The sequence below is a fragment of the Streptomyces sp. NPDC026500 genome, from assembly GCF_055567635.1.
This window is the reverse complement of sequence record NZ_JBVHQB010000004.1, coordinates 1-57,671: the sequence shown is the minus strand read 5'-3', so window position 1 is coordinate 57,671 and position 57,671 is coordinate 1. Positions and strand designations below refer to the sequence as shown.

Genomic DNA, 57,671 nt, shown 5'->3' with positions numbered 1-57,671 from the left:
CGAGGTGCGAGAACAAGGAGCGCGACAGTGCCTGGCTGCCGCCCAGGACCAGTCCGATGCCGGACGCGAGGACGAAGAACCACACGGGCGCGCCCGCGGGCAGGAAGTACCCGGCGGCGAGGGTGAGCGTCCAGGCGACGAGTGAGCCGAGGATGGTGCGTTGCGCCCCGTACGTGCGGGCCAGTCGGCCCATGCCCAGTGCGCCCCCGACCGCGAGTACCTGGACCAGCAGTACGGCCACGATCAGGGTCGACTGGCTGAGGCCCAGCTCCTCGGAGCCGTAAACGGAGGCCTGCGAGATGACCGTCTGGATGCCGTCGTTGTAGATGAGGTAGGCGAGCAGGAACGACAGCGTGAGCGGCTGGCCGCGCATGTCGCGCACCGTGGCCGCCAGCTGCCGCCATCCGTGCGCGGACGCCCGCCCGGCGGAGGAGGTTCGGCGGTCGCGCAGGCGCCTCAGCGGTACGAGGGTGAAGGCGCCCCACCAGACACCCGCCGAGGCCAGACAGATACGCACGGCCGTCGACTCGGAGACGCCGAAACTGTCGTGGGCGGTGAACAGGACCAGGTTCGCGACCAGCACCAGCGAGCCCGCCGCGTACCCGAAGGCCCAGCCCCGGGACGAGACGGCGTCGCGCTCCTCGGGCGGGGCGATCTGCGGCAGGTAGGAGTTGTACAGGACCATCGACACGGCCAGCGAGGCGTTCGCGACGATCAGCAGCAGTCCGCCCAGCAGATAGCGGTCGCCGTCCAGGAAGAACATGCCCGTGGTGGCTCCGGCGCCCAGATAGGCCGCCGCGGCGAGCAGCGGCTTCTTGCGGCCCGTCCGGTCGGCGGCGGCGCCCGCCATCGGCATCACGAAGATCGACAGGATGACCGAGGCGGAGACCGCGTATGCGAAGAAGGAGCCGGCGCGGACCGGTACTCCCAACGGATGGACGAATCCGTCCGCGTCCGCCGCGTGCTTGGCCACCGCTGTCAGATAGGGGCCGAGGAACACGGTGAGCACACTCGTCGAATAGACGGAGCAGGCCCAGTCGTAGAAGTACCAGCCGCGTTGTTCTCGCCGGCGCTCGGCAGCCTCCTCGGCTGCCCCCGCCCGCACGGTGTCCGTGCTCACCCGTGCCCTCGCTTCCCCGTGAACGGACCGCGCGAGGGGGTTCAGAACCAGGTGCCCCGGTCTTCCAGGACCTTGCGCAGCGTGTCGATGTGATCGGTCATGATGCCATCGACTCCCAGGTCCAGGAGCCGGTGCATGCGTTCCGATTCGTTTACGGTCCACACGTGCACCTGGAGCCCGCGCGCGTGGGCGGCCCGCACGAAGCGACGGTCGACCACCGGTACCCCCGACTGCGTCTCGGGCACCTGGGCCGCGACCGCGGAGCGGCGCACCGCCGCCGGCACCCCCCACGAGCGCAGCCGCAGGTTGAGCACCCCGCGGGTGCCGAACGACGTGGCGAGGCGCGGCCCGGCCAGATGCTGGGCGCGGGTCACGCGCGCCTCGGAGAACGAACCGACGCAGACACGGTCCCAGGCGTCGGTGCGGTCGATCAGGTCGAGCAGCGGGAGGAGCGCGGGTTCGGCCTTGACGTCGACGTTCCAGCGAACCTCGGGGAGCTCTTCGAGGAGTTCCTCGAAGAGCGGGACCGGCTCCTTGCCCGCCACGCGCGCGTGGCGCACGTCGTCCCAGGGGAGGTCCGCGATCCGGCCCGCGCCGTCGGTCACCCGGTCGAGAGTCGTGTCGTGGAAGGCGGCCAGCCGGCCGTCCGCCGTGGCGTGCACATCGGTCTCGATGTAGCGGTACCCGGCGTTCACCGCCCGCCGGAACTGGGCCAGCGTGTTCTCCAGACCGTCCGCCGATCCGCCGCGGTGCGCGAAGGGGATCGGGCCGGGATGGTCGAGGTAGGGGTGACGAGTGCGCATGCTCACCCGGGCAGTATGGCGCGCTCCGGTTGACCTGTGGCAACAACGGCGCTGCCGACCGGTGCCGGACGTGCGGCGAACACGCGCAGGAAGAGCTGGGCGAGGGGCCCGATGGCGACGGCGTACAGCACCGTGCCGACGCCGACCGTGCCGCCGAGCGCGAAGCCGGTCGCGACGACGGCCACTTCGAGGACCGTGCGCACCAGACGGACCGAGCGGCCCGTGCGCCGGTGCAGTCCTGTCATCAGACCGTCGCGGGGCCCCGGGCCGAACCGGGCGGAGATGTAGAGGCCCGTCGCCACGCCGTTCAGCACGATGCCCGCCACCAGCAGGGGAATCCGTACGGCCAGGGCGTGGACGTCCGGGACCAGCGCGAGGGTGCCGTCCATGGCGATGCCGACCACGAAGACGTTGGAGACGGTGCCGAGGCCCGGCCGCTGGCGCAGCGGGATCCACAGGAGCAGCACCGCGGCGCCCACGATGATCGACACGACGCCGATCGTCAGGCCGGTCAGCTCGGCGAGGCCCTGGTGCAGCACGTTCCACGGCTCCAGCCCGAGACCCGCTTCCACGAGGAGCGCCGAACTCGCGCCGTACAGGGCCAGGCCGACGTAGAGCTGGAGGAGGCGGCGGGGGAGCCGCCCGGACCCGGGGTCCTCGGCAGGTGCGGACTCGGAGCGTGTGGACACGGGATGCCCCCCAGTGGTGGTAGTGGCCTGGCGCATGACACTCTGTGGCAGGGGAAGTTGCTTCATCCATGGCCAATTCGGGGAAGGTGGACTGGAATCATGGCGCAGTGGACTTCGGCGGTAGGGGCCGCTCAGCTCGCCCGGCTCCTCAATTCCCAACAGGAGCGTCCCGCGGGGCCGGGGACCCGGCGTCCGCCCGCGTATCGCGCGCTCGCCGACGGCGTGCGGCTGCTCGTGCTCGAAGGGCGGGTGCCGGTCGCCGCACGGCTGCCCGCGGAGCGGGAGCTGGCGCTGGCCCTGTCCGTCAGCCGTACGACCGTCGCCGCGGCCTATGAGGCGCTGCGGGCGGAGGGTTTTCTGGAGTCCCGCCGCGGAGCCGGCAGCTGGACCGCGGTCCCCGCCGGGAATCCGCTGCCCGCGCGCGGCCTGGAACCGCTTCCCCCCGAGACCCTCGGCTCGATGATCGACCTCGGCTGCGCGGCGCTGCCCGCGCCCGAACCGTGGCTCACCCGCAGTGTCCAGGGAGCCCTGGAGGAGCTGCCGCCGTACGCGCACACGCACGGCGACTACCCGGCAGGCCTGCCCGCGCTCCGCGCGATGCTCGCCGAGCGGTACACGGCGCGCGGCATCCCGACCATGCCCGAGCAGATCATGGTGACCACCGGAGCGATGGGCGCGATCGACGCGATCTGCCATCTCTTCGCGGGTCGCGGCGAGCGCATCGCCGTCGAGTCGCCCTCCTACGCCAACATCCTCCAGCTGATGCGCGAGGCCGGCGCCCGGCTGGTGCCCGTCGCGATGGCCGAGGGGCTCGCCGGCTGGGACATGGACCGCTGGCGCCAGGTCCTGCGCGACGCGGCGCCCCGGCTCGCGTACGTCGTCGCCGACTTCCACAACCCCACCGGGGCGCTCGCCGGCGAGGACCAGCGGCGCGGGCTGGTGGACGCTGCGCGCTCGGCGGGCACCGTCCTCGTGGTCGACGAGACGATGAGCGAACTGCATCTCGACGACGACCTGGAGATGCCGCGTCCCGTGTGCGGCTTCGACCCGGCCGGCTCGACCGTGATCACCGTGGGTTCGGCGAGCAAGGCCTTCTGGGCGGGCATGCGCATCGGCTGGGTGCGGGCGGCGCCCGACGTCATCCGCAGCCTGGTCGCCGCGCGCGCCTACGCCGACCTCGGCACGCCCGTGCTGGAACAGCTCGCCGTGAACTGGCTGCTCAGCACGGGGGGCTGGGAGCAGGCGGTCGACATTCGGCGCGGCCAGGCCCGCGAGAACCGGGACGCCCTCGTCGCGGCCGTCCGCAGGGAGCTGCCCCAGTGGGAGTTCTCGGTGCCGCGCGGCGGTCTCACCCTGTGGGTGCGCACGGGCGGCCTGTCCGGGTCGCGGCTGGCCGAGGTCGGTGAGCGCGTCGGTGTGCGGGTGCCCTCGGGGCCCCGGTTCGGGGTGGACGGCGCCTTCGAGGGCTATGTGCGGCTGCCGTTCACCGTGGGCGGCGCGGTCGCGGACGAGGCGGCGGCACGGCTGGCCGCGGCGGCTCGGCTGGTGGAGACCGGCGTGAGCGGCGGGGACGACGGGCCGCGGACGTTCGTGGCGTAGCCGGGACGCCGGAGCAACGGACGCCGGAGCAGCGGTCGCCGGACGGGCAGGAAACCCAGCTGGGTTTCCTGCCCGTCCGTGCGTGCGGAGACTTCGGGGCTCGTGCGGCATCCATGCGGAGACCTCGAGGCCTGTCCGGTGTGCATGCGAGGACCCCGGAGCCTGTCCGCCGTGCATGCGAAGACCCCGGAGCCTGTCCGGTGTGCCTGCGAAGACCTGAGGAGCGGTGACCCTACCCCTCAGCCACCGCGACCCCGGCGACCTCCGAGGGCACCGGTTGCGCGTTCTCCGCGTCCCCCGGCGTGGTCCGCTCCGGGAGGAGGTCGAGCACCGCCCGCCGGTGCGTCTCGCTCGTCGCGTCGTCGTAGGGGTCCGGCGTGGCCGGGACCTGGAGGCGCAGGACGGGCCCCGTACCCAGGCGGGCGTAGCCACGGCCGGGCGGTACGTCCCGGGTCGGGGTGGTGTGCGGGGGCGCGCCCAGGACCGATTCCAGCTGGGCGGCCGAGGCCGCGCCGAGCACCACGCGCGCGCGGGTGTGCTGCCGTACCGCGTCGCTGAGGAAGTCGAGGTTCTCGAAGTGCTCCGCGATCACGACCGTGACACCCGCCGCGCGGCCGTGCCGGAGCGGAATCTGCAGCAGGGCCTGCGGGTCCTTGCGTCCGTCGGCGGCGGCCAGGTGGCCGAGCGCGCTCGGCCGGTCCAGCAGAATCCACAGCGGGTTCTTGATGTCGTCGGGGGCGGGATGCCCCGCCTGACGGGCGCGGTTCGCGGCGATCAGCCGCCGCTCCGTCTCGTGCGCCGCCCACTCCAGGCTGCCGATCGCCCCGGCCGCCGCGCACTCGACGGCCAGTACGCCGTCGCGCCCGGTCAGGCACGCGTACTCGCCGGTGCCCCCGCCGTCGACGACGACGACGTCGCCGTACTGGAGGGACTGCAGGGCGATGGAGCGCAGGAGGGTGGTCGTGCCGGTGCCCGGCTCGCCCGTGATCAGCAGGTGCGGCTCGGTGGAACGGGCGCCCGTTCGCCAGACGACCGGCGGAACGTCGCGCTGTTCCTCTCCGTGGGCGAGCGGGAGGGTGCGCTGGACGTCGGCCGGATCGGTGAAGCCGAGGACCGTCTCGCCGGGCGCGGTGACGAAGCGCTGGGCGGCGATGTCGGTGGGGAGGGGCGGGAGGACCGTGACGGTGAGTTCGTTGCCCTCCTCGTCCCAGTCGAAGTGGTACTCACGGCCGCGGCCCGACTTGGCGTGCAGGAGCTGCTCGATACGGGCGCGTGAGTCCGGCTCGCCGTCCGTGAAGTACGCCGGGTAGCGGATGAGCAGACGGGAGACCCGTCCGTCGTCGTCGAACTCGTACGAGTCGAAGGCCTTCTCCCAGTCGCCGCCGTGGGCGTACAGGGGAGCGGGGTCGTCGGCCGCGGAGAAGTACGGGACGAGTGCCTCGTAGAGGGACTGGAGACGTCCGGTCTGTGCCTCGTCGGGACCGGTCGCGGGCGGTGGGGTGCGCTCGCGACCGGTCCAGGCTGCCGCCGCCATCAGGGTGATGACGGCGAGCAGCGGTCCGTACGGCACCAGGGCCACGATCAGGATGACCGAGGCCACCAGGAACAGCAGCGGCCCGCGCCGGTCCTTGGGGGTGGCGGCCCACTTGCGCCGTCCGGCGGCTGCCAGCCGGCGCAGTCCACGGGTGACCGTGATCAGTGGATGGAGGACATCGGTGGCGCTGTCGGCTGCCGTCCGGGCCAGCTCCCGGCTCTTGGCGATCTGTGCGGTGCCGTTGCTGAGGATGCGGGGGAGAGGGCGCCGAGCCACTGCTGTCTCCTGAAGGTGCGTACGAGGTGGGGGACGTCGTCAGAACTTGATCCCGCCGAGGAGGCCCGCCAGGCTCTCCCCGCCGGCCTTGATGCTCGGCGCGATGGCCGTGCTCGCGAGGTAGAAGCCGAAGAGTGCGGCCACCATTGCGTGCGACGCCTTCAGCCCGTCCTTCTTGAAGAAGAGGAAGACGATGATGCCGAGAAGGACGACGCCTGACATGGACAGAATCATTTGAGCTCTCCTGGTTCGTGGGGACGGTCACCATGAGTTGTTCCAGGATCACAGCATGTATCCATACGATAAAAGGTGCAACTGGGTGAAATGCGGCTCATTTCACCCGCGCGATGGAGCTGTCTTGAGCCGCCTGAGCTGGTCCGTTGCGTCCGATGCGCCCTTTGTGATCTTTGCCTCGGAGGATGCCTGTGATGTGCCGCCGGAGCCAGTACCCTGTCGATTCACCCGAACGGTTGCAGTGAGAGGCGGTCCGGCCGATGAGCGAAGCCCCCGACCCCGAGGTCGTGGAGCTCGCGACCAAGATCTTCGATCTGGCGCGACGCGGCGAGACGGAGACGCTCGTGGCGTATGTCGACGCGGGTGTTCCGGCCGACCTCACCAACGACCGCGGCGACTCGCTCGTGATGCTCGCCGCCTACCACGGTCACGCGGAGGCGGTCAGCGCCCTGCTGGAGCGCGGCGCCGAGGCCGACCGCGTCAACGACCGGGGCCAGACCCCCCTCGCCGGAGCCGTCTTCAAGGGCGAGGAAGCCGTCATCCGGGTCCTCCTGGCCGCCGGTGCCAGTCCGGCCGCGGGTACCCCCTCGGCCGTCGACACGGCGCGCATGTTTGCCAAGACGGACCTGCTCGAATTGTTCGGCACGCAGTAACCCGAACGCTCTGACCAGGCGAGACGCAGGAAAAAGGGGAGGCGGAACGGGGCCGCCGGAAATACGGTCGCGGCAGGAAGAACCGCCGAGTCATCATGTCGACGTGATTCACGGACGCGACGGCTGGGCAGAAGTTGCCGCACCGCGCGGGCCGTGACGCGGCCCGCATGGGCCACCGACGAGAGGCAGAGGAAGATGGTCTACAACAAGCAAGAGACGGCGGGCGCCCCGACGTGTTGTTACGCGGCCAGGTAATGCAGGATCCCGGTTGCGTCGACGCTTGATGTGAGGCTGTTTCCCATGTTCGATCCGGTCATAGCGCCCAGCGGAACCCTGCTCGGCCTGCTCCAGAGGGGCCGCGGCGACGGCACGCTGCACGCACTCACCGCACCGCGGGCCGAAGCGCTCGCGGCACTGAACCACTGTGTTCTGAGGGACCCCCGCCACGACTGGCAGGTGGAGAACCGCTCTCTGTACTACGCCCGTCTCTACCTCGATCTGAGCGGTGAGCTCGACGAGATCGAGCGGCACCTCTTCGATGCCGAGGACGTGCTCGACGACTGCGAGTCACGCACGGGGCTCGCCCTCGCGGTCCTCGGGCACCTCGCCTCCTACGGCAGGCGCGACGCGCTCGCGCTGCTGCGCCGGTACGCGGCCGTCGGCTCCAACTGGGCCTGGGCCCTCGACGAACTGGCCCTGCGCGACGACGACGCGGGCCTGCGCGCCCTCGCCGCCCCCGTGCTCGCCCGGTTCCCGGCCGATCCGGAGGGTGAGGCCGCCCTCGCCGCCGTCGTACGCGACTCCTTCGAGCCACGGCCCTGGCGGCTGTGGGCCGACGACTCCCGCACGTCCATCGCCACCCGCGTGCGTGCCGCCCAGGAAGCCGGTTCCTTCGACCGATGGCAGCGCCAGATGCGGCCGTCAGGACCCCGCCCCGGGTGGAGCGTCGGCGCCGTCTTCGACTGGGCCCAGCAGGGCATCGACCGCGGAGCCGCGCTGCACGTCCCGGCCGCCCGCTGCCTGACCGCCGTCGCCGGACCGGAGGACCGTCCCGAGATCGTCGAGGCCGCTCGCCACGGCGCCGAGGGCGCCCGCTGCACAGCCCTGCGCTATCTCGCCGACGGCAACGATCCGGACGCCCTCGACCTGATCGAAGCGGCGGTCGCGACCGCGTCGACGCCCGTCGCCGAGGCCGCCGTCGACGCCTTCGAACGGATGCGGAGCGTCGCCGCCGTCGACCGGGCGCGGGGCTGGGCGCACCGGCCCGACGCCCTCGGCGCCGCCGCCGGCCGCATGCTCGCCTGCCGGGGCGGGGCTCAGGACCGCGACCTCGTCCTGGCCGCCCTGCGCGAAGCGGTACGGGGCGAGGGCCCCGACGCGCCGACCCTGTGGACCCTCGTCGACGGCACCGGACGGCTCGGCATCGCCTGTGCCGCCCCCGTGCTGCGGCACATCTACCGGGAGACCGCGTCATCACATCTGCGCCAGCGCGCCGCACGTGCCCTGGCCGTCACCGATCCCTCCTTCCCCGCCGGCTTCGCCGTCGAGTGCCTGTGGGACTGCGAGGAGACCACCCGCGAGATCGCCGCCCGGAACGCCGAGACCGGTGACGCGCGCGTGGTGGATCAGCTGCGCCGGCTCGCGGCGGATCCGGCCGAGGAGGCCGAAGTCCAGACAGCGGTACGGAGCAGGATCGGACCCGACATGCCGGCCGTATGAACGTTCGGTGACCCGGGAGTCAGGAGCGCGTGGACGGGGGCTGACCTGGACGGGTGCGGAGCGCAACGCTCACGGGACGTTCATCGTTCGCATAGATCCACGTTGACGCGGCCACGTCCAGTGCGGCGAGAACACCCGTATGCGTGTCGTCATCGTGACCGAATCCTTTCCCCCCGACGTGAACGGCGTGGCCCACTGCGCGCTCCAGACCGCCCGGCACCTCGTCGATCGCGGTCACGCTCCCCTTGTCGTCGCCCCGGCCACCTCCCCCAAGTTCTCGGCCTCCCCCGAACAGGGAGGCGCCCCCACCAGGAGCGGGCCCGACGCCCTCGCGCCGTGCCCGGTCGTCCGTGTCCCCTCCCTTCCGCTCCCGGGCTATCCCCAGGTCCGCGTCGCCCTCCCCAGCCGACGTGTCGCCGCGGCCATCACCGAACACCGCGCCGACATCGTCCACCTGGCCAGCCCCTTCATCCTCGGCGTCCGCGGCATGGCGGCCGCCTCCCGGCTCGGCATCCCCGCCGTGGCCGTCTACCAGACCGACCTCGCCGGATACGCCCGTACGTACATCAGCGCGGGTGAGGCCACCGCGTGGCGGCGCATCCGCTCCGTGCACGCCGCCGCCGACCGGACACTCGCTCCGTCCAGCGCGGCCCTGCACGACCTGGAGGCGCACGGCGTGCCCCGGGTACGGCTGTGGGCGCGCGGTGTCGACACGGTCCGCTTCCGCCCCGACCACCGCGACGAGGCGCTCCGCCGTGAACTGGCGCCGAACGGTGAACTGATCGTCGGCTATGTCGGTCGGCTCGCCCCCGAGAAGCACATAGAACTGCTCTCCGGGGTCTGCGAACTGGACGGCGTCCGCGTCGTCGTGGTCGGCGACGGACCCAGTGAGGCCACCCTGCGCGGAGCGCTCCCCGGCGCGGTCTTCCTCGGCCGGCGCACCGGCGACGAACTCGCCCGGATCTTCGCCTCGCTGGACGTCTTCGCGCACACCGGCCCCTTCGAGACCTTCTGCCAGACCGTGCAGGAGGCCATGGCCAGCGGAGTGCCCGTCGTCGCGCCCGCCGCCGGCGGACCGCTCGACCTGGTCGCCCACGGGCGCACCGGGCTGCTGGTCCCGCCCCGCGACAGCGACGCCGTACGGGACGCGGTGCGCACGCTGGCCGCCGATCCCGCGCTGCGGGCGGCCTACGGCGCCGCCGGTCATGCCATGGTCGACGGCCGTACCTGGGCCGCGGTGGGCGACCAGCTCATCGGCCACTACGAGGATGTGCTCTCCGCACGGAAGCTGGTGGCGGCATGAGTCTGCGCATCGTACGGCTCGCCAACTTCGTCGCCCCCTCCTCCGGGGGCCTGCGCACCGCGCTGCGGGAGCTCGGCGCCGGCTATCTGGCGGCCGGCCACGAACCGGTGCTCGTCATACCCGGCGAGCGCGCGAGCGACCGCGACACCGAGCAGGGGCGGGTGATCACACTGCCCGGCCCACTGCTGCCCGGGACCGGCGGCTATCGCGTCCTCACGGACAAGCGGCGGGTGGCCCGGCTCCTGGAGTCGCTCGCCCCCGACCGCCTCGAAGTCTCCGACCGCACCACGCTGCGCTGGACCGGAGTCTGGGCGCGGCGGGCCCGGGTGCCCGCGGTGATGGTCTCCCACGAGACCGCCGACGGTGTGCTGCGGACCTGGGGACTGTCCGAGGCGATGGCCCGGCGGACCGCCGACGCCCTCAACGTCCGTACGGCGCACACCTACTCGCGGGTGGTGTGCACCACGGAGTTCGCCGAGCGCGAGTTCGTGCGCATCGGCGCCCGCAATGTCGTACGCGCCCCCCTGGGCGTCGACCTTGTCGACCGGCACCCCGAACTGCGGGACCCGGCGCTGCGTGCCCGCTACGCGCGCGCGGACCAGGTTCTGCTCGTGATGTGCTCCCGGCTCTCGGTCGAGAAGCGTCCCGGTACGGCGCTCGACGCGCTGGAGGCGCTGCTGCGGCGCGGCGAGCGGGCCGTGCTCGTGGTCGCCGGGGACGGACCGCTCAGGGCCCGGCTCGAACAGCGGGCCCGGGAACGCAGGTTGCCCGTCACCTTCCTCGGGCACGTCGCCGACCGCACCCTCCTCGGCTCGCTGCAGGCCTCGGCGGACGTGTGCCTGGCACCCGGGCCCGCGGAGACCTTCGGGCTCGCCGCCCTGGAGGCGATGGCCTGCGGCACCCCCGTGGTCGCCAGCTCGCTGTCCGCCCTGCCGGAGATCGTCGGCTCCGCCGGAGCCACCGCCTCCGACAGCGGGGACTCCTTCGCGGACGCGGTACGGCTGCTGCTCGGCCGCACCGAGAGCGAGCGCAGGCAGGCCGCACGCGCGCGTGCGGAGTGCTTCGGCTGGGACGCCGCTGTGTCGGGCTTCCTCGCCGCGCACGACGCGGTGGCCGGGACACGGCCGCGCCTCCAGGAGGGCGTGGCATGAGACCGGTTCGGTTCGTCGCCCTCGGGGACTCGCTCACGGAAGGCGTGGGGGACCGGTGGCGGGGGTGGGCCGAGCTGCTCGCCCCGGGGCTCGCCCCGGCGGACGCGCCCGTGCGGTTCACCAACCTCGCGGTCAGCGGGGCGCAGACACGGGACGTCCTCGAACGGCAGACCCCGGCGGCGCTCGCCCTGGAGCCCGACATCGTCTCCGTCGTGATCGGCGTCAACGACACCCTGCGGTACACCTTCGACATCCACTCGGTGGCCGAACGGCTCGACAAGGTGTACGCGGCGTTCCGCGCGCGGGACGCGATCGTGATGACGGCCTGTCTCCCCGACCCGGGCTCGATGCTCGGGCTGCCGGGCGCCCTGGCCCGCCCGCTGGCCCGGCGGCAGCACGCGGTCAACGCGGTCGTGCACGCGCTCTCGGAGCGGTACGGGGCGATGCATCTGCACGCGGCGGAGGAGGAGTGGCTGAAGGACCGCGCCGTGTGGAGCGCGGACCGGCTGCACCCGGGGGAGCTGGGGCACCGCCGACTCGCCCTGCGCTTCCACGCCCTGCTCACCGAGGAGGGCATCGCCGATGGGATCGCGCCCTCGGCCGAGCCCGAGTTCCCCGCGCCGACCCGCTCGGCGAGCCTTCTGTGGCTGGCCACGGCGGGCACGGGATGGGTGGCCCGGCGCTGCACGGACCTGCTGCCTCAACTGCTCACCCTCGCCGCGTCCGAGGTGCGCCACCGGGCCCGGGGCACCAGCGCCCGCCTCGACCTGAGCGCCTCGCACGCGGTCGCGTCCGCCCTGGCGGCCCTGTCGGTGTCCGAACGGCCGGACGTGGCATGACGGGTGGGCGGACCTGCGAGGGAGGTACGGCCGGGGGCGAGCCCGGCGCCCCGTTCGCCGGTGTACGGAGGTCCGGCGGCCTCAGCCGCGGCGTGCGGCCACGAAGCGCACCGGGGTTCCCGGGACCGCCTGAGCGGCCGCCGGGAGGTCATCGGCACGGACGACCGCGATCACCGGGTACCCCCCGGTGGTCGGATGGTCGGCGAGGAAGACCACCGGGAAGCCGTCGGGCGGCACCTGGACGGCACCCAGCACCATGCCCTCACTGGGGAGTTCGCCGGAGACGGCCCTCTCCAGGGAGGGCCCTTCCGTGCGCAGACCGATGCGGTTGCTCGCCGCCGAGACCCGGTAGGCGCGGGTCGTGAGCGTCCGTAGGGCAGGTTCCGTGAACCAGTCGGCGCGCGGGCCGAGGGTCACCCGCAGGACCAGCTCGGCGGGCGGGGCGCGGTGCGGAACGACGTCCACGCGCGCGTGAAGGGTGCCAGGGTGCCCCAGGGGAAGCACCGCGCCGTCCGTGAGGGGCGGGGGACCGAGCCCCGAGAGAAGGTCGGTCGAGCGGCTGCCGAGCACCGGATCGACCGCCACGCCACCGGACACGGCCACATAACTCCGCAGCCCCGCGCGCGCGGAACCGACATCCAGGAGTGCCCCCGCGGGTACCCGGACGGGAGCCCCCCAGGCGGCCGGGCGACCGTCCACCGTCACCGGGCAGGGCGCTCCGGTCACCGCCACGGTGACAGTCGAACGGGGGCGCAGGGCGCAGCCGTTGAGTGTCGTCTCCAGCACGGCGGCCTCCGCGGGATTGGCGACGAGCCGGTTGGCCAGCGCCGCCGCGGGCGCGTCGAGCGCTCCGGAGCGCGGTACCCCGAGATGCGCGTGGCCGGGCCGCCCCTGGTCCTGGACGGTGGTCAGGGCCCCGGCCCGCACCACCGCGAGGGCCCTGTCGCTCATGAACACCCCGCCGCTACGAAGCGGACCCGCGCGCCCGGGGCCAGCAGCGCGGCCGGTACGCGCGCGTGGTCCCACAGCACCGCGTCCGTCGTGCCGATCAACTGCCAGCCGCCCGGCGAACTGCGCGGGTACACACCGGTGTACGGGCCGGCGAGTGCCACGGAGCCCGCGGGCACCGCCGTCCGCGGGGTCGCCCGGCGCGGCACGTCGTACCGCGCGGGCAGTCCCGTGAGGTAGCCGAAGCCGGGCGCGAACCCGCAGAAGGCGACCCGGAATTCGGCCGCCGCGTGGATCTGGGGCACGTCCTCAACAGCCACCCCCCAAAGGGCCGCCACATCCGCCAGGTCGGGACCGTCGTACCGTACCGGGATCTCGACGGCGTCGTCCGCGCGCGCGTCCAGCGGGGGGATCTCCCAGCCGGGCAGCCGCTCGGCGAGCCGCGCGGGGTCGTCCAGGCCGTCCAGGCCGTCCAGGAGCACCGTGCGGGCCGCGGGGACGATCTCCCGCACGGACAATGAGCCCTCCGCGCGGCGCCGCACCAGCTCGGCGTGCAGGGCCTGGGCGGCCTCCCCCGACGACACCTCGACGAGCAGCGCCCGGTCGCCGACGGGCAAAGCCTTCATACCGGCGCAGGCAGACACCGGCTCCGTGCTGCCTCCGACGAGCCGGGCCCTCATGCGAACGCCTCCACGCGCACGCCCGACGACTCCAGCCGGGCGCGCACCCGGCGGGCCAGTTCGACCGCGCCCGGTGTGTCCCCGTGCAGGCACAGGGAGCGCGCGCGGATCGGAACGCGCTCCCCGGAGTGGGAGGTGACCACCCCGAAGCGGGCCAGGCCCAGTGAGCGTTCGACCACGGCCTCGGCCTCCGTGATCACCGCGCCCTGCTGGGTACGCGGCACGAGAGTGCCCTCCTCGGTGTACGCGCGGTCCGCGAACGCCTCGGTGACGACGGGTAGTCCGGCCCGCTCGGCGATCTTCAGAATGCGCGAGGACGGCAGACCGAGGACGGGCAGCGCGGCGCCCGCGAGCACGACGCCGTCGACGACCGCCGCCGCCTGCTCCTCGTCGTGCACGACACGGTTGTAGAGCGCGCCGTGCGGCTTCACGTACGCCACCCGCGAGCCCGCCGCGCGCGCGAAGACCTCCAGGGCGCCGATCTGGTAGGCCACTTCGGCCGCCAGCTCGTCGGGCGGCACGTCCATCGCGCGCCGCCCGAACCCCGCCAGGTCACGGTAGGAGACCTGGGCGCCGATCCGTACGCCCCGCTCCGCCGCCAGCTCGCACACCCGCCGCATGGTGACCGCGTCCCCGGCGTGGAAGCCGCAGGCCACGTTGGCGCTGGTCACGACGGACAACAGCTGTTCGTCGTCGGTCAGCCGCCAGCGGCCGAAGCCCTCGCCGAGATCGGCGTTGAGATCGATGCGGGTCATGAGTTGCCGTGTCTCCTCTTCCGGCCCGTTCAGGCCACTCGGTACTGCTCGTCACGGGTGTCCGTGATGAACATCTGTCCGGGCGCGTGGGTGATCGCGAACGGCGGACGGGACGCCATCACGGCCGCCTGGGGCGTCACTCCGCACGCCCAGAACACCGGGATGTCGTCCGGGGCCGCGATCACCGGATCGCCGAAGTCGGGGCGCGAGAGATCCTCGATGCCCAGCCCCGACGGATCACCGCAGTGCACCGGAGCGCCGTGCACGGCGGGCAGCAGACTGCTCTCCCTGATCGCCGCGCTCAGGTGCTCGGGCGGCACCGGACGCATCGACACGACCATGGGGCCGTGCAGCCGCCCCGCCGGGCGGCACTGACGCGCCGTCACGTACATCGAGACGTTGCGGCCCTGCTCGATGTGGCGCATCGGGACGCCCGCCGAGGTCAGCGCCCACTCGAAGGTGAAGCTGCACCCGATCAGGAAGGACACCAGGTCGGACCGCCAGTACTGGACGACGTCGCTGGGCTCGGCCATCAACGCGCCGTGCTCCCACACCCGGTAGCCCGGCAGATCGGTGCGCAGGTCCGCGCCCGCGGCGAGCGGAGTGGTCCAGGAACCGGCGTCGGTGACGTCGACGACGGGACACGGCTTCGGGTTGCGCTGGCAGAACAGCAGCGTCTCGTACGCCCAGTCGGCGGGCACCGAGATGAGGTTCGCCTGGGCGTGGCCCGCGGCGATTCCGGCGGTGGGGACCGACAGCCCCGAACGGAAGCGCCGGCGGGCCTTCCCCGGGGTCCACGCGTGCGCGTCACCGGAGGGCTTCAGCTGGTTCGGCGAGCGGTCCCCCGTGAGGGCCGGCGGCCGGACCTGGACGGTGTCGTTCACAGGAGCTCCTTGCCACGCGTCTCGGGGAGTCCGATCAGGGCGAGGGCGGCCAGCGCGTAGCCGATCGCACCGAAGACCAGCGCGCCGCCCACGCCCCAGCTGTCGGCCAGGAAGCCGACCGTCGTGGGGAAGGCCGCGCCGACGGCGCGCCCGGTGTTGTACGCGAAGCCCTGCCCAGTGCCCCGCACCGCCGCCGGGTACAGCTCGCTGAGGAACGAGCCGAAGCCGCTGAAGATCGCCGACATGCAGAAGCCGAGCGGGAAACCGAGCACCAGGAGAAGGGTGTTGGCGCCGCTGGGGATGTTCGCGTAGGCGAGGACGCAGGCCGCGGAGAGGATCGCGAAGAGCAGGATGTTGCGCTTGCGGCCCAGGCGGTCGGTGAGGAGACCGCCCGTGAGGTAACCGAGGAAGGCTCCGGAGATCAGCAGCGTCAGGTAGCCGCCGGTGCCGACGACGGACAGTCCGCGCTCCGTCTTGAGATAGGTGGGCACCCAGGTGGCCAGCGTGTAGTAGCCGCCCTGGACACCGGTGGAGAGCAGGACCGCGAAGAACGTGGTGCGCAGCAGGCCGGGGACCTCGGCCGTGCCGGGCTTGAAGATCGCGATGAACGATCCCTTGTCCGCGCTCTTCTCGCGGACCGCGGCCGGCTCGGGGGCGTCCCGCACCTGGCGCCGGACCCAGACCACGAGCAGCGCGGGCAGCGCGCCGGTCCAGAACATCACGCGCCAGGCGATGTCGTCGTCGAGGTACTGGAAGACCAGCGTGTAGACGACCACCGCCAGGCCCCAGCCGACGGCCCAGGCGCTCTGGACCGCGCCGAGCGTGCGCCCCCGGTGCCGGGGGCTCGCGTATTCGGCGACCAGGACCGCGCCGACCGCCCACTCGCCGCCGAAACCGAGGCCCTGGAGGGCACGGAACACCAGCAGCGTCTCGTAGTTGGGTGCGAAACCGCAGGCCACGGTGAACACCGCGTAGGTGATCACGGTGATCATCAGAGCCTTGACGCGTCCGATCCGGTCCGCGACCACACCGGCGACGGCGCCGCCGACCGCGGAGACGACCAGCGTGACCGTGGTGAACAGACCGGTCTGGCCGCTGTCCAGGCCGAAGTACGCCGCGAGGGCGACCATGCTCAGCGGCAGGGTGAAGTAGTCGTACGAGTCGAGGCCGTAGCCGCCGAACGCGCCGCCGAAGGCACGCCGGCCCCGCGGGCCGAGGGCGCGCAGCCAGCCGAAAGTGCCTTCCTGATCGGTGGGTTCACCCGTGACGGGTGGAGTGCCGGGGGTCAGGGCCTGGGATGGAGGGGTCGTGCTCATGGGCACCTCGCAGTGAGGGACGGAGGGTGCTTGAGGACTGAGCCGTGCCGTGCGGAAGCCGTAGGCGCTCGGCAGTTCGCGGTGCGGAGTGGTGCGCGGAGCGGTGTGCACATGCGGTGGTGCGGTGTGTACCGCGGTGGTGCGGTGTGCACACGCGGTGGTGGTGCGGCGAGCGCCTGCCCGACAAGGTAGAGGATCGTTGAACGATCCCTCAATACCCGTGTTGTTTCGTTCTTGTATCTGCGGTTGAATTCCGGGCATGGCAGAGCTCACGGAACTGGCCGACGATCGCGCCCTGTTGGGACGCACCAGCACCGCCGAGCGGGTCTCGGACATCCTCAGGAGCCGGATCGCCGAAGGCTTCTTCCCGCCGGGGACGCGGCTGTCGGAGGACAGCATCGGTGGCGCGCTCGGTGTCTCGCGCAACACGCTGCGGGAGGCGTTCCGGCTGCTCACCCACGAGCGGCTGCTGGTGCACGAACTCAATCGAGGGGTCTTCGTGCGCGTGCTCACCGTCGAGGACGTAGAGGACATCTACCGCACCCGGTCCCTCGTCGAGTGCGCCGTGGTCCGCGGGCTCGGCAGCCCGCCGTACGCCGTGGAGGGGATCGCCGAGGCCGTCTCCGACGGGCAGCGGGCGGCCCGCGAAGGTGACTGGAAAGGAGTGTCGACCGCCAACATCCACTTCCACCGCGAGCTGGTCGCGCTCGCCGGCAGCGCCCGCACCGACGAGGTGATGCGCAGCGTCTTCGCGGAGTTGCGTCTCGCCTTCCACGTGGTGGACGACCCCCAGCGGCTCCACGAGCCCTACCTCTTGCGCAACCACGAGATCCTCCAGACCCTCCGGGCGGGCGACCGGGAGGGCGCGGAGCGCCTCCTCGCGGCCTACCTCGACGACTCCCTCAAGGGCCTCATCGAGGTGTACGCACGCCGCGTGGCCGACGGGGCGCAGGGCACCGGCTGAGGCGGCACGCGTCCGGTCCGCGATACGCGGTGCGGGATCGGCCCGGCTGCGCCCGGTGCGGGATGCCGCGGGACCCCGCTGACGCGGTGGCCCCCGGCGAGGGCCGACGGGAACGGCCGGCGCTGCGCCCGGGGCCCTCAGAACGAGGGTCCGGCCCGTCCGAGCCGCCCCCGGACAACCTGGGCACGCCGGACCGGCCCCGGCGGTGCGGAACCGGCGCGCGAGCGCCTGGCCCGGCGGGGTGAGCCGTGTCGTGGGCGGCCTGGGGGCAGGGCGCCGGCCCCGGCTGTGCGGGGCGGGTGTGGCGTCGGCCATGGGGGGCTGGTGTGCGAGTGGCTGGCGTCGGGCGGGGCGAGCCGTGTCGTCGTTGACCTGGGCAGAGATTGGCCCCCGGGGGCGTAGGGCCGATGTGTGGTGCGGCGGTGTGCCTGTGGGGGGCGTGCGCACCGTCACGGCGGACCGGGCGGTGGATCGACCCGGCTGTACGGGGTCGGCCTGCGGGGTCCGTACGCGGGGGCTGGGGGCCGGGCGCGGGGCCGGCCCGGGTGGCGGGTTCGTCGCCGGGGCGGGGACGCCGGTCGCTTCTGCGCCGTTTCGACCGTTGTCGGACCGAGGACCTAGTCTGTGCACCGTGACATCGCCTGCATCGACGGACAGCGTTCCGCCCCAGCTCAGCGCGGGGCCGCGCCCGGCGCCGGGCCCGGCCGCCGACGAGGGCCTGGCGCGGCGGCTGCGCGCGCTCGCCTGCACCGCGCCGCTGCACGACCTGGACGTGCGCAAGGCGAACCTCGCGGGCGAGTACACGGTGTACGGCATGGCCGAGGTCGCCCTCGCCGCCATCGATCTCGTCACACTGAACATGGACTTCGACACGGGTGCCGACCACGACCAGATAGTGGCCAGGCTCATCCCGCGCATCGCCGCCCAGGCCCCCAGGCGCCCGGTCGCCGAGCACGAGCGCGTGGCCCGCTGGGTCCTGGAGAACCTGATCAACGTCGGCAGCGTCGACCGGGGCTTCCGGGCTGTGTACGGCACATTCGCACCGGACGGCACCTATGTGCGCCGGGACTACGACTTCAAGCTGATCGAGGAAGTGTCCGGCTACGGGGGGAGTGTCTATCTCCGTACGACCGATGAAGCGGTCAACGTCCTCGTCGGCGCCCTCGACACCGACGTCACCAGCGCGCAGATCGCCGCCGAGGTCAAGCTGGAGGTGCTGATCAGCCGGGGCCGGCTGGCCGACGCACAGCTCGCCGCCGAGCAGGCCCGCTACCGGACCGTGCAGTACGCGGAGACGCTGCGCAAAGCCCTCGACGCGACCCGGCGCAATGTCCGGGCCGTCGACTGGCTCCAGGCCGTGCCCGACATGATCGCCGAGGCCCTGGACCACGTCGCCGACCGGTACCGCCACGAGAACGCGATCCTCACCAACATCCGAAAGGCCCGGGACGAGTCCGAGGACCCCGAGCAGAAGCGGCGCGCCGCCGAGCTCGTCGACATAGTCAAGGACTGCATCCGCCGGCACACCCAGCTCCAGTCCCGCCTCCTGGAGGCCGGCCCGCTGTTCCGCGCCGAGCAGGACCGGCAGGCCTTCGGGACCCCGATGACGACCTCCGGGATCGACCTCTACGGCCATCTGGTCGCGCCGGTGCTGCCCCTGCCGGTGGAGCGGGCGCTGCGCGTCACCGACGCGTTCTTCGCGCGCGGGACAGGCCTGCGCACACCGGTCGCCGTCCGCGTCGGGGACCTCGTCGACATCCTGCTGACGCCGCCGCTGGAGCGCGAGCACCTCGGGGCGGAGATGCCCGAGCCCGACCTGATCGCCACACCGGACGACAGCCGCTTCAGCGAGGAGCAGCTCGTCTCCGCGAAGGAGCTCCTGAATCTGCCCCCCGACGCGCCGCGCCGGTTGTCCGGTCTGCTCGCCGAGGCGCGCCGCCGCGATCCCGAGCTGCCCTACCTGGTGGCGCTGCTGGCCGTGCACGCGGCGAGTCCGCCGGTCGGCACCGCCTACCGCCAGGGCGAGGAGCGCCTGCTGTTCGCCGTGGACGACGGGACCGAGCTGGACGATCCGGAATTCGGCGGGGCCGATCTGATCGTCGGCATGGCCCTGCTCGACGCGGCCGGGATGAAGGCGGACCGGGCATGAACGGTCCGCCGCAAGAACTCCGGGACTGCGGGTCGCCCGCGGCCCTCGCGTCCCGCCGGGTCCTCGGGTCCCGCCCGGTCCTCGGGTCCCGCAAGGTCCCCGGGTCCCGCCGGATCTTCGGGTCCCGCCCGGTCCTCGCGTCCGGCGCCACCGGCCGCGCCCGTGCGACGAAGCCGCACCCCTCCGGTCCGCGAGTCCCGCACGGGGCACCCGCCCGCACCCGCGTACGTACCCTCGTACCTCCGAACAAGGAGCCCCAGCCGTGACCGAGCACGTCGAGTGGAGTGAACCGGAGGCCACCGCCGCACCGGCGAACGCCCCCGTCACACCTGCCGACGCCGCCGACGCGGCGCGGCTCGTCGCCTTCGGACTGCAGCCCAAGCTGCAGCCCGCCCGCGACCAGGAGTACGCCGAGCTGCTGCGCCGCTACCGCGAGGACCCGCCCTTCGCGCGGCTCGCCGACGCGGTCGCCGCCGGCCTCGGGCTGGTCGTCCTGGAGGTGTCCCCGCGCGCGGGGATGGCGGTGACCGCCGCCGAGGACTCCGTCTTCGCCGTCCGGATGGGCGACTACGCACGACGTGCCTCGACCGACTCCGGGGACCGGTTCCTGCACGGACTCGCCCACCTCGCCGTGGCCGCCATGGCCTTCCCGCGCCCCGAGGACCTCGCGGACGACGGATACATCGGGCGCGTCTCGGTCAACGGCGTCGACGCCTTCGTACGACAGGCCTGCCGGCGCCTGGAGGAGCGGGCCGAGGAGACCGGCGAGAACACCGACCCGGCGACCGACGCGCCGGGCCTGGAGGCGGCCTGGCGGATCTGGGCGCGGCGCAGCTCCACCGGGGCCACCAAGGACGCCCGAAGACTGGCCGGTTCGACGACGGGCATCATCGCCAAGGCCGTCGCCTTCCTCACCGACTCCGGGTTCCTCCAGCGCACCGGCGACGAATCCGGCGGGACGTACCGGACGACGGCCCGCTATCAGCTCCAGGTCCGTGACATGGCGGGCAGCGCGGCCATGGCCGAACTGCTGGAGCTGGGCATCGTCCCGGTGACCGACGGCACGGCGACGCTGCTGCCCGCCGAGGACACCGATGATCTGGAGCTCGTGGCCGGAGCCGGACTGCCCTTCCACTCCTGACGTCGGCCTGCCGCCCCCCGGCTCCCCCCACGACCTCACCTCCCCACACGACTACGAGAGTCCGCCGCCATGTACGAGCTGTCCCGGGTCCGCCTCTACTCCATCGGGCCCGCCGGTGCGCGCTACGCCGACACCGTGCTGGACCTGCGCGGAGTCGGCGAGCCCGTGCCCGATCCCGCGCCCACCCAGGCGGAGTTCTTCGAGGAGGAGCCGGTCGGCCCGCCGCGCCGGCCAGCGCCCGCCGGAGTGCTCTTCCTGGAGAACGGCGGCGGCAAGTCGGTCCTGCTCAAGCTGATCTTCTCGGTGATGCTTCCCGGCCACCGCAACACCCTGGGCGGCGCAAGCTCCGGGGTGCTGCGCAAGTTCCTGCTCGCCGACGACTGCGGACACGTCGCTCTGGAGTGGCAGCACACGCTGACCGGTGAGTGCGTGGTGGTCGGCAAGGCGAGCGAGTGGCGGGGGCGGCAGGTCTCCAACGACCCGCGGAAGTTCGCCGAGGCCTGGTACTCGTTCCGGCCAGGACCGGGCCTCAGCCTGGACAACCTGCCCGTCGCCGAGGCCACCGCCGTACGGCCGCCGGTCGAGGGCGCCTCCGGAGCGCAGGGGCGGCGCCGCACCATGAAGGGCTTCCGCGACGCGATCACCGAGGCGGGCAAGGCCTACCCGCACCTGGAGGTGCACTGGGAGGAGATCCACGACCGCTGGAACGAACACCTCGGCGACCTGGGCCTCGACCCCGAACTCTTCCGCTACCAGCGGGAGATGAACGCCGACGAGGGCGAGGCCGCCGGCCTCTTCGCGGTCAAGAAGGACTCCGACTTCACCGATCTCCTGCTGCGAGCGGTCACCGACACCCGCGACACGGACGGGCTCGCCGACCTGGTCGGCGGCTTCGGCAACAAGCTGGGGCGCCGCGCCGAACTCATCGCCGAGCGCGACTTCACCGCCGGTTCCGTGGACCTGCTCGGACGGATCGTCGACGCCGCCGAGGGACGAGCCCGCGCGCGTGACATCCACACGGGCGCCGAGCGGCGGACGAGGACGCTGGCACGCCGGCTGTCCGCGCGGGCCGTGCGCGAGCGCGTGCGCGCCGGTGAGCTCGCCCAGCGCGTGACCGCCGCCGCGTACGCCGTCACCCATGCCGAGGGCGCCCGTGAGCGCAGCGCGCTGATCGCCGCCGAACTCGCCTACCGTCATGCCTCGCTGGCCCTCGCCGGCGCGGAGAAGTCGGCGGCCGCGCAGAAGCGCGAGCTCGCCGACGCGCGCACGCTGCACGCCGCCTGGCAGGCCGCCGAGGCCGTGCTGCGCCACCGTGCCGCCGCCGACCGTTCCACCCGCGTGGCCGACGCGATCCGCGAGGCCGAACGCGACGCCGCTCCCGCGCTCGCCGCCCGCGCCAGGGCCGCCGTCGACCTCGTCCGCGCCCTGCACCGGGCCGCCGAGAGCGCCGAGTCGCTCGCCAACGAGGAGGAGGAGCGGTCCGTCGGCCTCCAGGAGGTCGGCGAGACGGCGCACGCCGACTCGACGGCCGCCGCCACCGCCGCGCAGCGCGCCCGCAGCGAGGTCGGCCATCTGCGTCAGCGGCTGGCCGAGGTCGAGCAGGAGACCGCCGAGGCGGTCCGGGCAGGCTGGCTCGACGACAGTGCCCCCGACGCCGACCCGGCCCGGGCCGCGCTCGCCGCCAGCGACGCGGAGAAGACGGCCGTCGCCGCCTGGGACACCGCCCGTGAGGCCTCGCGACGCGCCGCCGACCAGGCGCGGGAGGCGGCGTCCACAGAGTCCCGCGCCGAACTGACGGCGGCCCGCGCGGCGGACGCCGCGACGGCCGCCGAGCGGTCGTACGAAGCGGAGCGCCGCACGGCCGAGGCCCTGGCGGAGGAGGAACGGCTCGCGGAGCTGCTGAGTCTGCCGGGCGCGGACACCCGCCGCGGAGTTCTTCCGCAGCCTCGCCGGGACGAGGACTCCGACGGTCTTGCCGGCTCGTCGGGCGGTGCCCCGCTGGCTCCCGAAGAGCTCGACCGGTACGCCGACGAACTCCGCGAACTCCTCGACGAAGGGGTCGCCTCCGCCGAGCGGCAGCTCTTCGAACTGCGCACCGCCGCGGCCGACGACGCGCGGATTCTCGGGGCGCTCGGCGACGGCGGGCTGCTGCCGCCCGGCCCGGACGTCCTCGCCACCGTCGAGTACCTCGGCGAGCACGGCATCCCCGCGCTGCCCGGCTGGCGCTACCTCGCGCAGGCCGTCGACCCCGTCGACCACGCGCGCGTGCTGGCCGCCCGGCCCGAACTCGTCGACGGCGTGATCATCACCGACCCGGACACCCATGCGCGGGCCCGCGAGGTCCTCACCGACGCGGCCCTGCTGCCGCGTTCGGCGGTGGCCGTCGGCACGGCCGCCGCCCTGCTCGCCCCGACCCCGGCCACCGACGCGGGAGAGGGCGGCGTCTTCCTCGTACCGCCGAACCCGGCCATGCACGACGAGCACGCGGCCGACGAGGAGCGCCAGACGCTGCGGGCCCGCACGGGCCTGCGGGACGAAGAGATCCGTGCCCTCGCCGCCCGCCTCGGCAAGGACCGGGAGCTGGCCGCGCGGCTCGCGTCCTGGCGCACCGGCTGCCCCGCCGGACGGCTCGCCGAGCTGGCCACGACCGCCCGCGACGCGCGCGCCTTCGCGGAGGAGGCCGAGGCCGAGCTGGCCGAGGCCCGAACCGTCCGCGCGGAGGCCGATGAGACGGCGGTCGACGCTGCCCATGTACGCGACGAGCGGCAGGAGGCCGCGCAGAAGGCCCGGCGCGCCGCCGACGCCCTCGCCGGACTCGCCTTCCGGCTGCGCGAACGCGCCGGATGGCAGGTCCAACTCCGGGAACTCGCCGACGAGGCAGCCGAGTCGGAGGCCCGCGCCCAGGTGTGTCTGGAGCGCGCCCGCGCCGCCGACGAGGACCGTCGCGCCACCCAACGCGCCGCCGACGACGCCCGCCGCACGGCCCGCGCGCTGCGCGCCGAGCGCGCGGAGATCGCGGGCGCCCCCGACGAGGTGACACAGGACGGGACGGCGCCGGCCAAGGCCTCGCTGCCCGCCCTGCGGGAGGCCTACCGGGCCGCCTCGCAGCTGTACGAGCAGGTCGGCGTGGGAGCCGACCTGCGGGCCGAGCAGGCACGGGCCGAGAGCGACGAGAGCACGGCGCTCGCGGAGCTGGACCGGCTCAGCAACAAGGTCCGCACGCGCGCCGCGCAGCTCCTGGAGTCACCGGACGGTTCCGACAGCCCCTCCCGGCAGGCCGCCGCCGCGCGGGCCGAGGAACTGGTGCAGCTCCTGGAGACCCGGATGTCGACCGCGAGCGAACAGCTCGGGCGGCTGCGGGGCGAGGCCGAGCGGCACGCACCTGAGGACGGCGAGGTGCACACGGAGCTGACCGACGAACTCGTTCCGAGCGACGCCGAGCACGCCCAGACCCTGCTGCGCACCGCCACGACCGAACTCGCCTCCCGCACCGAGGCGTTGAACCGTGCCCGCGAGGCACACGCGGAATTCCTCGACGCCCACCGGTCCGCCGAGGACGCGGCCGGCGGCTTCGACGAGACGTCAGCCCTGCTCAGGGACCTGATCCGCGAACACGTCGACGAGGAGCAGGACGAGCCCGAGCCCTACCCCGGCACCCTCGAAGAGGCGCGGAACTCCGCCGCCGAGAGCCGCCGCTCGCTGCGCGGCTGCGCCGCCGACCTCTCCACGGCCGAGGCCGCCGTCCGCGAGGCGAGCGACATCCTCGTACGGCACGCCAACTCCACGCGCTACGAGCAGGTGCGCACCCCCGCCCGACAGCAGATCCGCGAGCTGCCCGCCTCCTCGCTGCCCGAGCACGCACAGAAATGGGCGGACGCGTTCGCGCCCCGGCTGCGCGTACTGACCGACGAACTGGAACAGTTGGAGCGCAACCGCGACTCGATCGTGGACCGGCTCCGCGGGCTCGTGGAGTCCGCCCTCGCCACACTGCGGTCCGCGCAGCGCCTGTCCCGGCTGCCGGAAGGACTCGGGGAGTGGTCCGGGCAGGAATTCCTGCGCATCCGCTTCGAGGAACCCGACCAGGCCACCCTCGCCGAGCGGCTCGGCGACGTGGTGGACGAGGCCACCCGTGCGGCGGTCAAGAAGAACTCCGACATGCGGCGCGACGGCATGTCGCTGCTGCTGCGCGGAGTCAGCGCCGCGCTCCAGCCCAAGGGCGTCGCCGTCGAGATCCTCAAGCCGGACGCCGTGCTGCGCGCCGAACGCGTTCCCGTCGGGCAGATGGGCGACGTGTTCTCCGGCGGCCAGCTGCTCACCGCGGCCATCGCGCTGTACTGCACGATGGCCGCGCTGCGCAGCAACGACCGCGGCCGTGACAAGCACCGGCACGCCGGCACCCTGTTCCTCGACAACCCCATCGGGCGCGCCAACGCGACGTATCTGCTGGAGCTCCAGCGGGCCGTCTCGGACGCGCTGGGCGTCCAACTCCTCTACACCACCGGCCTGTTCGACACGACCGCGCTGGCAGAGTTCCCCCTCGTCATCCGGTTGCGCAATGACGCCGACCTTCGCGCCGGGCTGAAGTACATCAGCGTGGAGGAGCATCTGCGGCCGGGACTGCCGCGCGAGCCTGCCGCCGGGGAGACCGTGCACACCGAGATCACCGCGACGCGGATGTACAAGCGCCCGGCGCCGATCGCCCCGTAGAAACACGGCGGTGGGGGAACTGCGGGCCGTCCGTGGCCGGTCGCGCAGTTCCCCGTTCCCCGCACCCCTCGCGGGGCCCGGTCCCGTTCCCCGCACCCCTCGCGGGGCCCGGTCCTGTTCCACGCACGCCTCGCGGGGCGCTCGGCTAGGCGTCCTCCTTCAGCATGTCGGAGCACTTCTCGCCGATCATCATCGTGGTGATGCACGGGTTCACGGAGATCAGATCCGGCATCGCCGAGCCGTCCGCGACCCGCAGACCCTCGACCCCCTTGACCCGCAGCCGCGCGTCGAGCGGGGCCGAGGCGTCGTCGTCCGCGCCCATCTTCACGGTGCAGGACGGGTGGTAGACGGTGTTGTGGGTCTTGTGGATGTAGTCCAGCAGCTCGTCGTCGGACCGTATGTCCGGACCGGGGGCCAGCTCCGCGCCCGCCCAGCCGCTCAGCGCGGACTGGGAGACGATCCGCCGTGCCAGCTTCAGCCCGTACGTCATCACCCGCACGTCGTGTTCGTGCGTGAAGTAGCGCGGATCGACCCTCGGTTTGTCCCGGTAGTCGCGGGTGCGCAGCCGCACGGTGCCGCGGGACTTCGCTCGCGTGACGTTCGGGGTGAGGCAGAACGTGTTCTCCGACGTGGGGAATCCGTGCCGCGCGGTGTTCATGTCGAACGGCACCGAGCCGTAGTGGAACATCAGGTCCGGCCGGTCCAGGCCCGGTTCGGTGTCGTAGAAGATGCCCGCCTCCCACCACTGACTGGACGTGGTGGGCATGGGCTGCTTCGCCTCCCACATGATGACGCCCTCGGGGTGGTCCTGGAGGTTGTCGCCGACGCCCGGCGCGTCCACGACGACGTCGACCCCGACCTCGCGCAGATGCGCGGCGGGCCCGCGTTCTTGCGCCGGGGCGGCCGGATGCACCGCCCCGGACGATCAGGATCAGGCGAACCAGCCTTGCGGGGACGGGTCGGTGTTGCGCCAGATGTGCTTGGCCTCGCGGTACTCGGCCAGCCCCGACGGCCCGAGTTCGCGGCCGAGGCCGGACTGCTTGAATCCTCCCCACTCGGCCTGCGGGACGTAGGGGTGGTAGTCGTTGATCCATACCGTGCCGATGCGCAGGCGGGCCGCGACGCGCTGGGCCTTGGCCTCGTCGGTGCTGAAGACGGCGCCCGCCAGCCCGTAGACCGTGTCGTTGGCGAGGCGCACGGCCTCGGCCTCGCCGCTGAAGCGCTCCACGGTGAGCACGGGCCCGAACGACTCGTCCTGGACCACGGACATGTCGCCACTGCACTCGTCGAGGACGGTCGGCGGATAGTAGAAGCCCGCGTCGAAGCCGGGCCCCGTCGGCCGTGCGCCACCGCAGCGCAGCACGGCTCCTTCCGCCAGGCCCTTGGCGACGTACGCCTCGACCTTGGCGCGATGCGCCGCCGAGATCAGCGGCCCGGTCTGTGCCCGCTCGTCGAACGGCCCGCCCAGTCTGATCTCCGAAGCCCGCCGTACGAGCTCGTCGACGAACCGGTCGTGCAGCGTGTCCTCGACCAGCAGCCGCGCGCCCGCCGAGCAGACCTGCCCGGAATGCAGGAAGACCGCGGTCAGCGCCATGTCGACGGCCGTCTCGAAGTCGGCGTCGGCGAAGACGATGTTCGGGTTCTTGCCGCCCAGTTCGAGCGCCACCTTCTTGACCGTCCCGGCCGCGGCGGCCATCAGCCGGCGCCCGGTCCCGAGGCCTCCGGTGAAGGAGACCAGGTCCACGTCCGGATGGTCGGCGAGCGGGGCGCCCGCCTCGGGGCCCGCGCCCAGCACCAGATTGGCGACGCCCGGAGGCACTCCCGCCTCTTCCAGGAGCCGCATCAGATGGATCGCCGTGTGCGGAGTCAATTCGCTCGGCTTGAGGACGAAGGTGTTACCGGCGGCGAGCGCCGGCGCCACCTTCCAGGCCGTCTGCAGGAGCGGATAGTTCCACGGGGTGATCAGCGCGCAGACCCCGACGGGTTCGTACACGACGCGGCTGTCGACGCTCGGCGTGCCCGTCTCGATGACCCGGCCGGTTTCGGCGGCGGCCAGTCGGCCGAAGTAGCGGAAGCAGTTGGCGATGTCCTCGATGTCGTACTCGCTCTCGACGAGCCGCTTGCCGGTGTCCAGCGACTCGGCGCGGGCGAGAGCGTCCTTGTCGCGGACGAGGTGATCGGCGACGCGCAGCAGCAGGTCACCGCGGTCCGCGGCCGGGGTCGCGGGCCAGGGGCCCTCGTCGAAGGCGCGGCGCGCGGCGGCGATGGCCTCCACCGTGTCCTTGCCTCCCGCCTCGTCGACGACGCCGACCAGAGAGCCGTCGGCGGGGCAGCGGATCTCCCGGGTCCCCTCGTCGAGCGGGCCCCGCCATGTTCCGTCGATGTACAGGTCAGGCACGTGGGCCTCCCAGTCGCGCGATCAACCACTCATGGAAGATCCCGATGTGATGCTCGGTCGGAACCAGCACACCACCGTTGCGATAGGCCCGGGACGCCATCGCCGGCTGTGTCCTTTCACAGGCTTCGAAGTCCTGTTCGTTCACCCGGTGGAAGAGCTCCACCGACTTGGACACGTCCGCACCCGACTCGACGACCTCCGGGGCGTAGAGCCAGTCGCACTCGACGACCGTGCGGTCCTCGGAGAGCGGGAACATGCGGTGCAGGATGACATGGTCAGGGACCAGATTGACGAAGACCGTCGGTTTCACCGTGATCGCGTAGTAGCGGCGGTCCTGGTCGTCCGCGACCTCGGGCAGTCTGGCGAAGCCCTCGCTGCCGTCGACCGTGAAGCCCTTGATCTCCTGACCGAACTCGGCGCCATGGCCGACGTAGTACTGCGCCGCGTACCCCTGCGCGAACTCCGGGAGCACCTCGGTCAGTTCGGGGTGGATCGTCGCGCAGTGACAGCACTCCATGAAGCTCTCGACGAGCAGCTTCCAGTTCGCCCGAACGTCGTAGGTGATGCGCCGGCCGAGGACGAGCTTCTCGGCGCCGTAGTGCTCGATGGCCGCCGCGCTGCCGAGCCTTTCCACGGCCGCGCCCGTCACCGTCTCCTCGAATGAGGGCGGCTCGTCCGCCAGGCACACCCACGCGTAGCCGAGCCACTCGCGCAGGGCGACTTTGACCAGGCCGTACTCGACGCGGTCCACGTCCGGCATCTTCACCAGGTTCGGTGCCGCGACCAGCTTGCCGTCGAGGTCGTACGTCCAGGCGTGGTACGGGCATTGGAGGTTGCGCCGCACCTCGCCCGACTCCTCGGTGCACAGCCCGGCGCCCCGGTGACGGCAGATGTTGAGGAAGGCGCGCAGCTCACCGGTGCGGGAGCGGGTGATCAGGACGCTCTCCCGGCCGACCTGGACCGTACGGAAGGCTCCGGGCCTCGCGAGATCCGCGGAGCGCACCGAGCAGAACCACATCGACTCGAAGAGCCTCTGGCCCGACACCCGGGCCACCTGAGCGCGTCCACTCCCCCACCCCGGCAAGGAGGGGCATGCGCTCAGGGGCTGCGATGGTGTCCGTGCCGTGTCCGGTGCGGACCTTTGTGTTGCCGGGGGCGGGAGGAGCCGGTCGAGGACGGAGGCCTCGATGATCGGCCGGTCCGGCCGGTCCCCTTTACGAACGGCCGCTCGTGCTGAACGGGCCGGAGGTGACGACGCGTTGGCCCTGTCCCGCGCCCTGGGCGCTCACAGGACCACTACCGACCGGAGCACGTCGCCGCGGTGCATCTTCGCGAACGCCTCTTCGACCTCGTCGAGCGAGATCGTCTCGCTGACGAAGGCGTTGAGGTCCAGCAGCCCGTACAGGTACTGGTCGATGAGGAAGGGGAAGTCGCGGCTCGGCAGACAGTCGCCGTACCAGGAGGACTTCAGGGCGCCGCCGCGCGAGAACAGGTCGATCACGCCACGGGCGCCTCCGCCCGCCGCCTCCCCGATGACGGTCTCCTCGGCGTGCACACCCTGCGCACCCTCGACGACGCCCGTGCCCTGCGCGCGGAACTCACCGCGGGACAGCGCCGCGTCGTCGTCATCGGCGGCGGCTTCATCGGCGCCGAGACCGCGTCCTCGTGCGCCGCCCTCGGCCATGACGTCACCGTTGTCGAGGCCGCCCCACTGCCCCTCCTTGCCCAACTCGGCCCGGACATGGCAGCTGTGTGTGCCGCACTGCACCGGCGCGCAGGCACCTGCCTCGTCACCGGAACCGGCGTCGCCGGGTTCCGGCGGAGCGGCGGCGCGTCTCCCGGCGCGGTCAGCGGAGTGAAACTGTCCGACGGCCGCACCCTGCCCGCCGATGTCGTGATAACCGGCATCGGCGCCGCCCCGGATACCGACTGGCTGGCGGGCTCGACGCTCGCCGTGAACGACGGAGTGCTGTGCGACGACGGCTGCGTGACAGGAATTCCGCAGGTCGTCGCCGTCGGTGACGTCGCCCGCGCCGGCGGCACCCGCACCGAACACTGGACCTCCGCAACCGAGCAACCCCGCGTAGCCGTGGGCAATTTGCTCGCAGGACGCGCTGTGGCGACCCTGCGGTCCCTGCCCCACTTCTGGTCCGACCAGTACGGTACGCGGATCCAGTTCGCGGGCCGACGACAGGAATCGGACACGGTCCGGATCGTCGAGGGAGCCCTCGACGACGGCGGACCGGCCGAGGGGGGCTTCCTCGCCGTCTACGAGCGTGCCGACCGGACGACAGCGGTGCTCGCGGTCGACCGCCCCCGCCCCTTCCTGCGCGTCCGCCGTGAACTGGCGGGCAGTGAGGACCCGCTGGAACGGGCGACACTGTGAGGGGGTGACTCCGGTGGCCGCCGGACGAGGGCGGGCGGGAGGGGCGGGTGGAGGCCCGTCCCGTTCCCTTGCGCCGGCCGGCCGCGTGGGCACTGACCCCCTCACGCTTCGTCGCGCCGCTCCTGCCCACGCCGTACCGGGGTCGTACCCGGGGTCGAGGCAGGGAGATCTGCCGCTCCGCTAGGAGTGAGACAACTGCCCGGCCCCGCCCCGCCTGCGTATCCGCTCCTGGGCCCGCGCCGAGATCCGTGCCTGACGCCTGGCCTTGCGCCGCTCGCGCCGGAGTGCCCGCGCGGTGCTGCTCGGCACCGACACCACGCCGTTCCGCTGGTTCCACACCTGTCGCGTCACCCAGACGTCCAGGGCGGCCCATGTGGCGACGACCGTACTGGCCACGCTGCTCAGGACCATCGGGAAGGCCAGCCAGGACCCCGCCATCGTGCAAAGGAAGGCCACCACGGCCTGGATCAGCGTCACCGCGATGATGAGCACCGCGCGCACGGCCGACGTACGCACCGGATCGGGCAACCGGCGCCTGCGCGCGGGCTCCTCGATCCACAACGGCCGGTAGTACGACCGCTCTTCGTGGTCCTCGTATCCGTCCGTGGCAGAGCCCTTCTCATCAGCTCGGCCGCCCCTGTCCGTGGCGGAGTCCTGGAACTCCGCCGTACCGGGCTCGTCCGTCCTGGCCCGCCGCTCGTCCGGCCGACCACGCCCCGCTGCCGGAATGTCGTGATCCGGTGCCAGGGTGGCCAGTTGTGCCGCCACGCGCGTCCCAACCTCAGTAGCGGGTGCCCCGCTCCGCTCCGCCGTGCCCATCAACTTGTCACTCCCCACCGCCCAGCAGCCCTCTCGCACGGGTGTTTTTGCGACCCCCGCTCCCCAGTGGCTGCCCGGCTTGCGCTCTTTTACGCCGACTGAGCGCGGCATGCGGCGCCTGTGGCCGATTCCGCCCCCAATTCCCGTACAGAAAGACGAACGACCTGCCCCGAAGATTCCCGCCGAGCGAAGAATTCCGGCCAACTGACGATGTTCCCCGCTCCGATGTGATCCGGCCCCAAGTGCCGGATTCAGGGAGGCAATCTCCCCCAATGAACGGACAACTCCCCATGTCTTGTTCCCCGTCGAGCCGGGACCGCGTCCGGACGGGTCTTCGAGTTACCTCCGGGTCAGTAGTAGGCTCACGCCGTTTGTTGACGCACATGTGTACCCCCGGCCGAGGGGGTCGAGCTGGGGGAGGCCATGCGCTTTCGCGGGAAGTCCATCCGCCGGAAGATTGTGGCGCTGCTCCTCGTGCCCCTGGTGTCCTTGACCGCGATCTGGGCTTTCGCGACCGTGCTCACGGGGCGTGAGGCAAGCCGGCTCTTCAGCGTGTCCGAGATCGTGGAGAAGATCGACTACCCGACCGAGGACACCGTCAGAGTCCTCCAGCAGGAACGCCGCCAGACGCTCGTCTACTTGGCCGATCCTCGCGCGTCCGACGGGCTGGCGGCGCTCAAGCGCAGCCGCGGTGCGACGGATCGCATCGTGGCGAAGGTCCGCAGGAACGCCCAGGACAAGGGCGTGCGCAAGGAACTGAGCGGGGGCACCGCGGAGCGCCTCACCTCTCTCCTCGATGCGCTCGACGGGATCTCCTCGCTGCGCAGCGGCATCGAGGACGGCACCGTCAACCGCGTCCAGGCTCTCGGCCTCTACAACCGTCTGATCGATCCCTGCTACGTCCTGATGGCCAACCTGCACGTGGTCGACGATGTGGAGCTCGACAAGGAGGGCCGCGCCCTCGTCAATGTGTCCCGCGCCCGCGAACTGCTCTCCCGTGAGGACGCCCTCCTCGGCTCCGCACTGGTCGCCGGTCACATCACACAGGACGAACTCCGTGACATCTCCGACCTGGTGGCCCAGCGCACCCTCCTCTACGACATCAGCCTGCCGTTGCTGCCCTCCTCGGAACGCGACCGCTTCGAGCGCTACTGGAGGAACGCCGGCACCGGGCCACTGCGGGTGGCGGAGCAGGCCGTCGCCGCTTCCACGGCCGGCTCGCCGAGCGGCGTCACCGCGAAGAGCTGGGACGGCGCTGCCGGGCATGTGCTCGCCGAACTCGGCGAACTCGAGGACCGGGCGGGCGACCACTACCGGGACCGGGTCAGGCCCGTGGCCATGAGCGTCATCCTCCAGGCTGTCGTCGCGGGCGTGGTCGGTCTGATCGCCCTGCTGATCTCGCTCGTCATGTCCGTCCGCATCGGCCGGAGCCTCATCCGCGACCTGCGCCGACTGCGTCTGGAGGCCCACGAGGCGTCCGGCGTACGACTGCCCAGCGTCATGCGCCGCCTCTCCGCCGGTGAGCAGGTCGACGTCGAGACCGAAGTGCCGCGCCTGGAGTACGACAGGAACGAGATAGGCGAGGTCGGCCAGGCCCTCAACACCCTCCAGCGCGCCGCCGTCGAGGCCGCCGTCAAACAGTCCGAACTGCGCGAGGGCGTCTCCGAGGTCTTCGTCAATCTCGCGCGCCGCAGTCAGGTCCTGCTCCACAAACAGCTCACCCTCCTCGACACCATGGAACGCCGGACCGAGGACACCGACGAGCTGGCCGACCTGTTCCGCCTCGACCACCTGACCACCCGAATGCGACGCCATGCCGAGGGTCTGGTCATCCTGTCCGGCGCGGCGCCGTCCCGGCAGTGGCGCAAGCCGGTTCAGCTCATGGACATCGTCCGCGCGGCTGTCGCCGAGGTCGAGGACTACGAACGCGTCGAGGTACGCCGGTTGCCGCGCGTCGCCGTCACGGGTCCCGCCGTCGCCGACCTCACGCATCTCGTGGCCGAGCTCCTGGAGAACGCCACCGTGTTCTCGCCCCCGCACACGGCCGTGCACGTCGTCGGTGAGCGCGTCGCCAACGGCTTCACACTGGAGATCCACGACCGCGGCCTCGGCATGGCCGCCGAGGCGCTGCTCGACGCCAATCTGCGGCTCGCGGAGACCCCCGAGTTCGAACTCTCCGACACCGACCGGCTCGGCCTCTTCGTGGTCAGCCGGCTCGCCCAGCGGCAGAACGTCCGCGTCTCGCTCCAGCCGTCTCCGTACGGCGGCACCACCGCGGTCGTCTTCATGCCGGACGCTTTGCTCACCGACGACGTACCGGACACCAACGGCATCGGATTCCGCCTCGACCGCACCCTGCCCACCAAGGAGGGCGGGACGGAGGAGCGCCGCAACGCGGCACTCACCCAGTCGCCCGTGCGTCTGCCGGGACTGCCCGCCTCGGTCCTGGACGGCCCCGTCGAGCTGGACGCGCCCGTCGACCTGGACACGCTCACCGGATTCCCCGGCGCTCTCGGCGACGACGACAGCGAACGCGGACTGTTCAGCCCGCGGCGCTCGATCGCCGGAGTTCCCGCAGGGCGGCACCAGCAGGCCGGTGACAGCAGCGACGATCCCGCCCGCTCCGCGGACGACGACCGTCCGGGCACCACTCCCGTCCCGCTGCCGCGACGCCGGGCGCCCAAGCTCGTCAGTTCCCACGGCCGGCCCGTCACCCAGGCCAGGTCGTGGCGAGACCGGGCGGACGACGACCCGGCCCAGGACCTTGAAGCGGCACGCAACCTGGGCACCCCTTCGGACCCGGAGCCGAGGGAGAGCGCGGATCGCCCGGAACGCCGTGCGACGGAACTCGAGGGCGCGAAGCCACTGCCCAAGCGGCGCGGCGAGCGATCCGCTGCCCCGGCCCGACGCGGCGTTGAGCGCTCCGGCGTCCCGGGTCCGCGCGGAGCTTTCGGCACACCCGAGCGACCCGGCCTCCATGAGGCACCCGAACCTCGCACGGGGCCAGGCCGCCGTGAGGCCCCCGTCCATCCGGACGGCCCGGGCCTCCGAGATGCCCCGGCTCTGCCCCGGCGCACCCGCACCACCGCATCGGCCGTGAGCCCGGACGACACGACCCCGCGGCCCGACACCGCGCCGGGGCAGGCAGAATCGGGTACGGCCCCGCTGCCCCGGCGAGTCCGGCAGGCCAATCTGGCCCCGCAGCTGAAGGACGGACCGGCGCGGCTCGCCGAGCGCGGCAACGGCCGCGACGGCACGGGGGCGGACCCCGCCGAGCGGGACGCCGACGAAGTACGCAGCCGGATGGCCTCGCTCCAGCGGGGCTGGCAGCGCGGCCGAGAAGAGAACGCCGTGGGCGACCAGGCCCAGGACGGCTCAGCACGACGAACGACAAAGGGGGACGGTCGATGACCGCACCGAAGGCCGCAGGGCCCACCGCGACCAGCAATGTGTCCGGTGAACTGAACTGGCTGCTCGACGAACTGGTGGACCGCGTCGCCAGCATCCACAAGGCGATCGTGCTCTCCGGCGACGGCCTTCCGACCGGGGCCTCGAAGGACCTCACCCGGGAGGACAGCGAGCACCTGGCCGCCGTCGCCTCCGGCTTCCACAGCCTCGCCAAGGGCGTCGGCCGGCACTTCGAGGCGGGCAGCGTCCGCCAGACCGTCGTCGAACTCGACGAGGCCTTCCTGTTCGTCACGGCGGCCGGCGACGGCAGCTGCCTCGCCGTCCTCTCGGACGCCGACTCGGACGTGGGCCAGGTCGCATACGAAATGACGCTCCTCGTCAAGCGAGTCGGCGTACATCTGGCCGCCAGTCCGCGCACCGATCTGTCTGCGGGCGGGTAGTGGGATGACATGAGCGGAGACGGTCAGGGAAGACGCCACTGGTTCGACGACGAGGCGGGACCGGTGGTCCGTCCGTACGCCATGACACGCGGCCGCACCACCAGCGCGGGCCAGCACCGCCTCGATCTGATCGCGCTGGTGGTCACGGAACAGCACGCCGACGACCCCGAGGCGGACCACTCGCTGTCCCCTGAACACGTGGACATCGTCGAACTCTGCCGTGACGTCCCCCAGTCGGTCGCCGAACTCGCAGCCGAACTCGATCTGCCCATCGGAGTGGTGCGGGTCCTCATCGGGGACCTGGTGGACGATGAAATGGTTCATGTGACACGCCCCGTACCCCCTGCCGAACTGCCGGACGAGAGTATTCTGCGCGACGTGATCAGCCGCCTCCGGGCGCTCTGAGCTGGGCGGAAACGGGGAACAGACGTGACAGGCTGGCAGTTCTGGGTCGACCGGGGCGGTACCTTCACGGACATCGTCGCGCGCTGCCCCGACGGTCGGCTGCTCATGCACAAACTGCTCTCCGACAATCCGGCCCGCTACGCCGACGCTGCCGTCGCGGGCGTCCGTGAACTCCTCGGCAGCGAAGGGGACGCCGCGGGCGCCCCGGTCGACGCCGTCCGCATGGGCACAACCGTCGCGACCAACGCCCTCCTGGAACGCAAGGGCGAGCGCACGCTCCTCGTCACCACCCGGGGCTTCCGCGACGCCCTGCGCATCGCCTACCAGAACCGCCCCCACATCTTCGCCCGCGCGATCGAACTTCCCGAGCTCCTCCACGAGCGGGTGGTCGAGGTCGACGAACGGATCGCCGCCGACGGCACCGTCCTGCGCGCCCCCGACCTGGACGCCCTCGTCGTATCCCTCCAGGAGGCATACGACGACGGGATCCGCGCCGTCGCCGTGGTCTGTATGCACAGCCACCTGCACCCCGCCCACGAACAAGCCGTGGGCGAGTTGGCGGCCCGTATCGGCTTCTCGCAGATCTCCCTCTCCAGCGAGGTCAGCCCGCTGATGAAGCTGGTGCCGCGCGGTGACACGGCCGTCGTCGACGCCTACCTGTCGCCCGTGCTGCGCCGCTACGTCCAGCACGTCGCCGCCGAACTCCGGGGCGTACGGCTGATGTTCATGCAGTCCAACGGAGGTCTCGCCGAGGCGGGTCAGTTCCGCGGCAAGGACGCCATCCTGTCCGGACCCGCGGGCGGCATCGTCGGCATGGCCCGGATGTCGCAGCTCGCCGGCTTCGACCGCGTCATCGGCTTCGACATGGGCGGTACCTCCACGGACGTCTCCCACTTCGCCGGAGAGTACGAGCGGACCTTCACCACCCGGATCGCCGGGGTCCGGCTGCGCGCTCCCATGCTGGACATCCACACCGTCGCCGCCGGCGGCGGATCGGTGCTCCACTTCGACGGCTCCCGCTACCGCGTGGGCCCCGACTCGGCCGGCGCCGACCCCGGACCCGCCTGCTACCGGAACGGCGGTCCCCTGACGGTCACCGACGCCAACGTCGCACTCGGCCGCATCCAGCCCGCCCACTTCCCGAAGGTGTTCGGCCCCGACGGGGATCAGCCCCTCGACGGCGCCCTGGTCCGCGACCGGTTCAACGCCCTCGCGCTCGAGATCCGCGAGAGGACCGGAGACGACCGCACCGCGGAGCAGGTCGCCGAGGGCTACCTGCAGATCGCCGTGGCCAACATCGCCAACGCCGTCAAGCGGATCTCCGTACAGAAGGGCCACGACGTCACCCGCTACGCGCTGACCACCTTCGGCGGCGCCGGTGGCCAGCACGCGTGCATGGTCGCCGATTCCCTCGGCATCCGCACCGTCCTGGTCCCGCCCATGGCAGGCGTCCTGTCCGCCCTCGGCATCGGACTCGCCGATACGACAGCCATGCGCGAACAGTCCGTCGAGGCGCCCCTCGAGCCGTCCTCGATGCCCGGCATCCTCAAGACGGCCGACGATCTGGAGGGCGCCACGCGCGCCGAACTCCTCGCCGAGGACGTTCCCGAGCACCGCATCAGGATCACCCGCCGGGCCCAGCTCCGCTATGACGGCACGGACACAGCGCTGACCGTAGAGCTCACCGAGCCCGACACCATGAACCACGCCTTCGAAGAACGTCATCGCGCCACCTACTCCTTCACTCTCGACCGCCCGGTCGTCGTCGAAGCCCTCTCCGTGGAAGCCACCGGTCTCACCGAAACCCCCGATCTCTCCGCCCTCGCCCCTTACCGGGCCGCACCCGCATCCCGCTCGGCCACCCCGGAGACCGTCAGCCTTCACGCGGGAGGCACCTGGCGCGACGTGCCTCTGCACCGCCGCGAGGAGCTCCCGCCCGGCGAGACCGTGAACGGACCCGCGATCATCGCCGAAGCAGGCGCGACAACCGTCGTCGACGACGGCTGGCGGGCCGCGACGACCGACGACGGGCATCTGGTCATGGAACGGGCGGCGATTACGGAGAGTTCCGATCTTGGCACGGAAGCGGATCCCGTTCTGCTCGAGGTCTTCAACAACCTCTTCATGTCCATCGCTGAACAGATGGGCGCGCGCCTGGAATCGACCGCCCAGTCCGTCAACATCAAGGAGCGCCTGGACTTCTCCTGCGCCCTGTTCGACCCCGACGGCAACCTGGTGGCCAACGCCCCGCACATCCCGGTCCACCTGGGCTCCATGGGGACCAGCGTGCAGGAGGTCGTCCGGCGGCGCGGAGACACCATGCGGCCCGGCGACACCTACGCCGTCAACGATCCGTATCACGGCGGCACCCACCTCCCCGATGTCACCGTGATCACCCCGGTCTTCGACATGGAGGGTGAGCGGATCCTGTTCTACGTCGCCTCGCGCGGCCACCACGCCGAGATCGGTGGCATCGCCCCGGGCTCCATGCCGGCGAACAGCCGCACCATCGACGAGGAGGGCGTCCTTTTCGACAACTGGCTGCTCGCCGAGAACGGCCGGTTCCGGGAGGCGGAGACACTGGCCCTGCTCACCGAGCCGCCCCACCCCTCGCGCAACCCGAAGACCAACCTCGCCGACCTGCGCGCCCAGATCGCCGCCAATCGGAAGGGCGTCGACGAAGTCGGCCGGATGATCGAGGACTTCGGGCTCGATGTCGTCCAGGCGTACATGAAGCACGTCCAGGACAACGCGGAGGAAGCGGTGCGCCGCGTCATCGACACGCTCGAAGACGGCGAGTTCGCCTACGAGACCGATTCAGGGGCGGTCATCCGTGTCCGTGTCTCGGCAGACCGCGAAACGCGCTCCGCCACTGTCGACTTCACGGGCACGTCCGCGCAGCTCACCACCAACTTCAACGCGCCCTTCGCCGTGGTCAACGCAGCGGTCCTGTACGTCTTCCGCACCCTGGTGGACGACGACATCCCGCTCAACGACGGCTGCCTGCGCCCCCTGCGCATCGTCGTGCCGACGGGGTCGATGCTCGCCCCCGAGCCCCCGGCCGCCGTCGTCGCCGGCAACGTGGAGACGTCCCAGGCGATCACCGGCGCCCTTTACGCGGCCCTGGGCGTGCAGGCCGAGGGCTCCGGCACCATGAACAACATCACCTTCGGCAACGAGCGCCATCAGTACTACGAGACCGTGGCCTCCGGGTCGGGCGCGGGCGACGGCTTCCCCGGCGCCCCCGTCGTACAGACCCACATGACGAACTCGCGGCTCACCGACCCCGAGGTCCTGGAGTGGCGACTGCCCGTCCGGCTCGACGAGTTCGCGATTCGACGCGGCAGCGGCGGCCCCGGACACTGGCGGGGCGGCGACGGCGCCGTGCGCCGTATCCGGTTCCTGGAGCCGATGACCGTCTCGACGCTCTCCCAGCACCGCAGGGTGCCGCCGTACGGTATGGCGGGCGGCGAGCCCGGTGCTCTCGGCGCCAACCGGGTGGAGCGCGCCGACGGTACCGTCACGGAACTCGGCGGAAGCGATGCGACCGACGTCGGACCCGGCGACGTACTCGTCATCGAAACCCCCGGCGGCGGGGGCTACGGCCCACCGCCGCACGACCCCCATCAAGCAGGAGAAAAGATCGATGATCTTCGGGCGTTCTGAGCGCGGCAAGCCTCCGGTCGAGCCCGTCACGCTCAAGATCCTGGTGGCCGGCGGCTTCGGCGTGGGCAAGACGACCCTTGTCGGCGCGGTCAGTGAGATCAAGCCGCTGCGCACCGAGGAACTCCTCACCGAGGCGGGCCGGCCCATCGACGACACCAGTGGAGTGGAAGGCAAGCACACCACCACTGTCGCCATGGACTTCGGCCGGATCACGCTGCGCGAGGACCTGGTGCTCTACCTGTTCGGGACCCCCGGCCAGGACCGCTTCTGGTTCCTCTGGGACGAGCTCGCCACGGGTGCCCTGGGCGCCGTCGTGCTGGCCGACACCCGCCGCCTGGAGGACTGTTTCGCCGCGGTCGACTACTTCGAACGGCGCTCCATACCCTTCGTGGTCGGAGTCAACTGCTTCGAGGAAGCCGCCCTTTATCCGGCGGAGGACGTCCGTCAGGCCCTCGACCTCGACCCTGGTGTGCCCGTCGTCCTCTGTGACGCGCGGGACCGGCAGTCCGTGAAGGAGGTCCTCATCCGCGTCGTCCAGCACGCGATGGCGTACGCCGCCGCCCGCCGTGAGAGCGTCACGACCTGACACGCGCGGCTCCGCGGCCGTCACGACGCACAGGTGCGGCCCGTACCCCCGCCGACCGGGGTACGGGCCGCGGTCATGCACGCGCGCGTGGTTCACGTGAGATCTACGCACGCGTGGACACCTGTTTCGCGTCGACGCTCCCGCCCGCGCCGACGCTCCGCCGGCGCGGGCGCAGGGGTCATCCGATGGTGTCGTCGTGCCAGCCGAAGCTCTTCTCCACTGCCTTGCGCCAGTTGTGATACTCGCTGTCGCGCACCGAGGCCTCCATGGACGGCGTCCACTCGACGTCCTTCTGCCAGTGCGTCTTCAGCTCGTCGAGGTCGTTCCACACCCCGGTCGCGAGCCCGGCCGCGTACGCGGCGCCCAGGCAGGTCGTCTCGGAGACCTTCGGGCGGATCACCGGTACGCCGAGGACATCCGCCTGGTGCTGCATCAGCAGATTGTTCTTGGTCATGCCACCGTCCACCTTCAGGGTGGTGATCTGCACCCCGGAGTCCTGGTACATGGCGTCCACGACCTCACGCGTCTGCCAGCTCGTGGCCTCCAGGACCGCGCGCGCGAGGTGCGCCTTCGTGACGTACCGCGTGAGACCGGTGATGACGCCGCGCGCGTCCGAGCGCCAGTAGGGGGCGAACAGGCCCGAGAAGGCCGGCACGATGTACGCGCCGCCGTTGTCCTCGACGCTCGCCGCCAGCGTTTCGATCTCGTCGGCGGAACGGATGATGCCGAGCTGGTCCCGGAACCACTGCACCAGCGCGCCCGTGATCGCGATCGACCCTTCGAGGCAGTAGACGGGTGCCTCGGTGCCGATCTTGTATCCCATGGTCGTCAGCAGTCCGTTCTTGGAGGGAACGGGCCTGTTGCCGGTGTTCAGCAGCAGGAAGCTGCCGGTGCCGTAGGTGTTCTTGGCCGTGCCGACGTCGTAGCAGGCCTGCCCGAAGACCGCCGCCTGCTGGTCGCCGAGCGCCGACGCGACCGGGACACCGCCGAGTTGGCCCACGGCGGTGCCGTACACCTCGGCGGAGGACCTGATCTCGGGGAGTACCGCTTCGGGGATGTTCATCGCGGAGAGGATGGACGGGTCCCACTGGAGGGTTTCCAGGTTCATCAGCATGGTGCGCCCGGCGTTGGTCACGTCGGTCACGTGCTGCCCGCCGGCCGTGCCGCCGGTCAGGTTCCAGATGAGCCACGAGTCGATGGTGCCGAAGGCGATCTCACCGCGCTCGGCGCGCGTGCGCAGGCCCGGGACATTGTCGAGCAGCCAGGCCGCCTTGGGCCCGGAGAAGTAGCTTGCGAGGGGCAGGCCGGTCTGCTCGCGGAAGCGGTCCTGACCGTCCGAGCCGCCCAGTTCGTTGCAGAGCGCCGACGTGCGGGTGTCCTGCCAGACGATCGCGTTGTGGACGGGCTTGCCGGTGGCGCGGTCCCAGAGAACCGTCGTCTCGCGTTGGTTGGTGATGCCGAGCGCGCTCAGCTGGTCGGCGCGCAGCCCGGCCTTGGCGAGCGCTCCCGCGACCACGGCCTGCACCTTGGACCAGATCTCGGTGGCGTCGTGCTCCACCCAGCCCGGTTTGGGGAAGATCTGGCGGTGTTCGCGCTGGTCGACGGCGACGATCGCGCCGTTCCGGTCGAAGATGATGCAGCGGCTCGAGGTGGTGCCCTGGTCGATTGCGGCGACGTATTTCTCGGCGTTGTCCGTCATGTCGTCCCCTTACGGGTTCTTCGTCAGGAGGCTGCGTTCTCGTCAGGAGGGTGGCTGGGCCTTCGTCAGGCGGCTGAGCTTCCGAGGTGGCTGCGTTTCGTCAGAAGGCCACGTTGTAGATCCCGGCGCCGATGGCGGCACCCGCGATCGGGCCGACCACCGGAATCCAGGAGTATCTCCACTCCGAAGTGCCCTTGTTGGGAATCGGCAGCAGCGCGTGGGTGAGGCGGGGTCCCAGGTCGCGGGCCGGATTGATGGCGTACCCGGTCGGGCCGCCCAAGGAGAGACCGATGCCGACGACGAGGAAGGAGATGAGCAGTACCGGCAGACCCGCGTCGCCGATGCCCGCGACGTGCTTGCTGCCGCCGACCAACCCGAGAATGGGCAGCATCAGGGCGGCCGTGGCGATGATCTCGGTGATCAGGTTCTGCACCGGGTTGTCGATCTCCGGGCGAGTCGAGAAGATCCCCAGCGTCTCGATGGCCTTGTCCTCCTCGGCGTTGAGGTTGAACTGGCCGAGGTAGAGCAGCCAGCACAGGACCGCCCCGATGATGGCTCCGGCGAACTGTCCGAGGAGGTAGAAGGGCACGTCCGACCACTTCGTCGAGCCCTCGATCGCGAATCCGATGGTGACCGCCGGGTTGATCTGCCCTCCCGACAGCGGTGCCGCGGTGTAGGCGCCGGCGAGGACGCCGAAGCCCCACCCGAAGGCGATGACGACCCACCCCGCTCCCTGGGCCTTGGATTTGTTCAGGGTGACAGCGGCGCACACACCCGCGCCGAACAGAATCAGAATCGCGGTACCGATCAACTCGCCGACAAAGATGTCTCCGTTGCTCATGGCGGCTCCTAGGCCTCGCCCGGGGCGATCCGCTCCGGGCCACCGTGCAGGGTGCGTTTCCCATGGCTACTTCAGCCGAAGGCAGGGAGATCCCGCGCCCCGCTCGGCGTCCGTGACGAGCGTGCCGTCGCAGCGGAATCGCCCGTGGGGGACGGGCCTGGGTACAGGCCGGAAACCCGAGCGGTGCGGTGCCTGAAGACGCCCGAATGCGGCGATGCCGACTGACACCCGGAAGTGTTCTCCGGCACCCAGGGGGCGTCAAGGTCGCGGACTGCAACGGTTCGAGGGCGCAAAGAGGACGCGCCGCGGCGGGGCGCCGGCGTCGTACGAGTGGACCATTTTCGGGAAGCCGGGAAGCCGGGAAGCCGGGAAGCCGGGAAGCCGGGAAGCCGGGAAGCCGGGAAGGTGGTCAGCCGGTCAGCGTGTGGCCGTACGGCTCCATCGGCGCGCCGCCCGTGCCGCGGAGGATCTCATGACCGGGCAGCCCCGCCCGCCCCAGCACCCAACTCGCCCCGTCCAGAACCTTGGCGGCCTGCTTGAGAGGTGCCAGAGAGGTGGCCGCCTGCCGGTGGTCGATCACGCTGCCGGGGGCGCACAGCACCGTGGCCAGCGACAGGGTGACGGCGCGGCCGCCGGCCGCCCAGGGTGTGTCGAGCACCGAGGCGGCCAGCGGGTCGAGGGCGTCCGGGTCGGCGAGAACCAGGAAGTCGTCACCGCCGATGTGCCCGACCAGCGTCGTCTCGGACGCGGAGAGCTGCAACGCCCGACCGACCGCACGGATCAGCTCGTCGCCGGCCGCGAACCCCGCTCCGTCGTTGACCTGCTTGAAGTGGTCGATGTCCAGCCAGCTCAGAGCGAACATCCGGCCGTCCGCGATCCACCGGTCCACCTCCCCGGTGATCGCGTCCGAACCGGGCAGCCGGGTCAGCGGGTTGAGCCCCGCCGCCTCCTCGACCCGGCTTTCGGACAGCGCCCGTACGAGGTCCGCGAGGCGTACGACGCCCACACACCGCCCGTAGTGGTCTACGACCGCGACATCGTCGGACGTACGGTCCCGGTCCCCGTCCGCGACGACGTCGAGCACTTCCCAGGCCGTGGCGTCGACGCCGACCGTACGCGGTGGATCACCGAGCTTGGAGGCGGGCCGATCGGCGTACAGCGCATGCCCGTAGCGCCCCGACATCGACAACAGGAAGCGTGACCGGTGCACCGAGCGGACCGGCATCCCGGACGGGTCCACGAGCAGCACCCCGGACACGTCGGGCGACCCGGTGAGCAGTGCCCTGACCTGTCCGGCCGACGCGGTGGTCGGCAGCAGCGCCGCCGGGCGTACGAACTGCCGTACGGACGGCCCGGACCGGGGCGCGCTGCGCACGCCGGGCGACAGCGCCGGAACGTATACGTCCGCCGAGGGCAGCCGGGCGGGCGGTGCGAACAGTTGGCCCTGCGCGAGCTGCGCGCCCGCCGACACCGCGGTGGCGCACTGCAGTTCCGTCTCGACCCCTTCGACGGACAGCAGCGCGCCGAGCTGTTCGCACAGCGTCCGCATCGCGCGCACCGCGGCGGGCCGCGACAACAGGGACACGTCGAGCTTCATCAGCTCGGGGGCCAGGTCCGTGAGCAGGCGCAGCGGTACGTCGCCGTCGCCGATGCCGTCCGCGCAGATCCGGAAGCCCTCGCCGCGCACCGCGGCCACCGCCTCCAGCAGGGCGTGCTGGGGCACGTGTGTGTACGGCGGGCCAACGTCGACGGTGACCTCCCAGGGCAGCCGCCCGGCGTCCTGCACCTCGTTCCGCAGTGCCGAGAGCCTGCCGAGGTCGGCCAGGGTTCCGGCGAACACGTTGACGTGCAGGGGCAGCAGCGTCTCCCTGCGGGCGGCGGCCCGGATGGCCAACGCGGCCAGCCTGCCGTCGAGTTCGGGGTCGCGGCGGGCCTGAGCCAGGATGTCGCCGGACTCCGGACGGGCGAGTATCTCCAGCGCCGCGACCCCTCCGGTCGTCAGATTGACGACCGGCTGGAAGGCGAAGCGGACAGTATCCGTCCAGGAGGGCACAACAGCATGGTGCCGCCGTCGGCGTACGCCGGTGGGCGATTCATACGGAGTTCACGCAGGATTCCGAGGTCGTCACAGTGGGTGTGTACGAGCCCCCGGGCGGGCCCGCACGCACCTTCCCACCGAGACCGGTTCCACCGCAGGGCCGCCCGAGCCGGAGGGCGCCCGGCGCCGGCCCAGGCTCCGGCGCAGAGCCGGCCGGTCCTCGGCGGACCACCGCGGGGGTCACCGCACCGCCACGACCGATGAGCCGTGTCCGAACAGCCCCTGGTTCGCGGTGATTCCCACATTCGCCCCGGCGACCTGCCGGGCACCCGCACCGTCCCGCAACTGCCACGTCAGTTCGCACACCTGGGCGATGGCCTGCGCCGGAACGGCCTCCCCGAAGGAGGCGAGCCCGCCGCTGACGTTCACCGGTATGCGCCCGCCGAGCGCCGTGGCGCCCTCGCGCAGCAGTTTGGCGGCTTCGCCCTCCCCACAGAACCCGAGGTCCTCGTACCACTGCAGCTCCAGGGCCGTCGACAGGTCGTACACCTCGGCGAACGAGAGATCCTCGGGCCCGACACCCGCCTCCTCGTATGCCGCCTGGGCGATGGAGGACCGGAAGGTCCCGGCCGCGGGCTCCACCGCGACCGCGGAATCCGTCGCCATGTCCGGCAGATCCAGCACCGTGTTGGGATAGCGCGGCGTCACGGTCGACACCGCGCGGATCCGCACCGGCTCGGATGCCCCGTGCCGGCGCGCGAACTCCATGCCGGCGAGCACCACGGCCGCGCCGCCGTCGGAGGTCGCGCAGATGTCGAGCAGCCGCAGCGGATCGGCGACGACGGCCGATGCGGCGACCTCCTCGGCCGTGACCCTCTTGCGGTAACGGGCGTTGGGATTGAGTGCGCCCAGGGCCGCGTTCTTCACCTTGACCTGGGCGAAGTCCTCCGGAGTGTCGCCGTACAGAGCCATCCGGCGCCGCGCGTACAGCCCGAAATACGTCGGGTTCGTCGCCCCGAGGACGCGGAAGCGCAGCCAGTCCGGATCGTCCGGCCGGTCCCCGCCGGCGGGGCGGAAGAACCCCTTGGGCGCGGCGTCCGCCCCCACCACGAGCACCACCTCCGCGAGACCCGAGAGGATCTGCGCACGCGCCGTTCCGAGTGCCTGCGCCCCGGACGCGCACGCCGCGTACACGCTCGCCACGCGTGCCCCCTGCCACCCCAGCGCCTTCGCGAACGTCGCCCCCGCCACGTACCCCGGATAGCCTCCGCGCACGGTGTCCGCGCCCACGATCGAGTCGACGTCCCGCCAGTCGATCCCCGCGTCGGTCAGTGCCGCGCGCGCCGCCGCGACCCCGTACTCGACGAAACCCCGCCCCCACTTGCCCCATGGGTGCATCCCCACGCCGAGCACCGCCACATCACCGCTCACGCCGCCGCTCCCGTCCGCCACGTGCCTCTCATGCCGTCACCCCTGTCGGCCGCCAGTGCCACGTCGTCCAGGTCGTCTCCGTGTCCTCGTTCAACACACCAGGGACGACCTCCACCTCCATGCCCACCGTCAGATCGGCGACGGTGATCCCCGGAGCCGCCTGGCCGAGCACCACGAGGCGCTCGGATTCCAGCTCCACAGCGATCAACGCGTAGGGCTTCCACGAGAGTTCCGGATCGGTCACATAGGGTGACGGGGGTCGGTATCGACTGTCGGTGTACGACCAGACGCGGCCACGGGGGGAGAGCGGCACCTCGGCCAGCTCGCCGCCCGTACACCCCGGATTGCGGCAGAAGGCGTCCTCGCGGGGGAAGAACACCGAGGTGCACGCCGAGCAACGTGTGCCGAGCAGACGGAAGTCGCTTCCTTCCCCGGTGAACCATCCGGCGACCACAGGTGTGCGTGTGCGCGACACGATCCCTCCACGGCACTGGATCTGACGGAACGTCAGAAGTGTGCCACGGGCAACGGGAATTGGGCAGGGCGTCCGGGCGAACCAACGGGTGCCCTTCGGGCGTCGGAGTACCTGGCGGGGTGGCCGGGGCCCACGGGGGTGGTTCCGGCCGCTCCGCCCCGGCCGCTCCGTCCCGGCCGCCCAGTTCGGTCCACTCCGAAGACGTCCGTCCGGTGATCGGCTACAGTCCGCGGCGTGTCCCCAACCCCGCACCCACCCGCCGACTTCGCGCCCGATTCGCACTGCTCGAGCTGTGGCGCCCCTTACGGAGAAGGCATCTCCGGCTGGCCCCGCACCTGCGCCGCCTGCGGCACGGTCGCCTACCGCAATCCGCTGCCGGTCGCGGTGGCCATGCAGCCCGTCTACGACGACAGGGGCGCCTCCTTGGTCGTCATCACCCGGACCATCGCTCCCGCGCGCGGGGGCGTGGCCCTGCCCGGGGGATTCATCGACCACCGGGAGGACTGGCGGCACGCCGTCGTGCGCGAACTCAAGGAGGAGACGGGCATCGACGTGGCGAGCAGGGAAGTGCGGCTCGCCGACGCGATGAGCTCTCCCGCGGGCCATCTGCTGCTCTTCGGGCTCCTCCCGGAACGCCCCGCCACCGAACTGCCGCAGTCCGCCGCCACCGACGAGACCGAAGGCTGGCATCTGCTGCGCCGGCCGACCGAACTCGCCTTCCCGCTCCACACCCTGGCGGTCCGCGCCTGGTTCGAGGGACGGTACATCTGAGGATCAGGGTGTCCCCAGACCCAGACCCAGACCCAGCCCCCGCACCCGTACGGGATACGGCGACTCGCTGAGACCCCCCGCGCCTCCGGCCCGTCGCACCACCACCTCGTCCCCTTCCCAGCGGGTCACATAACGCTCGGCCTCCGGTTCCTCCCACCCGTCGCCCGCGTCCGGCACGACGAGCCCACCTCCGCTGCGCCCGCGCGCGGGCGCCCACGCCTCCAGCTCCAGAGCACCGTCGGTACCGCGTACGGGCAGGACGGTACCGGCCCGCGCCAGCACCGGTATCCGCGACAAGGGGGCGTCGACCAGCACCTGCGCCGACCCCTCGTACGCCTCCTCGGTGACCATGTCGTACCAACGCCCCCGCGGCAGTTGCACCGCCCGCCGGACCGCCCCGTGGTCCAGCACGGGCGCCACGAGGAGGCTGTCGCCGAGCAGGAAGGCGTCCTCGCAGTCGCGCAGCGCCCGGTCCTCCGGATTGCCCCACCACAGCGGCCGGACGTACGGGGCGCCCGTGCGGCGCGCCATGTGCGCCAGTGTCATGAAGTACGGGAGCAGCCGCCGCCTTTCGACGAGCGCCACGCGCGCGTGCTCCAGGACCTCGTCACCGAACTCCCAGGGCTCCCTGCGCCCGGCTCGCAGGCTCGCGTGGGTACGGAACAGCGGGAGGTACGCCCCGAGCTGGAACCATCGCAGATACAGCTCGGGCGAAGGGCTGCCGTCGAAGCCGCCCACGTCGGGTCCCGAGTAGGGCACCCCGCACAGCCCGAGCCCCATCACCAGGGACAACGACGCCCGCAAGCCCGGCCAGCCGGTGGCCACGTCCCCGGACCAGGTCCCCCCGTAACGCTGCAGTCCCGCCCACCCGGAGCGCGAGAAGAGGAACGGCCGCTCCTGGGGCACGAGTTCACGCAACCCCTCGTAGGCGGCCCGGGCCATGCCCAGCGCGTACACGTTGTGCGCCTCGCGATGGTCACCGCCACGGCCCTCCAGGGAGTGCCGGGCGGAACGCGGCAGTGTCGACTCCCCGAAGGCCGTGAACGACGTCGGCTCGTTCATGTCGTGCCAGAACCCCGCGAACCCCTGCGCCAGCCGCTCCTCGTAGAGCCTGCCCCACCACGCACGCGCCCGCGCGTCCGTGAAGTCCGGATAGACGGACTCCCCGGGCCATACGACCCCCCGCACGAGCTGTCCCGAGGCATCCCGCACAAAGGCGTCCTCGGCGAGGCCGCTGTCGTACACGGCGTTGCCCGGCTCCGCCTTGACCGCCGGGTCGATGATGGACACCAGACGGATCCCGTCGCGCCGGAGCTCCTCCGCCAGCACCGGAAGCTTCGGGAACCTGTCGCGATCGACCGTGAACACCTGGTGGGCGTCGTAGTGGTCGATGTCCAGGTGCACGGCGTCCAACGGCAGGCCGCGCTCCCGATAGCCCGCGACGATTCTGCGCACCTCCTGCTCGCTGCCGAAGCCCCACCGCGCGTGCTGGTGCCCCAGTGCCCATGCGGGCGGCAGCGCGGCGGCGCCGGTCAGCGACGCCCAGGAGTGCAGCACGCGCGCGGGAGTCCCCACCATCACCCAGCAGCGCAGCGGGCCCCCGTCCATGCGCAGCTCGCACGATCCGGCCCGGTCGTGCCCTGAGCCGGCACCCTCCTTGCCCTCGCGCAAGGTCACGGTGCCGTCCCACGACGTGTCGTGGAACACGAGATGCGTGGCCGCGTCGGCGACCACCATCTGCACGGGCATGGTGAGGTACAGCGGATCGTCGCCCGGCCCGAAGGCCTGTCCGGGGTCCGTGTTCCACAACCGGTACGTCCCGTCGCGCAGCCGGGACCCCGCAGCCCGACCCCCCAGACCGAAGAAGCGGGCGTCGGCCGCCACTTCGGAGCGCTGCATCCAGCGGGCCGCGCCGCCGTCGACGGGCTCCCACCACCGGGGCGGCAGATCGCGACGCAGGATCACCCCACCAGGGGTGAGCACCTGGACCGCGCCGTGCCGTGAGACCACGACCGTGACCCGCTCGGCCACGACCCGCCAGCCGCCGTCCTTGTCCGGCTCCAGGACGGCCCGCGGGTCCGGCTCCGGGCGGCGGCCCGCCAGGGCGTACGACGGCTCCGGCGCGACCGCGTCCCAGCCCCAGAACACCGCACCGCCCACCGTGACCGTGATCCGCAGCTCCGAGCGCGTGAAGCGGACGACGCCGCCACCTGGCCCCGGCTCCACACCGAGCACCGGCCCGGGTACCCGCGCCCGCTCGGCGCCCCGCTGCGGCAACCCGGTGGCGTCGGCACGCCTCCTACGCCACGCGGCTCGCACCGTGAGCAACCCCTGAGTGGCACCCCCCGAGCCGACCGCCTTCACCGAACGCACCAGGTCACGACCGTCCATGCTGCTCACCCTGCCACTACCGACACCCGATGAGTGAGCCGTTCAACTGCCGTTCACCTGTAGCGACGCCACATCTTCATGTCGCGGACTATGTGTGGCGTGCCCTGGTGCAGAAGTCGATCACATGGCATCGTCCGTGTCAGCCGCGTGACGCGCACACCCCCGCTCGTGCGCGACCGACGCACACGACGCGCACAGCCCGGGAGCCGCTCCATGTCCACCACGAACCCCTCACCGCTCTGGCAGCCCACCGACGAGGTCATCGCCCAGGCGCAGGTCACGAAGTTCCAGGCCTGGGCGGCCGAACGGCACGGAGCCCCGTCCGACGGCGGCTACGCGGCCCTGCACCGCTGGTCGGTCGACGAGCTGGACACGTTCTGGAAAGCCGTCACCGAGTGGTTCGACGTACGGTTTTCGACCCCCTACGCGCGCGTGCTCGGCGACCGCTCCATGCCCGGTGCCGCATGGTTCCCCGGAGGGTCCCTCAACTACGCGGAGCACGCCCTGCGCGCCGCCGAGACCCGCGCGGACGAACCAGCCCTCCTGTATGTCGACGAGACGCACGAGTCCGTCCCCGTGACGTGGTCCGACCTGCGCCGCCAGGTCGCCTCCCTGGCCGCCGAACTGCGCACCCTCGGCGTACGCCCGGGAGACCGCGTCAGCGGCTACCTCCCGAACATTCCCCAGGCCGTGGTCGCCCTGCTCGCCACAGCCGCCGTGGGCGGTGTCTGGACGTCCTGCGCCCCCGACTTCGGCGCCCGCAGCGTCCTCGACCGCTTCCAGCAGGTCGAACCCGTGGTCCTGTTCGCCGTCGACGGCTACCGCTACGGCGGCAAGGAGCACGACCGCCGGGACACGGTCGCCGAACTGCGCCGTGAACTGCCCACCCTGCGCGCCGTCGTGCACATCCCGCTGCTCGGCACCGAGGCACCCGAGGGCGCCCTGGACTGGTCGGCCCTGACTGCCGCCGACGTGGAGCCCGTCTTCGAGCAGGTCCCCTTCGACCACCCCCTGTGGGTGCTCTACTCCTCCGGCACGACCGGCCTCCCCAAGGCCATCGTCCAGTCCCAGGGCGGCATCCTCGTCGAGCACCTCAAGCAGCTCGGCCTGCACTGCGACCTGGGCCCCGAGGACCGCTTCTTCTGGTACACGTCCACCGGCTGGATGATGTGGAACTTCCTCGTCTCCGGCCTGCTCACGGGCACCACGATCGTGCTGTACGACGGCAGCCCCGGGTACCCGGACACGGGCGCCCAGTGGCGCATCGCCGAACGCACCGGAGCGACCCTCTTCGGCACGTCCGCCGCGTACGTCATGGCGTGCCGCAAGGCGGGCGTCCACCCCTCACGCGACTTCGACCTCGCCCGCGTGAGGTGCGTCGCCACCACCGGTTCGCCCCTGCCGCCCGACGGGTTCCGCTGGCTGCACGACGAGGTCCGCGAGGACCTGTGGATCGCCTCCGTCAGCGGCGGCACCGATGTGTGCTCCTGCTTCGCCGGAGCCGTACCGACGCTCCCGGTGTACATCGGCGAACTCCAGGCCGCCGGCCTCGGCACCGACCTCCAGTCCCGGGACCCCAGCGGGAAGCCCCTCATCGACGAGGTCGGCGAACTGGTCGTGACCAACCCGATGCCGTCGATGCCCACCCGCTTCTGGAACGACCCCGACGGCAGCCGCTACCACGACAGCTACTTCGACACGTATCCCGGAGTGTGGCGCCACGGCGACTGGATCACCGTCACTTCACGAGGCTCGGTGGTCATCCACGGCCGCTCCGATTCGACGCTGAACCGACAGGGCGTGCGCATGGGCTCGGCCGACATCTACGAAGCAGTCGAACGACTTCCCGAGATCAAGGAGTCGCTCGTCATCGGCGTCGAACAGCCCGACGGCGGCTACTGGATGCCGCTGTTCGTCCACCTGGCCCCCGGAGCCGTCTTGGACGAGGCTCTCCTGAGCCGCATCAAGGGAACCATCCGGGAACAGCTCTCCCCACGCCACGTTCCCGACGAGGTCATCGAAGTACCCGGAGTGCCCCACACCCTGACCGGCAAGCGCATCGAAGTGCCCGTCAAACGCCTTCTCCAGGGTGCCCCCATGGAGAAGGCCGTCAACATCGGCTCCGTGGACAACGTCGAACTCCTGCGCTTCTACGAAGAGCTGGCCCGCGAGCGCGGCTGATCAGCCTCCGTAGGTGGCCTCGGACTCGCCGAGTACCGCGGCGAAGTCCGAGGCCAGGCGCACGGCGCCGGTGGGTGAGAGTTCCGCGATCGAGATGCGCACGCCGGGCGCGGCCGAGGTCCTGAAGCGCGCGCCCGCCGCGACCCACCATCCGTACGATCGCAGCCCGTTCACGACGGCAGACTCGTCCCGCACGGGTACCCAGACGTTCATCCCGCTCACACCGTGGGCCTCCATGCCGCGGTCGGCGAGCTCACGGAGCAGCGCGTTCCGACGCAGGGCGTACGTCTCCTGGGCGCTCGCCACCAAGGCGCGCGTGCCCTCGTCCGTCATCAGCCCGTGCACCGTCTCCTGCAGCAGATGACTGACCCAGCCCGACGTCAACAGCAGGCGACCGTCGTGACGGGCCAGTGTCGTCGGATCACATGCAGCGGCCGCCCACCGCAGATCGGTCCCCAGGAACTTGCTCACCGTGCGCACATGGACCCAGCGGTTCAGAGCGCCCGAGGCCAGAGTGTGCAGTGGCGCGTCAGCGACCGACGACGCGTGATCGTTCTCCACAACCAGCACCTCGGGCTCCTCCTGGAGCACGTGGACGAGCGCGTCCCGCCGTTGCCCCGAGAAGCTGCCGCCCCAGGGATTCTGCGCCCGCGGACTGCACACCACCGCGCGTACCCCCGCCCGTAGAGCCGCCCGCAAGGCCTCCGGGCGGATGCCCTCGTCGTCCACCGCGACCGGAACCGTGCGCAGTCCCAGCGCAGTGACCAGATCCAGCAGATGGTGATAGCCGGGATCCTCCATCGCGACCGCGTCCCCCGGACGCAGCTCCACCGACAGCAGCCGCCCGATCAGATCCAGCGCACCATGAGCGAACGTCACGTGCTCCGTCGGCACTCCGTCGGGCTCCAGCCAGTCGCGCACCGCGTCCTCCAGCCGCGCCAGGCGCGGCGTACTGCGATGCGAGCGCGCACCGGGGGAGAGCCGCGACGGCGGCACCAGCCGGGGGAGCAGCTGGGGGTCCGGATGCCCGCCCGCCAGATCGCGTAGCCCGTCCGGCACGCGCGGCGGCCGCCGTGACGCCACCGCCGGCGCGGCGGCGACCACGGTCCCGCCGCGCCCGCGGGTCACTACGATCGCTCGCTGCCGCAGTTCCTTGTACGCCGTCGCGACCGTCCCCGGGCTCACGCCGAGCCGGTCGGCCAGACCGCGCACCGGAGGGAGCGCCGTGCCCGGCTCCAAAGCGCCTTCAGTCACGCCGCGTTCGACAGACGCGGCAATTCCCTTGGCCGTCGTACCACTGATCGAATATTGTGTTGCCACGTTGCCGAGTATGTATCAATACATAATCCGGGGCAAGGGGGAGCAGTGAGTCCGACAGGCCGCGCAGCCGGATGGTCGACACGCATTCCAGGAGGCCCCGACGGCCGAAGAATGCTCTGGATCGCCCTGGTCGACCGCATCGGCAGCGGCCTGTGGGCATCCGTCTCCGTCCTGTACTTCACCTACGTCACCGGCCTCTCGGTCGCACAGATCGGCACCCTCGTGGCGGCGGCCGGAGCCGTCGGCATCGCCGGCGCACCCCTCGGCGGGCGCATCGCCGACCGCCTGCCGCTCACCCGCGTCCTGATCGCGCTCCAACTCCTGCGCGCCCTAGCCTCCTTCGCGCTGCTGACCACCGACAACTACGCCCTCCTCGTGGTGTTCTCCGCCGCGGGCAGCTTCGGCGACCGTGCCGCGAACGTCCTCACCAAGCTCTACGCCACCCGCATATCGGGACCCGACCGTGTCCGCTACCAAGCCGTCAACCGCACCGTCGCCAATGCAGGTTGGGCCCTGGGAGGCCTCGTCGCGGCCGGCGCCCTCACCATCGGAACCACCGCCGCGTACCAATGGCTGCTCGCGGGGGACGCCCTCTCGTTCGTGGCAGCTGCCCTCGCGACTGTCCGCTGCGGTGAACCGCCCTCGGCCACCCGCACGATCACCACATCGAAGGACCCCGTCCCCGCGACACCACCGGCCAGTCCCTGGCGCGACCGCACGTACCTCGCCTACGTCGCCACCGAGACGGTCCTCTTCCTCGACGACGCCGTGTTCAAGGTCGGGCTGCCCCTGTGCATCGCCCACTCCGACCGGGCTCCCCACGGCCTCGCACCGCTGCTGATGGTCCTGAACAACGTGATGGTCGTGACCCTCCAGGTCCCCCTGGCCCGGTTCGGCGCCACAACGGCCGCGGCCCGTGCGCTGCTCATCCCGCTCTCCGCCTTCTTCGCCCTCGGAGGTGCCACCATGGCGCTCTCGGCCAAGGGCGGAGTCGTGGCCGTGACCGTCTTCCTGACCGCGGCGGCCACCACTTTCACGGTGGCGGAGATGCTGCACGCCACCGTCTCCTGGGAACTCTCCATGGCCCTCGCCCCCGATGCGGCGCAGGGCGCCTACCTCGGCGTCCACGGACTGGCGCCGGCCGCGCAACGCAGCGTCGGACCACTCGCCGTCACAGCGGCCATCGCCACTGGCCCCCTCGGCTGGACCCTCTTCGGCGTGACCATAGCCATGACCTGCATGTTTCAGCATCGCATCGTGCGCGACCGGCTCTTCCGCCCCGCATTGTCAGTGCCGCCCGTTACTGTGAGTGAGCATTGATCGACTGTGCACAGGGGGAAACATGGCGAACACCCAGCACCACACCATGCGACGCGTCCTGCGCCGCGAAATCGCCGGCACCATCGGCCTGCTGACCGACGAACAGGACTTCCGGGCGATGCGGCGCTACCGCACCTTCGCCTTCGACGACCACACAACCTATCTCCGGCAGGTGGAAGCCCTGGTCAAGACCCTGGCCGCCCAGGGCAACCACACCACGCTGGCACTCTTCGACCCCGAGGAGTACGCCGAATACTGTGCCGAAAGCGGCCTTGAACCCGACACCCCCGTCAGCCGCACCCGCTTCACCGCGCAACTGGCAGCGACCGGCCCCACCGTTCCCTACGACGGACAGCCCCTGGAGGAGCTGGTTCCGGACCTCGTCGACGAAGCGGTCCGCCGAGCCACCTGGGAGTACGCGACCACTCTTCTGGCGCGCATCGGCACCTGTGCGACCTGCGGCGAGGACATCGGCCGCGCCTCCTTCATCCGCGCCGCCCACCTCCTCACCCGCGTCGTCGACACCGCGGGCCCGGGCGACCTCCACCTCGTGTGCAGCGTCTCGGCAGCGCCCGACACCCTCGTCGCCGTGCTGAGGGCGGAGGGCCGCACGGAAGCCGCCACACGCCTCGATGAATCCGAAGCCCTCGAATTCACCACCGTCCTGGCCCTCGGCATCGCCACCCGGAGCGCCGGCGGACTCGTCATGCGCACCACCGCACCCGACACCACCGACCGTATCTACGGATGGCGCCTGCGCGGCGAAGACCTGGAGCCCCTCACCGCAGGGGAGGTGTTCGACGCCTACTGCACCGACATCGATTCCGGCGATCTGGTCTCCCCGGAATCGGGCGTCGACTACTGCGTACCACCCGACCTCGGAGACGAGGGAAAGGGGACGGGCCACGCGCACTGAACGCGAAAGGGGCGCCCCATCCGCAGATGGAGCGCCCCTCTCTGGCGCCGACGCTGTCGCTCGTAGGCGGTGCGGTCCGGCTACTCGCCGGACAGCACCGCCTGCGCCGCGGTGCGCGCCTCTTCCGCCGTGTCCGTGGCACGTGCGGCCGAGGCGGCGCGCTCGCACTGGGCCAGCGTGTACTTCGCCAGCGTCGCCCTCACATAGGGGATCGACGCGGCACCCATCGACAGGGAGGTGACGCCCAGACCGGTCAGCACACAGGCCAGCAGAGGGTCCGACGCGGCCTCACCGCAGACACCACAGCTCTTGCCCTCGGCCTTCGCCGCCTCGGCGGACAGCGCGACCAGGTCGAGCAGCGCGGGTTGCCACGGGTCCTGCAGACGGGACACCGCGCCCACCTGACGATCCGCGGCGAACGTGTACTGCGCGAGGTCGTTGGTCCCCAGGGAGAGGAACTCGACCTCCTGCAGAATCGACCGTGCCCGCAGCGCGGCCGACGGGATCTCCACCATCGCGCCGAACTTCGCCCGGAGCCCGGCCGCACGGCACGCGTCCGCGAACGCCTTGGCGTCCGTGCGGTCCGCGACCATCGGAGCCATCACCTCGAGATAGACCGGCAGCCCCTCCGAAGCCTTCGCGAGAGCGGTGAGCTGCGTACGCAGCACATCAGGGTGGTCGAGCAGCGAACGCAGACCCCGCACGCCGAGCGCGGGATTCGGCTCGTCGGCCGGAGTCAGGAAGTCCAGCGGCTTGTCCGCGCCCGCGTCGAGCACTCGCACCACGACACGGCCTTCGGGGAAGGCTTCGAGCACCTGGCGGTACGCCTCGACCTGCTTCTCCTCGGACGGCGCCTGCTTGCTGTCGTCGAGGAAGAGGAACTCGGTACGGAACAGACCGACGCCCTCGGCACCGGCCTCCACGGCCGCCGGCACGTCGGCCGGACCGCCGACGTTGGCCAGCAACGGCACCTTGTGTCCGTCGGAGGTGGCACCCGGACCCGTCGAGGCGGACAGTGCCGCCTTGCGCTGGGCCGCCGCCGACTCCAGCTGCGCCTTCTTCTCCGCGCTGGGCTCCACGAAGATCTCACCGGTGCTGCCGTCGACGGCGATCACGGTGCCTTCGGCGAGCTCCCCGGCGCCGGGGAGCGCCACCACGGCCGGTACACCGAGCGCACGCGCCAGGATCGCGCTGTGGCTGGTCGGCCCACCCTCCTCGGTGACGAAGCCGAGGACCAGGGTCGGGTCCAGCAGCGCCGTGTCGGCGGGCGCGAGGTCACGCGCGATCAGGACATAGGGCTCGTCGCTGTCCGGAACGCCCGGCATGGGCACGCCGAGCAGCCGCGCGACGATACGGTTCCGCACGTCGTCGAGATCGGCCACGCGTCCGGCGAGGTACTCACCGGCGCCGGCCAGCAGCGCCCGATACGCGGCCAGCGCGTCGTAGACCGCACGCTCGGCCGTACTGCCGACGGCGATCCGCCGGTCCACATCTGCCATCAGCTCGGGGTCCTGGGCCATCATGGCCTGGGCCTCGAGTACCGCCTGGGCTTCGCCCCCCGCCAGATTGCCGCGCGCAATCAGGTCGGCTGCCACAGCTTCCACGGCCTTGCGGGCGCGTCCCTGTTCGCGCGCCGCGTCCTCCGGCGGGATCTGCTTGGCAGGCGGTTCGAGTACCGCCGTCCCCATGTGCCGAACCTCGCCGATCGCCACACCGTGGCTCACGCCGACGCCTCGCAGCGTTGTCTCCATCTCACCCTTCTCCGATAGTGCGGCGGATATCGCCGCCGTGATGGTTTTCGAACGTGCCGTCCAGGACAGCGTTGAAGTCACTGCCAGCCGAAGAGTTCGTCGCCGGCCTTCACGTCGCCGTCCTCGCGGACGTCGGAGAGGGAGTCCGCGGTGGCTTCCAGGGCCACTACCGGGCACACCGGGGATTTGCCGGCCGCCTCGACGGCGGCGGGGTTCCACCGCACGACACTCTGGCCGCGCGTCACTGTGTCCCCCTTGTTGACGAGCAGCTCGAAGCCCTCGCCATTGAGCTGCACGGTGTCGATGCCCAGGTGCGTGAGCACGCCGTGGCCCTCGCCGTCGACGACGACGAACGCGTGCGGGTGAAGGGACACGATCACGCCGTCCACGGGAGCGACTGCCTCCGAGGGTTCACGCACGGGGTCGATCGCCGTGCCGGGGCCGACCATCGCTCCGGAGAACACGGGGTCCGGTACCGCGGCGAGTCCGATGGCGCGTCCTGCAAGAGGGGACGTCACGGTGGTCATGGAAGCCTCCGAGGGGGTGGAGATCTATACGGGCAGTCACTGCCTGTCCCGGACAGCGCACTGTTGAGCAGGGTATGTCATATGAAGTGCCGGTTCCGCGCGAGAGATCCCGGTTGGCGCCGTAGGGCACAGGGCAAACGATTTGCGCCTGCTCCCGCACCCCATGTAGAGTCGTACTCCTGCTTGAGGCTGAGCGGCGTGACCAAGCGTCGTTGCCCGGCAGCACCCAACTTGTCAGATCCTATCTCGGGGTCCTGTTTCGCATGTCTGCGGGACGGTGGTCAGGGAGATGGAAAAGCACTGATAGAGTCGGACTCGCCGGAAAGGGAAACGCGAAAGCGGAAACCTGGAAAGCACCGAGGAAATCGGATACGGAAACGGTCTGATAGAGTCGGAAACGCAAGACCGAAGGGAAGCGCCCGGAGGAAAGCCCGAGAG

General features: G+C 71.7%; 41 protein-coding genes and 3 pseudogenes (1 of these 44 running past the window's edge). 20 read left to right on the top strand and 24 right to left on the bottom strand.

Features of this window, described 5'->3' with window-relative positions:
* The 3 genes in view from ACZ4N5_RS08515 to yczE are tightly spaced (at most 41 nt apart) and all read right to left on the bottom strand, a layout consistent with a single transcriptional unit that may run on beyond the window.
* On the bottom strand, window positions 1-1,120 hold the 5' portion of the coding sequence (locus tag ACZ4N5_RS08515) for an MFS transporter (RefSeq protein WP_467756363.1). The gene continues 230 nt to the left of window position 1, outside the view; the window shows 1,120 of its 1,350 coding nt (coding positions 1-1,120); the start codon lies at window positions 1,118-1,120; its stop codon lies beyond the left edge, outside the window.
* A 41-nt stretch (window positions 1,121-1,161) separates the two neighbouring features.
* Entirely contained in the window at window positions 1,162-1,929 is a 768-nt protein-coding gene (locus ACZ4N5_RS08510; RefSeq protein ID WP_467756362.1) for a glycerophosphodiester phosphodiesterase, read from the bottom strand.
* Window positions 1,926-2,648, bottom strand: coding sequence for a membrane protein YczE (gene yczE, locus ACZ4N5_RS08505; RefSeq protein ID WP_467756361.1), 723 nt, complete (start codon window positions 2,646-2,648; stop codon window positions 1,926-1,928). The genes ACZ4N5_RS08510 and yczE overlap by 4 nt, the downstream gene beginning before the upstream one ends.
* A 63-nt stretch (window positions 2,649-2,711) precedes the next feature.
* Here yczE and ACZ4N5_RS08500 point away from each other — a divergent pair, with 63 nt between their 5' ends.
* Window positions 2,712-4,211, top strand: coding sequence for an SCO1417 family PLP biosynthesis transcription factor (locus ACZ4N5_RS08500; protein WP_467756360.1), 1,500 nt, complete (start codon window positions 2,712-2,714; stop codon window positions 4,209-4,211).
* Between the two features lie 232 nt (window positions 4,212-4,443).
* On the opposite strand, the gene ACZ4N5_RS08495 is transcribed toward ACZ4N5_RS08500, so the two are convergent.
* Both ACZ4N5_RS08495 and ACZ4N5_RS08490 read right to left on the bottom strand, forming a co-directional pair.
* Window positions 4,444-6,021, bottom strand: coding sequence for a hypothetical protein (locus tag ACZ4N5_RS08495; protein WP_467756359.1), 1,578 nt, complete (start codon window positions 6,019-6,021; stop codon window positions 4,444-4,446).
* Window positions 6,022-6,060: 39 nt separating this feature from the next.
* Complete coding sequence (locus ACZ4N5_RS08490) at window positions 6,061-6,255, bottom strand: hypothetical protein (protein WP_355839398.1); 195 nt, start codon at window positions 6,253-6,255, stop codon at window positions 6,061-6,063.
* A gap of 260 nt (window positions 6,256-6,515) precedes the next feature.
* On the opposite strand from ACZ4N5_RS08490, the gene ACZ4N5_RS08485 reads away from it, so the two are divergent.
* The 5 genes from ACZ4N5_RS08485 to ACZ4N5_RS08465 all read left to right on the top strand — a co-directional run bounded on the left by ACZ4N5_RS08485 (window position 6,516) and on the right by ACZ4N5_RS08465 (window position 11,920).
* Window positions 6,516-6,908, top strand: coding sequence for an ankyrin repeat domain-containing protein (locus ACZ4N5_RS08485; RefSeq protein WP_467756358.1), 393 nt, complete (start codon window positions 6,516-6,518; stop codon window positions 6,906-6,908).
* A 300-nt stretch (window positions 6,909-7,208) separates the two neighbouring features.
* On the top strand, window positions 7,209-8,627 hold the full coding sequence (locus tag ACZ4N5_RS08480) for a HEAT repeat domain-containing protein (RefSeq protein WP_467756357.1): 1,419 nt from the start codon (window positions 7,209-7,211) through the stop codon (window positions 8,625-8,627).
* A 139-nt stretch (window positions 8,628-8,766) separates the two neighbouring features.
* Complete coding sequence (locus ACZ4N5_RS08475; RefSeq protein ID WP_467756356.1) at window positions 8,767-9,930, top strand: glycosyltransferase family 4 protein; 1,164 nt, start codon at window positions 8,767-8,769, stop codon at window positions 9,928-9,930.
* Window positions 9,927-11,081 carry a glycosyltransferase gene (locus ACZ4N5_RS08470; RefSeq protein ID WP_467756355.1) on the top strand — a complete coding sequence of 385 codons (1,155 nt, stop codon included), beginning with the start codon at window positions 9,927-9,929 and terminating at the stop codon, window positions 11,079-11,081. The genes ACZ4N5_RS08475 and ACZ4N5_RS08470 overlap by 4 nt, the downstream gene beginning before the upstream one ends.
* A complete protein-coding gene (locus ACZ4N5_RS08465) occupies window positions 11,078-11,920 on the top strand; it encodes an SGNH/GDSL hydrolase family protein (protein ID WP_467756354.1) in 843 nt (280 codons plus the stop codon). Before ACZ4N5_RS08470 ends, ACZ4N5_RS08465 begins: the two co-directional genes overlap by 4 nt.
* An 81-nt stretch (window positions 11,921-12,001) precedes the next feature.
* Here the strand turns inward: ACZ4N5_RS08465 and ACZ4N5_RS08460 are convergent, their stop codons facing one another.
* The 5 genes from ACZ4N5_RS08460 to ACZ4N5_RS08440 are packed head-to-tail and all read right to left on the bottom strand — an operon-like array spanning window position 12,002 to window position 16,503.
* Entirely contained in the window at window positions 12,002-12,871 is an 870-nt protein-coding gene (locus ACZ4N5_RS08460) for a 5-oxoprolinase subunit C family protein (RefSeq protein WP_467756353.1), read from the bottom strand.
* Window positions 12,868-13,494 (bottom strand): 5-oxoprolinase subunit B family protein, encoded by a 627-nt coding sequence (locus ACZ4N5_RS08455; protein WP_467756722.1) that lies wholly within the window; start codon window positions 13,492-13,494, stop codon window positions 12,868-12,870. Before ACZ4N5_RS08455 ends, ACZ4N5_RS08460 begins: the two co-directional genes overlap by 4 nt.
* Window positions 13,495-13,544: 50 nt before the next feature.
* Window positions 13,545-14,303, bottom strand: a complete 759-nt coding sequence (locus tag ACZ4N5_RS08450) for a LamB/YcsF family protein (RefSeq protein ID WP_467756352.1) — start codon at window positions 14,301-14,303, stop codon at window positions 13,545-13,547.
* Between the two features lie 29 nt (window positions 14,304-14,332).
* Window positions 14,333-15,187: a putative hydro-lyase gene (locus ACZ4N5_RS08445; protein WP_467756351.1), complete on the bottom strand. Its 855-nt coding sequence runs from the start codon at window positions 15,185-15,187 to the stop codon at window positions 14,333-14,335.
* On the bottom strand, window positions 15,184-16,503 hold the full coding sequence (locus ACZ4N5_RS08440; RefSeq protein WP_467756350.1) for an MFS transporter: 1,320 nt from the start codon (window positions 16,501-16,503) through the stop codon (window positions 15,184-15,186). The genes ACZ4N5_RS08445 and ACZ4N5_RS08440 overlap by 4 nt, the downstream gene beginning before the upstream one ends.
* A gap of 259 nt (window positions 16,504-16,762) precedes the next feature.
* Between ACZ4N5_RS08440 and ACZ4N5_RS08435 the strand changes: the two genes are divergently transcribed.
* The 4 genes from ACZ4N5_RS08435 (at window position 16,763) to ACZ4N5_RS08420 (ending at window position 25,464) form a co-directional block, all read left to right on the top strand.
* Window positions 16,763-17,467 (top strand): GntR family transcriptional regulator, encoded by a 705-nt coding sequence (locus tag ACZ4N5_RS08435; protein ID WP_467756349.1) that lies wholly within the window; start codon window positions 16,763-16,765, stop codon window positions 17,465-17,467.
* Window positions 17,468-18,098: 631 nt separating this feature from the next.
* On the top strand, window positions 18,099-19,616 hold the full coding sequence (locus tag ACZ4N5_RS08430; RefSeq protein WP_467756348.1) for a hypothetical protein: 1,518 nt from the start codon (window positions 18,099-18,101) through the stop codon (window positions 19,614-19,616).
* 262 nt (window positions 19,617-19,878) lie between these two features.
* Window positions 19,879-20,757: a hypothetical protein gene (locus ACZ4N5_RS08425; protein ID WP_467756347.1), complete on the top strand. Its 879-nt coding sequence runs from the start codon at window positions 19,879-19,881 to the stop codon at window positions 20,755-20,757.
* Between the two features lie 69 nt (window positions 20,758-20,826).
* On the top strand, window positions 20,827-25,464 hold the full coding sequence (locus tag ACZ4N5_RS08420; RefSeq protein ID WP_467756346.1) for a coiled-coil domain-containing protein: 4,638 nt from the start codon (window positions 20,827-20,829) through the stop codon (window positions 25,462-25,464).
* A 145-nt stretch (window positions 25,465-25,609) separates the two neighbouring features.
* On the opposite strand, the pseudogene ACZ4N5_RS08415 reads toward ACZ4N5_RS08420, so the two are convergent.
* From ACZ4N5_RS08415 to ACZ4N5_RS08400, 4 genes and pseudogenes are all read right to left on the bottom strand, one after another.
* Window positions 25,610-26,347: pseudogene (locus ACZ4N5_RS08415) on the bottom strand (GMC family oxidoreductase); the annotation flags it as partial.
* Between the two features lie 48 nt (window positions 26,348-26,395).
* Window positions 26,396-27,862 (bottom strand): aldehyde dehydrogenase family protein, encoded by a 1,467-nt coding sequence (locus ACZ4N5_RS08410; protein WP_467756345.1) that lies wholly within the window; start codon window positions 27,860-27,862, stop codon window positions 26,396-26,398.
* Complete coding sequence (locus ACZ4N5_RS08405; protein WP_467756721.1) at window positions 27,855-28,880, bottom strand: aromatic ring-hydroxylating oxygenase subunit alpha; 1,026 nt, start codon at window positions 28,878-28,880, stop codon at window positions 27,855-27,857. Before ACZ4N5_RS08405 ends, ACZ4N5_RS08410 begins: the two co-directional genes overlap by 8 nt.
* 267 nt (window positions 28,881-29,147) lie before the next feature.
* Window positions 29,148-29,363, bottom strand: a pseudogene (locus ACZ4N5_RS08400) (S-(hydroxymethyl)mycothiol dehydrogenase); the annotation flags it as partial.
* On the opposite strand from ACZ4N5_RS08400, the pseudogene ACZ4N5_RS08395 reads away from it, so the two are divergent.
* Window positions 29,364-30,248, top strand: a pseudogene (locus ACZ4N5_RS08395) (NAD(P)/FAD-dependent oxidoreductase); the annotation flags it as partial.
* A 180-nt stretch (window positions 30,249-30,428) separates the two neighbouring features.
* On the opposite strand, the gene ACZ4N5_RS08390 reads toward ACZ4N5_RS08395, so the two are convergent.
* Window positions 30,429-31,067: a hypothetical protein gene (locus tag ACZ4N5_RS08390; RefSeq protein WP_467756344.1), complete on the bottom strand. Its 639-nt coding sequence runs from the start codon at window positions 31,065-31,067 to the stop codon at window positions 30,429-30,431.
* Window positions 31,068-31,490: 423 nt separating this feature from the next.
* Between ACZ4N5_RS08390 and ACZ4N5_RS08385 the strand changes: the two genes are divergently transcribed.
* From ACZ4N5_RS08385 to ACZ4N5_RS08365, 5 genes are read left to right on the top strand one after another with little or no spacing between them, the layout of a single operon-like run.
* A complete protein-coding gene (locus ACZ4N5_RS08385) occupies window positions 31,491-34,478 on the top strand; it encodes a nitrate- and nitrite sensing domain-containing protein (RefSeq protein WP_467756343.1) in 2,988 nt (995 codons plus the stop codon).
* Entirely contained in the window at window positions 34,475-34,915 is a 441-nt protein-coding gene (locus ACZ4N5_RS08380) for a roadblock/LC7 domain-containing protein (protein WP_467756342.1), read from the top strand. The genes ACZ4N5_RS08385 and ACZ4N5_RS08380 overlap by 4 nt, the downstream gene beginning before the upstream one ends.
* 9 nt (window positions 34,916-34,924) lie before the next feature.
* Window positions 34,925-35,320, top strand: a complete 396-nt coding sequence (locus ACZ4N5_RS08375) for a DUF742 domain-containing protein (RefSeq protein ID WP_467756341.1) — start codon at window positions 34,925-34,927, stop codon at window positions 35,318-35,320.
* Window positions 35,321-35,344: 24 nt separating this feature from the next.
* Window positions 35,345-38,986, top strand: coding sequence for a hydantoinase B/oxoprolinase family protein (locus ACZ4N5_RS08370; protein ID WP_467756340.1), 3,642 nt, complete (start codon window positions 35,345-35,347; stop codon window positions 38,984-38,986).
* A complete protein-coding gene (locus ACZ4N5_RS08365) occupies window positions 38,967-39,572 on the top strand; it encodes a GTP-binding protein (protein WP_467756339.1) in 606 nt (201 codons plus the stop codon). The genes ACZ4N5_RS08370 and ACZ4N5_RS08365 overlap by 20 nt, the downstream gene beginning before the upstream one ends.
* Before the next feature lie 178 nt (window positions 39,573-39,750).
* Here ACZ4N5_RS08365 and glpK read toward each other — a convergent pair whose 3' ends face one another.
* The 5 genes from glpK to ACZ4N5_RS08340 form a co-directional block, all read right to left on the bottom strand.
* Window positions 39,751-41,271 (bottom strand): glycerol kinase GlpK, encoded by a 1,521-nt coding sequence (glpK, locus tag ACZ4N5_RS08360; RefSeq protein ID WP_467756338.1) that lies wholly within the window; start codon window positions 41,269-41,271, stop codon window positions 39,751-39,753.
* A 100-nt stretch (window positions 41,272-41,371) separates the two neighbouring features.
* Complete coding sequence (locus tag ACZ4N5_RS08355) at window positions 41,372-42,112, bottom strand: MIP/aquaporin family protein (protein WP_467756337.1); 741 nt, start codon at window positions 42,110-42,112, stop codon at window positions 41,372-41,374.
* Window positions 42,113-42,521: 409 nt separating this feature from the next.
* Window positions 42,522-44,165, bottom strand: a complete 1,644-nt coding sequence (locus tag ACZ4N5_RS08350) for an EAL domain-containing protein (protein WP_467756336.1) — start codon at window positions 44,163-44,165, stop codon at window positions 42,522-42,524.
* Between the two features lie 225 nt (window positions 44,166-44,390).
* A complete protein-coding gene (locus tag ACZ4N5_RS08345) occupies window positions 44,391-45,581 on the bottom strand; it encodes a lipid-transfer protein (protein WP_467756335.1) in 1,191 nt (396 codons plus the stop codon).
* A gap of 28 nt (window positions 45,582-45,609) precedes the next feature.
* On the bottom strand, window positions 45,610-46,035 hold the full coding sequence (locus ACZ4N5_RS08340) for a Zn-ribbon domain-containing OB-fold protein (RefSeq protein ID WP_467756720.1): 426 nt from the start codon (window positions 46,033-46,035) through the stop codon (window positions 45,610-45,612).
* A 255-nt stretch (window positions 46,036-46,290) separates the two neighbouring features.
* On the opposite strand from ACZ4N5_RS08340, the gene ACZ4N5_RS08335 reads away from it, so the two are divergent.
* Window positions 46,291-46,827, top strand: coding sequence for an NUDIX domain-containing protein (locus tag ACZ4N5_RS08335; protein WP_467756334.1), 537 nt, complete (start codon window positions 46,291-46,293; stop codon window positions 46,825-46,827).
* Between the two features lie 3 nt (window positions 46,828-46,830).
* On the opposite strand, the gene ACZ4N5_RS08330 is transcribed toward ACZ4N5_RS08335, so the two are convergent.
* Window positions 46,831-49,218 (bottom strand): glycoside hydrolase family 31 protein, encoded by a 2,388-nt coding sequence (locus ACZ4N5_RS08330; RefSeq protein WP_467756333.1) that lies wholly within the window; start codon window positions 49,216-49,218, stop codon window positions 46,831-46,833.
* A 213-nt stretch (window positions 49,219-49,431) separates the two neighbouring features.
* Between ACZ4N5_RS08330 and ACZ4N5_RS08325 the strand changes: the two genes are divergently transcribed.
* Window positions 49,432-51,399: an acetoacetate--CoA ligase gene (locus tag ACZ4N5_RS08325; protein ID WP_467756332.1), complete on the top strand. Its 1,968-nt coding sequence runs from the start codon at window positions 49,432-49,434 to the stop codon at window positions 51,397-51,399.
* Here ACZ4N5_RS08325 and ACZ4N5_RS08320 read toward each other — a convergent pair whose 3' ends face one another.
* Window positions 51,400-52,719, bottom strand: coding sequence for an aminotransferase class I/II-fold pyridoxal phosphate-dependent enzyme (locus tag ACZ4N5_RS08320; RefSeq protein WP_467756331.1), 1,320 nt, complete (start codon window positions 52,717-52,719; stop codon window positions 51,400-51,402).
* 111 nt (window positions 52,720-52,830) lie between these two features.
* Between ACZ4N5_RS08320 and ACZ4N5_RS08315 the strand changes: the two genes are divergently transcribed.
* Together ACZ4N5_RS08315 and ACZ4N5_RS08310 are read left to right on the top strand one after the other, a co-directional pair.
* Window positions 52,831-54,039, top strand: coding sequence for an MFS transporter (locus ACZ4N5_RS08315; protein ID WP_467756330.1), 1,209 nt, complete (start codon window positions 52,831-52,833; stop codon window positions 54,037-54,039).
* A 22-nt stretch (window positions 54,040-54,061) separates the two neighbouring features.
* Entirely contained in the window at window positions 54,062-54,955 is an 894-nt protein-coding gene (locus tag ACZ4N5_RS08310; RefSeq protein ID WP_467756329.1) for a hypothetical protein, read from the top strand.
* An 80-nt stretch (window positions 54,956-55,035) separates the two neighbouring features.
* Here ACZ4N5_RS08310 and ptsP read toward each other — a convergent pair whose 3' ends face one another.
* Together ptsP and ACZ4N5_RS08300 are read right to left on the bottom strand one after the other, a co-directional pair.
* Window positions 55,036-56,706: a phosphoenolpyruvate--protein phosphotransferase gene (gene ptsP, locus ACZ4N5_RS08305; RefSeq protein WP_467756328.1), complete on the bottom strand. Its 1,671-nt coding sequence runs from the start codon at window positions 56,704-56,706 to the stop codon at window positions 55,036-55,038.
* 77 nt (window positions 56,707-56,783) lie between these two features.
* The gene (locus tag ACZ4N5_RS08300) at window positions 56,784-57,233 is read right to left on the bottom strand and encodes a PTS sugar transporter subunit IIA (RefSeq protein ID WP_355839341.1); all 450 of its coding nucleotides are present in this window, start codon (window positions 57,231-57,233) and stop codon (window positions 56,784-56,786) included.
* Window positions 57,234-57,671: the final 438 nt, after the last annotated feature.

Coding starts and splice junctions, on each gene's coding strand:
- yczE (WP_467756361.1), bottom strand. CDS start 2,648: ATGCGCCAGGCCACTACCACCACTGGGGGGCATCCCGTGTCCACACGC.
- ACZ4N5_RS08500 (WP_467756360.1), top strand. CDS start 2,712: ATGGCGCAGTGGACTTCGGCGGTAGGGGCCGCTCAGCTCGCCCGGCTC.
- ACZ4N5_RS08490 (WP_355839398.1), bottom strand. CDS start 6,255: ATGATTCTGTCCATGTCAGGCGTCGTCCTTCTCGGCATCATCGTCTTC.
- ACZ4N5_RS08485 (WP_467756358.1), top strand. CDS start 6,516: ATGAGCGAAGCCCCCGACCCCGAGGTCGTGGAGCTCGCGACCAAGATC.
- ACZ4N5_RS08480 (WP_467756357.1), top strand. CDS start 7,209: ATGTTCGATCCGGTCATAGCGCCCAGCGGAACCCTGCTCGGCCTGCTC.
- ACZ4N5_RS08475 (WP_467756356.1), top strand. CDS start 8,767: ATGCGTGTCGTCATCGTGACCGAATCCTTTCCCCCCGACGTGAACGGC.
- ACZ4N5_RS08470 (WP_467756355.1), top strand. CDS start 9,927: ATGAGTCTGCGCATCGTACGGCTCGCCAACTTCGTCGCCCCCTCCTCC.
- ACZ4N5_RS08465 (WP_467756354.1), top strand. CDS start 11,078: ATGAGACCGGTTCGGTTCGTCGCCCTCGGGGACTCGCTCACGGAAGGC.
- ACZ4N5_RS08460 (WP_467756353.1), bottom strand. CDS start 12,871: ATGAGCGACAGGGCCCTCGCGGTGGTGCGGGCCGGGGCCCTGACCACC.
- ACZ4N5_RS08455 (WP_467756722.1), bottom strand. CDS start 13,494: ATGAAGGCTTTGCCCGTCGGCGACCGGGCGCTGCTCGTCGAGGTGTCG.
- ACZ4N5_RS08450 (WP_467756352.1), bottom strand. CDS start 14,303: ATGACCCGCATCGATCTCAACGCCGATCTCGGCGAGGGCTTCGGCCGC.
- ACZ4N5_RS08440 (WP_467756350.1), bottom strand. CDS start 16,503: ATGAGCACGACCCCTCCATCCCAGGCCCTGACCCCCGGCACTCCACCC.
- ACZ4N5_RS08435 (WP_467756349.1), top strand. CDS start 16,763: ATGGCAGAGCTCACGGAACTGGCCGACGATCGCGCCCTGTTGGGACGC.
- ACZ4N5_RS08420 (WP_467756346.1), top strand. CDS start 20,827: ATGTACGAGCTGTCCCGGGTCCGCCTCTACTCCATCGGGCCCGCCGGT.
- ACZ4N5_RS08405 (WP_467756721.1), bottom strand. CDS start 28,880: ATGTGGTTCTGCTCGGTGCGCTCCGCGGATCTCGCGAGGCCCGGAGCC.
- ACZ4N5_RS08390 (WP_467756344.1), bottom strand. CDS start 31,067: ATGGGCACGGCGGAGCGGAGCGGGGCACCCGCTACTGAGGTTGGGACG.
- ACZ4N5_RS08385 (WP_467756343.1), top strand. CDS start 31,491: ATGCGCTTTCGCGGGAAGTCCATCCGCCGGAAGATTGTGGCGCTGCTC.
- ACZ4N5_RS08380 (WP_467756342.1), top strand. CDS start 34,475: ATGACCGCACCGAAGGCCGCAGGGCCCACCGCGACCAGCAATGTGTCC.
- ACZ4N5_RS08375 (WP_467756341.1), top strand. CDS start 34,925: ATGAGCGGAGACGGTCAGGGAAGACGCCACTGGTTCGACGACGAGGCG.
- ACZ4N5_RS08365 (WP_467756339.1), top strand. CDS start 38,967: ATGATCTTCGGGCGTTCTGAGCGCGGCAAGCCTCCGGTCGAGCCCGTC.
- glpK (WP_467756338.1), bottom strand. CDS start 41,271: ATGACGGACAACGCCGAGAAATACGTCGCCGCAATCGACCAGGGCACC.
- ACZ4N5_RS08355 (WP_467756337.1), bottom strand. CDS start 42,112: ATGAGCAACGGAGACATCTTTGTCGGCGAGTTGATCGGTACCGCGATT.
- ACZ4N5_RS08330 (WP_467756333.1), bottom strand. CDS start 49,218: ATGGACGGTCGTGACCTGGTGCGTTCGGTGAAGGCGGTCGGCTCGGGG.
- ACZ4N5_RS08325 (WP_467756332.1), top strand. CDS start 49,432: ATGTCCACCACGAACCCCTCACCGCTCTGGCAGCCCACCGACGAGGTC.
- ACZ4N5_RS08315 (WP_467756330.1), top strand. CDS start 52,831: ATGCTCTGGATCGCCCTGGTCGACCGCATCGGCAGCGGCCTGTGGGCA.
- ACZ4N5_RS08310 (WP_467756329.1), top strand. CDS start 54,062: ATGGCGAACACCCAGCACCACACCATGCGACGCGTCCTGCGCCGCGAA.
- ptsP (WP_467756328.1), bottom strand. CDS start 56,706: ATGGAGACAACGCTGCGAGGCGTCGGCGTGAGCCACGGTGTGGCGATC.
- ACZ4N5_RS08300 (WP_355839341.1), bottom strand. CDS start 57,233: ATGACCACCGTGACGTCCCCTCTTGCAGGACGCGCCATCGGACTCGCC.